Origin of the sequence: Blattabacterium cuenoti, from assembly GCF_014251595.1 — a bacterium.
GTDB lineage: Bacteria > Bacteroidota > Bacteroidia > Flavobacteriales > Blattabacteriaceae > Blattabacterium > Blattabacterium cuenoti_Q.
The window spans coordinates 109,503-152,902 of the sequence record NZ_CP059192.1; the positions used below are offsets into that span (position 1 = coordinate 109,503).

General features: G+C 26.4%; 44 protein-coding genes, 4 tRNA genes, 1 other RNA gene and 1 pseudogene. 25 read left to right on the plus strand and 25 right to left on the minus strand.

Annotation, left to right across the window (positions count from 1 at the left end):
• Window positions 1-200 precede the first annotated feature (200 nt).
• Window positions 201-1,250 (minus strand): A/G-specific adenine glycosylase, encoded by a 1,050-nt coding sequence (mutY, locus tag H0H66_RS00475; RefSeq protein ID WP_185858040.1) that lies wholly within the window; start codon window positions 1,248-1,250, stop codon window positions 201-203.
• An 82-nt stretch (window positions 1,251-1,332) separates the two neighbouring features.
• Here mutY and H0H66_RS00480 point away from each other — a divergent pair, with 82 nt between their 5' ends.
• The 3 genes from H0H66_RS00480 (at window position 1,333) to H0H66_RS00490 (ending at window position 3,481) form a co-directional block, all read left to right on the plus strand.
• Entirely contained in the window at window positions 1,333-1,626 is a 294-nt protein-coding gene (locus H0H66_RS00480) for an HU family DNA-binding protein (protein ID WP_166266265.1), read from the plus strand.
• A gap of 195 nt (window positions 1,627-1,821) precedes the next feature.
• A complete protein-coding gene (locus H0H66_RS00485; RefSeq protein ID WP_185858041.1) occupies window positions 1,822-3,375 on the plus strand; it encodes an Rne/Rng family ribonuclease in 1,554 nt (517 codons plus the stop codon).
• Between the two features lie 23 nt (window positions 3,376-3,398).
• Window positions 3,399-3,481, plus strand: a tRNA-Leu gene (locus H0H66_RS00490).
• On the opposite strand, the gene H0H66_RS00495 is transcribed toward H0H66_RS00490, so the two are convergent.
• Genes H0H66_RS00495 through fabD form a run of 3 tightly spaced genes read right to left on the minus strand, consistent with a single transcriptional unit; the run spans window position 3,482 to window position 6,598 of the window.
• Window positions 3,482-4,732 carry a citrate synthase gene (locus H0H66_RS00495; protein ID WP_185858042.1) on the minus strand — a complete coding sequence of 417 codons (1,251 nt, stop codon included), beginning with the start codon at window positions 4,730-4,732 and terminating at the stop codon, window positions 3,482-3,484.
• Between the two features lie 57 nt (window positions 4,733-4,789).
• Window positions 4,790-5,722, minus strand: a complete 933-nt coding sequence (locus H0H66_RS00500; protein ID WP_185858043.1) for a GYDIA family GHMP kinase — start codon at window positions 5,720-5,722, stop codon at window positions 4,790-4,792.
• 15 nt (window positions 5,723-5,737) lie between these two features.
• Window positions 5,738-6,598 carry an ACP S-malonyltransferase gene (fabD, locus tag H0H66_RS00505; RefSeq protein WP_185858044.1) on the minus strand — a complete coding sequence of 287 codons (861 nt, stop codon included), beginning with the start codon at window positions 6,596-6,598 and terminating at the stop codon, window positions 5,738-5,740.
• Between the two features lie 38 nt (window positions 6,599-6,636).
• On the opposite strand from fabD, the gene H0H66_RS00510 reads away from it, so the two are divergent.
• Window positions 6,637-7,404 carry a TatD family hydrolase gene (locus H0H66_RS00510; protein ID WP_185858045.1) on the plus strand — a complete coding sequence of 256 codons (768 nt, stop codon included), beginning with the start codon at window positions 6,637-6,639 and terminating at the stop codon, window positions 7,402-7,404.
• Window positions 7,405-7,417: 13 nt separating this feature from the next.
• On the opposite strand, the gene fumC is transcribed toward H0H66_RS00510, so the two are convergent.
• The gene (fumC, locus tag H0H66_RS00515) at window positions 7,418-8,803 is read right to left on the minus strand and encodes a class II fumarate hydratase (RefSeq protein WP_185858046.1); all 1,386 of its coding nucleotides are present in this window, start codon (window positions 8,801-8,803) and stop codon (window positions 7,418-7,420) included.
• A gap of 191 nt (window positions 8,804-8,994) precedes the next feature.
• Here fumC and H0H66_RS00520 point away from each other — a divergent pair, with 191 nt between their 5' ends.
• Window positions 8,995-9,324: an FtsB family cell division protein gene (locus H0H66_RS00520; RefSeq protein WP_185858047.1), complete on the plus strand. Its 330-nt coding sequence runs from the start codon at window positions 8,995-8,997 to the stop codon at window positions 9,322-9,324.
• Here the strand turns inward: H0H66_RS00520 and mnmG are convergent.
• Together mnmG and ybeY are read right to left on the minus strand one after the other, a co-directional pair.
• On the minus strand, window positions 9,301-11,172 hold the full coding sequence (gene mnmG / locus H0H66_RS00525) for a tRNA uridine-5-carboxymethylaminomethyl(34) synthesis enzyme MnmG (RefSeq protein ID WP_185858048.1): 1,872 nt from the start codon (window positions 11,170-11,172) through the stop codon (window positions 9,301-9,303). The genes H0H66_RS00520 and mnmG overlap by 24 nt on opposite strands.
• A 4-nt stretch (window positions 11,173-11,176) precedes the next feature.
• Window positions 11,177-11,593, minus strand: a complete 417-nt coding sequence (gene ybeY, locus H0H66_RS00530) for an rRNA maturation RNase YbeY (RefSeq protein ID WP_185858049.1) — start codon at window positions 11,591-11,593, stop codon at window positions 11,177-11,179.
• A gap of 48 nt (window positions 11,594-11,641) precedes the next feature.
• On the opposite strand from ybeY, the gene H0H66_RS00535 reads away from it, so the two are divergent.
• Window positions 11,642-12,355 (plus strand): CDP-alcohol phosphatidyltransferase family protein, encoded by a 714-nt coding sequence (locus H0H66_RS00535; protein ID WP_317167872.1) that lies wholly within the window; start codon window positions 11,642-11,644, stop codon window positions 12,353-12,355.
• Window positions 12,356-12,359: 4 nt separating this feature from the next.
• Complete coding sequence (locus H0H66_RS00540; protein WP_185858050.1) at window positions 12,360-13,127, plus strand: 3'-5' exonuclease; 768 nt, start codon at window positions 12,360-12,362, stop codon at window positions 13,125-13,127.
• A gap of 4 nt (window positions 13,128-13,131) precedes the next feature.
• Here the strand turns inward: H0H66_RS00540 and htpG are convergent, their stop codons facing one another.
• The 4 genes from htpG to rpmB form a co-directional block, all read right to left on the minus strand.
• Window positions 13,132-14,988, minus strand: coding sequence for a molecular chaperone HtpG (gene htpG, locus H0H66_RS00545; protein ID WP_185858051.1), 1,857 nt, complete (start codon window positions 14,986-14,988; stop codon window positions 13,132-13,134).
• Window positions 14,989-15,078: 90 nt separating this feature from the next.
• Complete coding sequence (ftsY, locus tag H0H66_RS00550) at window positions 15,079-16,017, minus strand: signal recognition particle-docking protein FtsY (protein WP_185858052.1); 939 nt, start codon at window positions 16,015-16,017, stop codon at window positions 15,079-15,081.
• Between the two features lie 192 nt (window positions 16,018-16,209).
• The gene (rpmG, locus tag H0H66_RS00560) at window positions 16,210-16,392 is read right to left on the minus strand and encodes a 50S ribosomal protein L33 (protein WP_185858054.1); all 183 of its coding nucleotides are present in this window, start codon (window positions 16,390-16,392) and stop codon (window positions 16,210-16,212) included.
• A gap of 1 nt (window position 16,393) precedes the next feature.
• Entirely contained in the window at window positions 16,394-16,621 is a 228-nt protein-coding gene (gene rpmB / locus H0H66_RS00565) for a 50S ribosomal protein L28 (RefSeq protein WP_185858055.1), read from the minus strand.
• Between the two features lie 64 nt (window positions 16,622-16,685).
• Between rpmB and H0H66_RS00570 the strand changes: the two genes are divergently transcribed.
• The 3 genes from H0H66_RS00570 to H0H66_RS00580 all read left to right on the plus strand — a co-directional run bounded on the left by H0H66_RS00570 (window position 16,686) and on the right by H0H66_RS00580 (window position 17,777).
• Window positions 16,686-17,402, plus strand: coding sequence for a YebC/PmpR family DNA-binding transcriptional regulator (locus H0H66_RS00570; protein WP_185858056.1), 717 nt, complete (start codon window positions 16,686-16,688; stop codon window positions 17,400-17,402).
• An RNA gene (rnpB, locus tag H0H66_RS00575) (RNase P RNA component class A) lies at window positions 17,396-17,692 on the plus strand. The genes H0H66_RS00570 and rnpB overlap by 7 nt, the downstream gene beginning before the upstream one ends.
• A gap of 2 nt (window positions 17,693-17,694) precedes the next feature.
• Window positions 17,695-17,777, plus strand: a tRNA-Ser gene (locus H0H66_RS00580).
• Between the two features lies 1 nt (window position 17,778).
• Here H0H66_RS00580 and H0H66_RS00585 read toward each other — a convergent pair.
• From H0H66_RS00585 to rho, 3 genes are all read right to left on the minus strand, one after another.
• On the minus strand, window positions 17,779-18,945 hold the full coding sequence (locus H0H66_RS00585) for a DNA recombination protein RmuC (RefSeq protein ID WP_185858057.1): 1,167 nt from the start codon (window positions 18,943-18,945) through the stop codon (window positions 17,779-17,781).
• Window positions 18,946-18,967: 22 nt separating this feature from the next.
• A tRNA-Met gene (locus H0H66_RS00590) sits at window positions 18,968-19,040 on the minus strand.
• 57 nt (window positions 19,041-19,097) lie between these two features.
• Window positions 19,098-20,672, minus strand: coding sequence for a transcription termination factor Rho (gene rho, locus H0H66_RS00595; protein ID WP_185858058.1), 1,575 nt, complete (start codon window positions 20,670-20,672; stop codon window positions 19,098-19,100).
• Window positions 20,673-20,909: 237 nt separating this feature from the next.
• Here rho and H0H66_RS00600 point away from each other — a divergent pair, with 237 nt between their 5' ends.
• A complete protein-coding gene (locus H0H66_RS00600; RefSeq protein ID WP_238785066.1) occupies window positions 20,910-21,143 on the plus strand; it encodes a DUF4293 family protein in 234 nt (77 codons plus the stop codon).
• 28 nt (window positions 21,144-21,171) lie between these two features.
• On the plus strand, window positions 21,172-22,254 hold the full coding sequence (prfA, locus tag H0H66_RS00605) for a peptide chain release factor 1 (protein WP_185858059.1): 1,083 nt from the start codon (window positions 21,172-21,174) through the stop codon (window positions 22,252-22,254).
• 10 nt (window positions 22,255-22,264) lie between these two features.
• On the opposite strand, the gene accC is transcribed toward prfA, so the two are convergent.
• Genes accC through rpmF form a run of 3 tightly spaced genes read right to left on the minus strand, consistent with a single transcriptional unit; the run spans window position 22,265 to window position 24,333 of the window.
• Entirely contained in the window at window positions 22,265-23,626 is a 1,362-nt protein-coding gene (gene accC / locus H0H66_RS00610) for an acetyl-CoA carboxylase biotin carboxylase subunit (protein ID WP_185858060.1), read from the minus strand.
• A 6-nt stretch (window positions 23,627-23,632) separates the two neighbouring features.
• Window positions 23,633-24,109 carry an acetyl-CoA carboxylase biotin carboxyl carrier protein gene (gene accB, locus H0H66_RS00615; RefSeq protein ID WP_185858061.1) on the minus strand — a complete coding sequence of 159 codons (477 nt, stop codon included), beginning with the start codon at window positions 24,107-24,109 and terminating at the stop codon, window positions 23,633-23,635.
• 20 nt (window positions 24,110-24,129) lie between these two features.
• Window positions 24,130-24,333 carry a 50S ribosomal protein L32 gene (gene rpmF, locus H0H66_RS00620; RefSeq protein WP_185858062.1) on the minus strand — a complete coding sequence of 68 codons (204 nt, stop codon included), beginning with the start codon at window positions 24,331-24,333 and terminating at the stop codon, window positions 24,130-24,132.
• 102 nt (window positions 24,334-24,435) lie between these two features.
• Between rpmF and proS the strand changes: the two genes are divergently transcribed.
• The gene (gene proS, locus H0H66_RS00625) at window positions 24,436-25,905 is read left to right on the plus strand and encodes a proline--tRNA ligase (protein ID WP_185858063.1); all 1,470 of its coding nucleotides are present in this window, start codon (window positions 24,436-24,438) and stop codon (window positions 25,903-25,905) included.
• Here proS and H0H66_RS00630 read toward each other — a convergent pair.
• Window positions 25,899-26,840, minus strand: coding sequence for a dihydroorotate oxidase (locus H0H66_RS00630; protein WP_185858064.1), 942 nt, complete (start codon window positions 26,838-26,840; stop codon window positions 25,899-25,901). The two genes, proS and H0H66_RS00630, sit on opposite strands and share 7 nt — an antisense overlap.
• 66 nt (window positions 26,841-26,906) lie before the next feature.
• Between H0H66_RS00630 and pyrF the strand changes: the two genes are divergently transcribed.
• Together pyrF and H0H66_RS00640 are read left to right on the plus strand one after the other, a co-directional pair.
• Window positions 26,907-28,271 (plus strand): orotidine-5'-phosphate decarboxylase, encoded by a 1,365-nt coding sequence (pyrF, locus tag H0H66_RS00635; RefSeq protein ID WP_185858065.1) that lies wholly within the window; start codon window positions 26,907-26,909, stop codon window positions 28,269-28,271.
• 128 nt (window positions 28,272-28,399) lie between these two features.
• Window positions 28,400-28,972, plus strand: coding sequence for a MarC family protein (locus tag H0H66_RS00640; protein WP_185858066.1), 573 nt, complete (start codon window positions 28,400-28,402; stop codon window positions 28,970-28,972).
• Here H0H66_RS00640 and H0H66_RS03135 read toward each other — a convergent pair.
• From H0H66_RS03135 to fbp, 3 genes are read right to left on the minus strand one after another with little or no spacing between them, the layout of a single operon-like run.
• A complete protein-coding gene (locus tag H0H66_RS03135; protein WP_394366941.1) occupies window positions 28,957-29,223 on the minus strand; it encodes a ribonuclease P protein component in 267 nt (88 codons plus the stop codon). The genes H0H66_RS00640 and H0H66_RS03135 overlap by 16 nt on opposite strands.
• Window positions 29,157-29,309 carry a hypothetical protein gene (locus H0H66_RS03090; protein ID WP_238785060.1) on the minus strand — a complete coding sequence of 51 codons (153 nt, stop codon included), beginning with the start codon at window positions 29,307-29,309 and terminating at the stop codon, window positions 29,157-29,159. Before H0H66_RS03090 ends, H0H66_RS03135 begins: the two co-directional genes overlap by 67 nt.
• A 13-nt stretch (window positions 29,310-29,322) precedes the next feature.
• Window positions 29,323-30,324 carry a class 1 fructose-bisphosphatase gene (gene fbp, locus H0H66_RS00650; protein WP_185858068.1) on the minus strand — a complete coding sequence of 334 codons (1,002 nt, stop codon included), beginning with the start codon at window positions 30,322-30,324 and terminating at the stop codon, window positions 29,323-29,325.
• Between the two features lie 166 nt (window positions 30,325-30,490).
• On the opposite strand from fbp, the gene H0H66_RS00655 reads away from it, so the two are divergent.
• Together H0H66_RS00655 and H0H66_RS00660 are read left to right on the plus strand one after the other, a co-directional pair.
• Window positions 30,491-31,252 (plus strand): lysophospholipid acyltransferase family protein, encoded by a 762-nt coding sequence (locus tag H0H66_RS00655; protein WP_185858069.1) that lies wholly within the window; start codon window positions 30,491-30,493, stop codon window positions 31,250-31,252.
• Window positions 31,253-31,267: 15 nt separating this feature from the next.
• Window positions 31,268-31,750: a ribonuclease HI gene (locus H0H66_RS00660; RefSeq protein WP_185858070.1), complete on the plus strand. Its 483-nt coding sequence runs from the start codon at window positions 31,268-31,270 to the stop codon at window positions 31,748-31,750.
• Between the two features lies 1 nt (window position 31,751).
• On the opposite strand, the gene H0H66_RS00665 is transcribed toward H0H66_RS00660, so the two are convergent.
• Window positions 31,752-32,555 (minus strand): RNA methyltransferase, encoded by an 804-nt coding sequence (locus tag H0H66_RS00665; protein ID WP_185858071.1) that lies wholly within the window; start codon window positions 32,553-32,555, stop codon window positions 31,752-31,754.
• A gap of 13 nt (window positions 32,556-32,568) precedes the next feature.
• On the opposite strand from H0H66_RS00665, the pseudogene H0H66_RS00670 reads away from it, so the two are divergent.
• Window positions 32,569-32,996: pseudogene (locus H0H66_RS00670) on the plus strand (deoxycytidylate deaminase).
• 24 nt (window positions 32,997-33,020) lie between these two features.
• Window positions 33,021-33,103, plus strand: a tRNA-Leu gene (locus H0H66_RS00675).
• Between the two features lie 7 nt (window positions 33,104-33,110).
• Here H0H66_RS00675 and ureC read toward each other — a convergent pair.
• Complete coding sequence (gene ureC / locus H0H66_RS00680) at window positions 33,111-34,817, minus strand: urease subunit alpha (protein WP_202983788.1); 1,707 nt, start codon at window positions 34,815-34,817, stop codon at window positions 33,111-33,113.
• Window positions 34,814-35,443, minus strand: coding sequence for an urease subunit gamma (locus tag H0H66_RS00685; protein ID WP_185858072.1), 630 nt, complete (start codon window positions 35,441-35,443; stop codon window positions 34,814-34,816). The genes ureC and H0H66_RS00685 overlap by 4 nt, the downstream gene beginning before the upstream one ends.
• Window positions 35,444-35,738: 295 nt before the next feature.
• On the opposite strand from H0H66_RS00685, the gene thrA reads away from it, so the two are divergent.
• From thrA to thrC, 3 genes are read left to right on the plus strand one after another with little or no spacing between them, the layout of a single operon-like run.
• Window positions 35,739-38,186 (plus strand): bifunctional aspartate kinase/homoserine dehydrogenase I, encoded by a 2,448-nt coding sequence (gene thrA, locus H0H66_RS00690; protein ID WP_185858073.1) that lies wholly within the window; start codon window positions 35,739-35,741, stop codon window positions 38,184-38,186.
• Window positions 38,187-38,191: 5 nt separating this feature from the next.
• Window positions 38,192-39,142, plus strand: coding sequence for a homoserine kinase (locus H0H66_RS00695; protein WP_185858074.1), 951 nt, complete (start codon window positions 38,192-38,194; stop codon window positions 39,140-39,142).
• A 12-nt stretch (window positions 39,143-39,154) separates the two neighbouring features.
• Window positions 39,155-40,483: a threonine synthase gene (gene thrC, locus H0H66_RS00700; protein WP_185858075.1), complete on the plus strand. Its 1,329-nt coding sequence runs from the start codon at window positions 39,155-39,157 to the stop codon at window positions 40,481-40,483.
• 2 nt (window positions 40,484-40,485) lie between these two features.
• Here thrC and H0H66_RS00705 read toward each other — a convergent pair whose 3' ends face one another.
• Window positions 40,486-41,280, minus strand: coding sequence for a thymidylate synthase (locus tag H0H66_RS00705; protein WP_185858076.1), 795 nt, complete (start codon window positions 41,278-41,280; stop codon window positions 40,486-40,488).
• A 63-nt stretch (window positions 41,281-41,343) separates the two neighbouring features.
• On the opposite strand from H0H66_RS00705, the gene H0H66_RS00710 reads away from it, so the two are divergent.
• From H0H66_RS00710 to H0H66_RS00720, 3 genes are read left to right on the plus strand one after another with little or no spacing between them, the layout of a single operon-like run.
• Window positions 41,344-42,282, plus strand: coding sequence for a ribose-phosphate diphosphokinase (locus H0H66_RS00710; protein ID WP_185858077.1), 939 nt, complete (start codon window positions 41,344-41,346; stop codon window positions 42,280-42,282).
• Window positions 42,279-42,914, plus strand: a complete 636-nt coding sequence (locus tag H0H66_RS00715; RefSeq protein WP_185858078.1) for a 50S ribosomal protein L25 — start codon at window positions 42,279-42,281, stop codon at window positions 42,912-42,914. Before H0H66_RS00710 ends, H0H66_RS00715 begins: the two co-directional genes overlap by 4 nt.
• A gap of 24 nt (window positions 42,915-42,938) precedes the next feature.
• Window positions 42,939-43,376 (plus strand): nucleoside deaminase, encoded by a 438-nt coding sequence (locus H0H66_RS00720; protein ID WP_185858229.1) that lies wholly within the window; start codon window positions 42,939-42,941, stop codon window positions 43,374-43,376.
• Window positions 43,377-43,400: the final 24 nt, after the last annotated feature.

The window sequence follows — 43,400 nt, forward strand, 5'->3', positions numbered from 1 at the left end:
GTTTTTTTTTCAATACAAAAAAAAGCAGTTTCTGATCCAGATATTAATGCAGAAAGAAATAACAATATTATTATTAATGCAAAATAAAAAATTAAATATAAAGTTTTTTCTAAAAAAACATTCGTCGAAGATTCTTTTTCCAAAAGATTAAATTTTGATAATAATTTTTATAAAAAAATGAAAAATTTATATGATAAAAACTAAATCATTTTTTTATGTTTAAAAAATAAAATAATAGGACGAGGAAAAGGGTATTCCCCTATTTGATTATAGGATATAAAAAAAAAACGATCCAAGAATATATTTCGATCTAAATTTTTTATTTGACAACTAAGAAATTGAATTGATAAAATTTGATGCGTTAATTTGTGTTCCAATTTATAAACTAAATTGGGAGAAACAATGACTCTAAATTTTTTCCAAATTTTATCTACTATTTCATGAATAGAAAGATTTATTTTAGATTCTATTAAAGGAAAATCATAAAGTCCCTCCCATATATCTTTAGTTGATCTTTTATTTATACAAATATTATTATTACGATCACATATGAAAAGATAATAAAAAAATCTATGTTTTATAAATTTTTTTATTTTTTTGACAGGTAATTGATGTACAGTTCCATTTTGAATGGAAAAACAAGAATCTTGAATTGGACATAACAAACATTTAGGATTTTTTGGAGTACATAAAATAGAACCTAAATCCATAATGGCTTGATTAAAAATTCCTGGATGTTCAAAATCCATTATTTTTGAAACAACGACTCGAAACATATTTTTTGTATTTATAGACGTTATATCCTCGTGAATTCCAAAATATCGAGATAATACTCTGCAAACGTTTCCATCAATAGCAGGAATCACTTCGTGAAAACATATAGATGCTATAGCAGCCCCGGTATATGGACCTATACCTTTATACTTTATTAATTCTTTATATTTATTAGGAAATGAAATTTTATTATTTTGTAGCTTTTTAGCAAAAGAATGTAAATATTTCGCTCTAAAATAATAACCTAATCCTTCCCATTTTTTTAACACATTTTTTTCTTTTGCTTGAGATAGTTTTTCTAAATTTGGAAATTCTTTTATAAAATCTAAATAATATCTTATAGTTTTTTGTGAAACTCTTGTTTGTTGTAACATAAACTCTGAAACCAATATATAATACGGATCTTTAGTTTTTCTCCAAGGAAGTTTCCGATAATTTTTTTTATACCAATTTATTATTTTTTTGGAAAAATCCATATAACTTTAATTTTAGAGCAATTTTATAAAAAATTGGTATATTTAGGAAACCAAATTTTGTTATTCGATATAATGATTTAACATGACAAAAGCAGATATAATAACAGAAATCATATCAGAAACTGGATCTGAAAGAATTGATACACAAAAGGTGATAGAAACATTTATGAAAAAAATCAAACAAAGTTTGACATCGGGTGAAAATGTTTATTTAAGAGGATTCGGATCATTTATTATTAAATATAGAGCAAAAAAACTGGGACGTCATATATCCAAAGATATGTCTATTGTAATTCCTGCGCATAATATCCCAGTATTTAAACCTGCAAAATCTTTTACTGAGTTAGTCAAAAAAAATGTTCCTATAAAGGAATAAAATAAAATGTAAATACAATAATTATTAAATGAAAATTATGCCAAACGGAAAAAAAAGAAAAAGACGTAAGATAGCAACTCATAAAAGAAAAAAAAGAAATAGGAAAAATAGGCATAAAAAGAAATAATAATTTTAATTATAAAAATTAATCTATTGTAATTTCTAAAACTTTTTTTTCCTTGTTTTTGTCTATGTATGAATAAAGAGTTAATTATAAATGCAGAAGAACAAGAAGTTAAAATAGCTCTTTTGGAAGAAGGAAAATTATTAGAGCTTCATAGAGATGTTTTTGATAAAAAATTCTCTGTGGGTGATGTTTATTTGGGAATAGTTAAAAGAATTTTGTATGCATTAAATGCTGCTATTATCGATATAGGACATTCAAAAGGAGCTTTTTTACATTATGATGATCTTGGATTACAAATAAATCAAATCTTAGATTTGATATCCGATAATCACATAAAAAAAAGAAAAAAATCTGTTATTAATGATTTCGAAAATTCAGAAAAAAAAAATTCTATAAATCATATATTACATATTGGACAAAAAGTTTTGGTTCAAATTTCTAAAGAACCTATTTCTAATAAAGGACCAAAACTTACTACAAAAATTTGTATTCCAGGTAGAAACTTAATACTTATTCCTTTTTCGGAAAAAATTTCTATTTCTAAGAAAATAAAAAATATAAAAGAAAGAAATAGATTAATTTCTTACATAAAAAAAATAATACCTAATAAATTTGGAATTATTATTCGTACAGCTGCTAATAATGAAGTAGAAAAAGTTCTGAATGATGAACTATTTTTTTTAATAAAAAAATGGAAAAAAACATTAAATAATTTGATAAAACTTTTACCCCCAGTTCGGGTATTAAATGAAAAAAGTAAAATTTTTTGTTTATTAAGAGATATATTCAATGACGATTTTAAATTTATTTGCTGCAACAATTATTTTCTTTTTCAAGAAATTCATTCATATTTATCTTCAATTTATCCAGAAAAAACAAACATAATTAAATATTACAAAGAAAACATTCCCATATTTGAAAAATATGGAATAGAAAAACAAATACAAGTTTTTTTAGGTAAAAATGTACCTCTTGAAAATGGAGCTTATCTTATTATAGAACATACTGAAGCCTTACATGTTATAGATGTTAATAGTGGCATGAGCAATTATATGATGAAAAATTGTACAAAATCAGAAAGAATTGATAATATATTGAAAATAAATTTATTAGCAGCAACAGAAATAGCAAGACAATTGAGATTAAGAGATATGGGGGGTATCATTGTCGTGGATTTCATAGATATGTCTGATTACAAACAAAAAAAAAAATTATATGAACACTTAAAGGAAAAAATGAAACATGATAGAGCAAGACACCAAATTTTACCTCCTAATCAGTTTGGATTAGTTCAATTTACCCGCCATAGGGTAAGACCTGAATTGAAAAAAATAAATATAAATAATAAACAACATAAAAATGCTCCTGATAATTATGTTTATCACTTGGAATTTGTTATAGAAACTATTATAAAAAACAAGAATCATAAAGGAATACAATTACATATTCATTCTTTTGTTTCTGCTTTTTTAAAACAAGGATTTCCTTCTATTCAACAAAAATGGTTTTTAAAATATAAAAAATGGATTAAAATAATTCCAAGAGATTCATTTGGATATACAGAATATAAAATTATAAATAAAAATCATGAAATCGTATCATCTTCTTTTTACTTTCATTAAAATAAATTATAACTTTCGATTAAGTGGGCGTGGTGGAACCGGAAGACACGTCAGAATTAGGATCTGATGCTTATTAGGCGTAAGGGTTCGAATCCCTTCGCCCGCACTAATTTTTTATATTTCTTTTTTTATATCCTATATAAATTTGTCTAGGCCTACCTATGGGATCTCTGTTAAGTTTCATTTCTTTCCAATGAGCCATCCATCCTGGTAATCTACCTAAAGCAAACATGACAGTAAACATATCTTTAGGAATGCCTATCGCTTGATAAATAATTCCAGAATAAAAATCAATATTAGGGTAAAGTTTTTTTTCTACAAAATAAGAATCCTGAAGAGCACTTTCTTCAATATTTTTTGCTAATTCTAATATTGGATCAGAAATTCCTAATTCTTGAATCACATTTTCGGCAACTTTTTTAGCTATTTGAGCTCTAGGATCAAAATTTTTATAAATTCTATGTCCAAATCCCATAAGTCGAAATGGATCTTTTTTGTTTTTTGCTTTTTCTATCCACTTTTTGATATTTCCTCCACTTTGTAAAATGGCTTCTAACATTTCAATAACAGCTTGATTTGCTCCTCCATGTAATTTTCCCCAAAGAGCACTCATTCCTGCAGATATAGATGAAAATAATCCAGCATGAGCAGAGCATAATAAACGAACGGTAGTGGTAGAGCAATTTTGTTCATGATCCGCATGTAATATTAAAATTTTATTTAAAGTATCTGCGATAATAGGATTTTGTTCATAAGATTGATTAGGTCTAGAAAAAAACATTTTTAATAAATTAGACGTATAATCAAGATTATGATCTGCATGACTAGGAGGTAGACCTACTTTTTTTCTATAAGTTAAAGCCGCTAATATAGGTAATTTAGCTAATAAATGAAGATACATATCTTCTTCTTGTAAAGAATTTATAAATGCATCTAAAATATAGGTTAAAGAAGATAAAATTCCCATTGGATGATAGAAATTAGGAATATTATCAAGCATTTGTATTATTTCCTTATGAATATGATTAAATTTTTTTATTTTTTCAGAAAAATATTTTAATTGTGCAGTATTAGGAAGTTCTCCAATTAAAAGAAGATGACACGTTTCTAGAAATGAACATTTATTAATAATTTGTTCAATAGGATACCCTCTATACAAAAGTATTCCTTTTTCTCCATCTATAAAACTAATAGAACTTTTAGTGATTCCTGTATTTTTAAATCCTGGATCAAATGTAACAAAACCTGTATTTTCTCTTAATTGAGAAATATTAATAGCTTTATCATAAAAAGTTCCATGAATTACAGGAAGTTTGTAATGATATCCATTGATATTAAAATTAACGACACTGCACATAATAATAAATTTTAAATATATATAATATAAATATAAAATGTTATTCTAATGTAAGTTTTATATTTCATAAATCATTTCATCGAATGAAATCAGAGTATTAAATCCCTTTTTAGAAAAATAATTTTTCATTCCTTTTCTAAAACTTATAAGAACAAAATCTCCACCCCAAGCTCCCAGACTTTTTACGATTCCTAGATAATCTGGAAAATATATTTCCTTAATAGTAGGAATATTTAGCATTTTTGATGTTATTTTCTCATGTTTAAACAATAGCTCTTCAAATTCTTTTAATGTTTTACAAAAAGGAATTTTATGAGTTATAGAAGTGATGGACTCAATATTTTTATTAGAAATACTAGATATATTAGTACGAAAATATTGTATTTCATCACAAGTATTTTGTTTTTTATTGAGATGTAGAAAAAAAAGTTGATTTTTAAATGGAGGATTAAATTTTATGGGAAAAATATGAGGTTTATAATTACATAATTTGTAAATTATCGGTTTTGAAATGCTAACACAAGCTATATCATATCCACTACCAGGAAAATGATTTCCTAATAACATATAAGGGTCGACTTTAGACCATTTTGCTATATTATTAATTAAAGTAGAACTACTTCCTAACCCCCAATTTCTAGGAAATTCTAATTTTGTTTTAACAAATACCCCTTCTTTAGAAAGAAAATTTGTTTGATTTTTTTTAGACTTTAATAATAAATCCCTTAATTTAAGAGCTATATTTTTGTTTGTTTCATAGCAAATATCTAAAGAAGGAAGTTGAAATATTCCTTCAAACCATAGTTGATTAATTTCATCATAACTTTTCCAATGTAAAACAGAAGATAAATTATGTCCAAAAATAGTTAATGATTGTCCTTTAATTGTAGGTAGAGCTAATCCATCAGCTCCACACAAAATAAAATATTCTCCTGTCAATAATAATTTTCCATGACTATAAAAAAAATGTTTTTGTCTATCTCGATGCATTATGGATCTATATTTTTAGGTAAAATTTCTTGAAATTTTTTTAATTAAACCTTGTAAAATATTTCCTGGTCCTATTTCTGTAAATGAAATAGCTCCATGAGCTATCATATTTTTTATAGATTGTTTCCATTTCACTGGAGTTGTCAGTTGTTTTACAAGATTTTTCTTAATATCATAAGATTTTGTGACAGGAAGAGCTGTCACATTTTGATATATTGGATATTTAGAATCTTGAAAATAAATCTTATTTATAAATTTTTTAAATTTTTTTCGGGCTGGTTCCATAATGGGAGAATGAAAAGCTCCATGAACAGGAAGAACAAGTATTTTTTTAGCTCCTATTTTTTTTAGAATTAAACAAACTCTTTTCAAAGCTTGAATTTCTCCAGAAATTACTAATTGTTCAGGACTATTATAATTAGATGGAACTATAATCCCCTCATCTTGTTTGCAAACGTCTTCTATAAGAGAATCTTTTAAACCAAATACTACAGCCATTCCCCCATGGGTAGATTCACAAACATTTTGCATAATTGAAGCTCTTTGATTTACTAATTTTAATCCATCTTCAAAAGAAAAAACATTAATTGCAGCTAAAGCAGAAAATTCTCCAAGAGAATGTCCAGCTACCATATCCGGTTTAAAATCATTTGATGTTTTTGTTTTTATAACTGAATAAATATAAATTGCCAATTGTGTATATTTTGTTTTTTTCAAAGTATCCATGGATCCTTCAAACATAATAGATGTCATTTTAAAGCCTAGAATTTCGTCAGATAATCGAAATAATTCTTTTGCTAAATGAGATTTTTTGTATAAATCTTTTCCCATTCCTATAAATTGAGATCCTTGACCAGGAAATAGATATGCTTTCATAAAATATTTTGATTAAAAAATTAAAAATTAATTATTACATGAAAATTACTGATACTCATACCCATTTATACATGAAAGAATTTGATGAAGATATTCATTCTGTAATACAAAATGCTTTTCATAAAGGAATCAATAGGTTTTTACTTCCTTCTATAAATAGTTCAACGATCCCTAATATATTAAAATTAGAAAAAAAATATCCTAATATATGTTTTCCCATGATCGGATTACATCCCAATAAAGTGGATCCATCCAATTTAGAAGAAGAATTGCAAAACATTAAAACATGGTTATATAAACACTCTTTCATTTCTATAGGAGAAATAGGAATGGATCTACATTCAGAAAAAAAATTTATTCCTGAACAGGAGTATGCCTTTCAAATTCAAATACAGTGGGCTAAACGAAACAATTTACCTATAGTAATTCATTGTAGAAAAGCTTTTAATCAAGTTTTCCATATCTTATCAAAAGAAAAAAATTCTTCTCTTAAAGGAGTTTTTCATTGTTTTTCTGGAACTTTAGAACAAGCTAAAAAAATTATTAATTTTGGAATTAAACTAGGAATTGGAGGTATGATTACTTTTAAAAATAATCATATTAGTCAATTTTTACATAAAATATGTTTAAATCATATAGTATTAGAAACTGATGCACCTTATCTTTCTCCACATCCTTTAAGAGGAATAAGAAATGAGCCAAAAAATTTAAGAATAATTTTAAAAAAATTATCACAAATTTATTCTATATCAGAAGAAAAAATATCCGATATTATTCATTTAAATGTAGAAGAATTATTTTTTTGATATATAAAATGATTCATACCATTTTGGATGGATCTACTAATGTTTCAAATTCATCATCTGTTAAAAATCCCAATCGAATTGCTTCTTCTTTTAATGTACTATTATTTTTATAAGCATATTTTGCAATTTTTGCCGATTTTTCGTATCCAATATGGGGATTAAGTGCTGTAACTAACATTAAAGATTTATCCAAAAATTCTTGAATTCTTTGATAATTTGGTTTTATTCCTGCTACACAAAAAGAAGAAAAAGAAATACAAGCATCTGCAATGAGTTGAGTTGTTTGTAAAAAATTATATGCCATTAATGGTTTAGCTACATTCAATTCATAATTACCTGAATATCCAGCCATAGAAATTGTCATATCATTTCCTATAACTTGAGTGCAAACCATAATAATAGCTTCACATTGGGTTGGATTTATTTTTCCAGGCATTATAGAAGATCCAGGTTCATTTTCAGGAATATGAATTTCTCCAATTCCTGAACGTGGACCAGAAGCCAAAAAACGAATATCATTGGATATTTTCATTAACGAAACAGCAATTTGTTTAAGAGCACTATGAGATTCCACTATGGCATCATGAGATGATATAGCTTCAAATTTATTTTTTGCTACTTGAAAAGGAAAACCAGTATATTTACATATGTATTCGGTTACTTTTACATCATATCCTTTAGGAGCGTTTAATCCTGTTCCTACAGCTGTTCCTCCTATAGCTAATTCAGAAAGATGATCTAAAGTTTTTATTATTGAATTTAATCCATGATCTATTTGAGAAGCATATCCTGAAAATTCTTGTCCTAGCGTAATAGGAGTCGCATCCATAAGATGGGTTCTTCCTATTTTAATTACATTATGAAATAATTTGGATTTTTTTTCCAAATCTTTTTTTAATTTTTGGATAGAAGGAATGGTTTTTCTGACCAATTCTTGATAAGAGGCTATATGCATTGCGGTTGAAAAAGTATCGTTGGATGATTGAGACATATTTACATCATCATTAGGATGAATAAAACATTTAGAGTATCCTAATCTTCCCCCCATTAATACATGAGCTCTATTCGAAATTACCTCATTGATATTCATGTTTGTATGAGTTCCTGAACCTGTTTGCCATATAACTAAAGGAAATTGGTTATTTAATTTTCCTTCTATAATTTCATCACAAACTAAGGATATCATATCTTTCTTTTCTTCAGATAAAAGACCTAATTCAAAATTCACATGAGCGGCAGCTTTTTTTAAAAAACCAAATGCATGAATAATTTCTATAGGCATAGAAGCTTCTGGTCCGATTTTAAAATTATTTCGAGATCTTTCTGTTTGAGCTCCCCAATATTTATTATTAGGAACTTGAACCTCTCCCAAAATATCTTTTTCTATTCTATATGTCATTTTTCTATTTTTACGAAATTATAATATTATATTTATGAAAATTGTATTCATGATTATTAAATTTATAGGATTTTTGTTTTTCTTACTCATAACTATATCTGGTTTTTGGTGTATATTTTTTTTATTTTTTTTTAGTATTTATTGGATTATGTATTGGATTATGAGTAATATATTGATTCATATAAAAAAATATGGAAAAAAGAAAAAAATACAAAATATTTAAAAATAAATACTTTTGGATCAGTATTTCTTTTTTGATATGGATATCTTTTTTTGACTCTAATTCTTTAATTTTACACTATAAATTTAAAAAAAGTATTCAGGAAATGACAGATAATAGAGATTTTTTGAAAAAAAAAATTTTATTAGAAGATACCCAATTAAAAAAATTAACTACAGATTCTAAATATATTGAAAAATTGGCAAGAGAAAAATTTTATATGAAAAAAGAAGATGAAGATTTGTTTATTGTATCTCGAAATAATCGAAACAATAATTTAACGCCCCATATATATGAGTAAAATACTTAAGTCCGAAGGAGATATTCCACTAATTCTTGAAGCTTGAGCTAATGATATTGGACGGTAATAATCTAATTTTTCTCTTGCTTCTGAAGAAAGAGATTTGATTAATTTGTAATCAAAATTATTTGGAATTTTAAGATTTTCTAATTTCAATAATTTTTTGGCATTTTCTTTTTCTCTATCTATATACCCTTTATATTTGATTCTAATTGATACTTGTTCTAATATTTCCTCTGAAAAATTATTTTTTTTGATTTCATCTATTAAAAGTGGAATCACATCTTCAATCTCAATTTCAGAACGAGATAAAATAGTTTCTATTTTTTTTTTATGATATATTGGAGGAGATTTTTTAGAATATAAAATAGGATTTATAATTTGGGGATCAAAATTTTTATTTTGAAACAAATACATACATTTCTTTATTTTATATTTTTTTCTATCTAACAGAATCATTTTATCTTCTGAAATTAAACCTATATTATAACCCATAGGGGTTAATCTATCATCAGCGTTGTCTTGTCGCAATAACATCCTATATTCCGCTCTTGAAGTGAACATTCTATAAGGTTCTTTTGTCCCTTTCGTAATCAAATCATCGATTAAAACTCCAATATAAGCCTGATTTCTTTTAAGAATAAAAGGTTCTTTTTCATGAATCTTTAAATGAACATTAATTCCTGCCATTAATCCTTGTGCAGCTGCTTCTTCATATCCAGTAGTTCCATTAATTTGTCCAGCAAAAAAAAGATTTTCTATAATTTTACTTTCCAAAGTCATCTTTAATTGTTCTGGAGGAAAATAATCATATTCAATAGCATATCCAGGTTTTAATATTTGTACTTTTTCAAATCCTGAAATTTTTTTTAAAGATTGATATTGTATTTCTTCTGGAAAAGAGGTTGAAAAACCATTAACATATACTTCTACAGTATCCCATCCTTCTGGTTCAACAAAAATCGTATGTTCTTTTTTATCCGAAAATCGGAAAACTTTATCTTCTATGGAAGGACAATATCTAGGACTAACTCCTTGAATAGATCCAGTAAAAACTGGAGAATAACTGAAATTATTACGTATAAAATCATGTACTTTTTGATTGGTATAAGTTATATGACATTTGATTTGTTTTTTTAATTTTTTTGTATGATGAAAAAAAGAAAATTTTTTTGGGTTGATATCTCCATTTTGAGGTTTCATTCTATCATAATTTAAAGAACGTCCATCCACTCTGGGAGATGTTCCGGTTTTCATTCTTCCAAACTTTAATCCAAAACTTTGAGTTAATTGTTCTGTGATTCCTCTTACTTCTTGTTCAGCGATTCTTCCTCCATTAATTTTTTTTTTACCAATATGAATCTTACCATTTAAAAATGTACCATTCGTAAGTATAACCGATTTTCCTTTAATTTTTAATCCAAAAAAAGTTTGAACACCTTTAATTTTGTATTGTTCTACAATTAAAGATGTTACTGTATCTTGATATAAATCCAATTTATTATTTTTTTCTAGAAAAGATCTCCAATAATAGGAAAATAACCTTCTATCACATTGTGCTCTTGGACTCCACATAGCTGGTCCCTTGGATTTATTAAGCATTCTAAATTGAATTGTACTAGAATCTGTAACAATTCCTGTATAACCTCCTAAAGCATCTATTTCTCTAATTATTTGACCTTTAGCAATTCCTCCTATAGCTGGATTACATGACATTTGACCTATTGTTTGCAAATTAGTAGTAATAAGCAAAGTTTTGGATCCCATGTTAGAAGAAGCAGAAGCAGCTTCAATTCCAGCATGTCCTCCGCCAACTACAATAACATCATATATTGTATATGGAAACATGATTTTAAAATTTAAATAAATTTAAATAAAACTCTTCTTTTTTTTTCATAATTATTTTGTCTATATAATTATGATCATTATATCCTAAAAAATGTAATACAGCATGTATCATTACTCGTTTTAATTCATACATAAAAAATTGATTCCATTGTTTAGAATTATCATAAACACGATCTACGCTAATAAATATATCTCCGGAAATAAATTTCCGAACAGAATAATTAAATGCAAGTACATCTGTATAAAAATTTTTTTTTAAATATTTTTTATTCATATATAAAAGAAAATTATCATTACAAAAAATATAATTTATATTTCCAATATACATTCCCTCATTATTTAATAAAATACAGATTTTATTAATTAAATAAGATTCTTTTTTAATATGAAAATTAGGAATTTCATAAAAAAACTTAATCATTATAAAATAATATTTTCTATTTTAGGATAATTTTTATTTTTATATATTTTGATCACGAAAAAAATCATTCCTAGTATATTCACTTTATTAAATTTATTTTGTGGATGCATATCTATAATATTTTTGCAATCAAAAAATTTTTATTATTCTGCTATTGCTAGTTTATTTTCAATAATTTTCGATTTTTTAGATGGTTTTTTTTCTAGATTGATAAAAAACGAAAGTCTATTTGGAAAAGAATTAGATTCTTTAGCAGACATGGTTTCTTTTGGAATAGTTCCATCTATAATAGTTTTTCTTTTATTAGAAAAAAAAACTCCGATTCCATTTATTGAATATTTAGCTTTTCTTATTTCTATTGTATCCGCTTGTCGTTTGGCTTTATTTAATATTAAAAAGAGTTCCAATAATCATATTATAGGACTAACAACCCCCGTAAATACCTTATTTTTTTCTTCTTTATCTATTATAATTACAAAAAATCCTATGATTAATTTCATCAATCAAAAAAAAATTATATACCTTGTTATAATGCTTTTTACAATATTACTATCCTGTTATCTTTTAGTATCTCGTATTAGAATGTTTTCTTTTAAATTTGAAAATTTTTCTTGGAAAAAGAATAAAATACGTTATATTTTTTTATTGATTAGTGTTTTTCTTTTATTAATTTTACATTTAACAGCTTTACCATGCATTGTTATTTTTTATATAATAACCTCAATTTATTTTCATAGATTAAAACAAAAAAATTCATATTAGAAACATGAAATTAAAACTTCATCGTCCTATTTGTTTTTTCGATATAGAAGCAACAGGAGTCAATATAGGAAAAGATAGAATTATAGAAATATCGATATTAAAAATATTTCCTAATGGAGGACAAGAAGATAAAACTTGGCTAGTTTGTCCTGAAATCCCCATACCCCCACAATCAACGGCTATTCATGGTATTAAAAATGAAGATGTAGCAGGAAAATCTACATTTAAAGATGTAGCTTCTTCTATTCTTACAATGATTGAAAATACAGATTTAGCAGGATATAATTCGAATAGATTTGATATACCTCTTTTAGCGGAAGAAATGTTACGCGCAGGAATATCCTTCGATATTAGAAAACATAAAACTATAGATGTTCAAGTTATTTTTCATAAAATGGAACCTAGAACCCTTTCTGCTGCTTATAAATATTATTGTGGTAAAGATTTAATGAAAGCTCATAGTTCTAAAGCTGACACCTTTGCTACATATAAAATATTATTAGCACAATTAGAAAAATATGAAAATCTAAAAAAAGATGTCAAAAGTCTAAATCAGTTTTCTCATCAAAAAAATATAGCAGATCTTGCTGGATTCGTGAAAATAGATGATGAAGGAAACGAAATATTCAATTTTGGAAAATACAAAGGTGAAAAAGTTTTTGAAATTTTTGAAAAAGATCCGAATTATTATGGATGGATACAAAATTCCAATTTTCCATTATATACAAAAAAAATATTAACAGGAATTAAATTAAAAAAATTTAATAAATAAATATTTATTCTTGAACAAGATCTTTAAATCTTTTTGATATAAAATTTGTAAGATTTTTTCCACGTAACAGATCTTTGGATAACAAAGTTAAATTTAAAGCTTCTTGAATAATTTTTTTTCTTTTTTCTTCTGATACTTCTTTTAATATTTTTTTCATTAAACCATGATTGGTGTTTACTATCAATTGATAATATTTATCTTTTTCGACTGTACTTTTTTCTATAATAGTAGAATTCATTTCTTTTATTCTCCTTAAAAATTCTGGAATGATAATTAAAAAAGGGTTGTCTTTTTTGGATAAATCCTCTAATTGGATAGATAATTTGTAATTATCTATTAAATAATGTTGAATTATATCTTTTAAATCTTGTTTTTCTTTTTCAGAAAGTTCTGAATGAACTTCTTCCTTTTTTGTATTAGAATCAATTAATTTATCAATGTGATCTGAATCCACTCGAACAAAGCATATATCTTGATAAGATGATTCTAATTTCTGTATTAAATGAACCGAAAGTGGACTATCCAAAATTAAAATTTCATAGGATCTATCTTTAGCTTCTTTTATAGAACTATATTGTTGATCTTGATCTGAAGAATAAAGAAAAACAATTTTTCCTTCTTTATTTTTTTGAGTTTGTTTGATTTTATTTTTATATTCTTCTAATGTAAAATAATACTGGTCTACAGTATAAAAAATAAAAAATTCGATAGCTTTATCAAAAAAACTTTGTGTACTAATCATTCCATATTCTACTATAATTTTAATATCTGTCCATTTTTTTTGAAAATCATCTCTATTTTTTTGAAACATAGTATATAGCTGATTCGATACTTTTCTTGTTATATATTTAGATATATTTTTAACAGAAGAGTCAGATTGAAGATGAGAACGTGATACATTGAGAGGAATATCTGGAGAATCTATAACCCCTCTTAATAAGCTCAAAAAATCTGGAACAACTCCTTCCAAATTATCCGTTATATAAACTTGATTTTGATATAAATGAATTTTATCTTTCTGTATATCTATTCTTTTTTCTATTTTTGGAAAATATAAAATACCCGTTAAATGAAATGGATGATCTATATTTAAATGAACCCAAAATAAAGGATCTTCTAATTGATGGGGATATAATTCATAATAAAAATCTAAGTAATTTTTATTATTTAACTGATGTGGATTTTTTTTCCAGGCAGGATCAACATTATTGATTACAATTTCTTTTTCTTTATCCTCTTTTTTTGATAAAGAAATTGTGACAGACATAAATTTACAGTATTTTTGTAATAGTTTCAAAATACGTTCATATTCTATAAATTCTTGATTTTCTTCATTAAGAAATAAAATAACTTCTGTTCCTCTATCTATTTTTTCAATTTCTTTCATGATGAAATTAGGATTTCCTTCACAAGACCAAGATATGGATGATGCGTCTTTTTGATAAGATTGAGTTAATATCATTACTTTATCTGACACCATAAAAGAAGAATAAAAACCTAAACCAAAATGACCAATAATATTAGAATTTTTTTTTGTTGTGTTTTGATATTTGTTAATAAACTCTTCAGCTCCAGAAAAAGCGATTTGATTAATGTATTTGTCTACTTCTTCTTGTGTCATTCCTATACCATTATCCCGTATGTGAAGTGTTTTCCTATTTTGATCTATGATGATTTTAATTTTAAAATCGTCGATAATATCATATAAATTTTCTAATTTAATTAAAGTTTTTAATTTTGTAACAGCATCTACCGCATTAGAAACCAGTTCACGTAAAAAAACTTCTTGATCTGAATAAAGAAATTTTTTAATAATAGGAAAAATGTTATCTGAAGTAACACTTATTTTATTATTCACCATAAATATTGAATTGATCAAAATGATAATATGAGAGAATATACAATAATTATTCTGTTATTTAAAATAACGAACAAAATGTAAGTTCAATTTTTATTCAAAAAAACTATCTATAAATTTGATTCCATCAAATATTTTTAAATCTTGAATTTTTTCTCCTGTTCCCAAATATTGAATCGGAATTTTAAATTGATCCATAATTCCTATTACCACTCCACCTTTAGCAGTTCCTTCTATTTTTGTTAGAATAATAGAAGATATTTTAACAAAAGAAGTAAACTGTCTGACTTGTTCAAAAGCATTTTGACCGGTTGTGGCATCCAAAATAAGTATAATCTCATGAGGAGATTCTGTCATTATTTTTTTCATGACTCTACTAATTTTAGAAAGTTCTTCCATAAGATTGATTCGATTTTGTAATCGACCAGCGGTATCAATTATTACCACATCTTTTTTTTTGGATTTCGCAGATTGTAAAGTATCATACGCAACAGATGCTGGATCCGCGTTCATTTGTTGTTTAATTATAGGGACTTCAGCTCGATTTGCCCATATTTCAAGTTGATCAATAGCTGCCGCTCTAAATGTATCAGCAGCCCCTATCAAAACATGGAAACCTTTTTTTTTCAGAAAGAAAGCTAATTTTCCAATTGTAGTTGTTTTTCCAACCCCATTAACTCCTACTATTAAAATAACATATGGCTTTTCATTATTTTTTTGGATTTTATTCTCTAAACAAACATTTTCGATATCTATAAAAAGATTTTTAATTTCTTCTTTAAGGGCATGATGAATATCATGTAAACTACTATATTTTTCCTTTTTAATTTTTTTCTCTAAACTATTTAAAATTTTAATAGTAGTTTGTGTTCCTATATCTGAAGATAATAAAATATCTTCTATTTTATCAAGAATATTAATATCTATTTTTGATTTTTTCAAAAAAAGATCTTTTATTTTAGAAAAAAAAGATTTTCTAGTTTTTTTTAATTCATGATTGAATGTTTTATTTGTTTCTTTTTTTAAAAACACTACTTTATTTTTTTACAAAAAAAAATCTTAAATTCTTCATCAGAAATCATTTTATTTACGAAAGTATAAGAGCCTGATTTTTTAGATTTAACAACTTTTATAGCCAAAGTCATTTTTTTTGAAATCTTTTTTTTTTGATTTTGGTTATCTGTTTCCTTTTTATACATTTTTATTGTTTTATGTTATTTTTATTTATTTAATTTCTTTATGAATAGTATATTTCCTTAATATGGGGTTATATTTTTTTAGTTCAATTCTGTTTGGAGTATTTTTTTTATTTTTTGTTGTAATATATCTAGAACAACCAGAAATTCCAATTTTCCTTTGTTCAGTACATTCTAATATAACTTGTATCCTATTTCCTTTTTTTCCCATTTTAATATTTATATTTAAAACGTTTTAAAACTTTTTCTATCCCTATTTTATCAATAAGTCTCATCGTAGATGTACAAATTTTTAAAGTAATCCATTTTTTTTCTTTTATTAGAAAAAAACGTTTTTTGCATAGGTTTATGTTGAAACGACGTTTTGTTTTATTATTTGCATGAGAAATTTTATTTCCTATCATTCCTTTTTTTCCTGTCAATTCACAAATTTTTGACATAATAATTTTTTTTCGTAAACTTGCCAATAAATAAATATAAATAATTTTATACTAAAGACATTTCATGTCAGGACATAGCAAATGGTCAAATATACAACATAGAAAATCTAATCAAGATTTTAAAAAATCTAAAAAATTTTCTAAAATTATTAAAGAAATATCTACTGCTGTAAAAGAATCAGGTACAAATAATTCTCGTTTTAGAAATGCGATTGTAAGTGCTAAATCTGTGAATATTCCTAAAAATACTATAGAAAAAGCTATAAAAAAAGCTTTACAAATGAAAACGGATGATTACAAAAATTTAAATTTAGAAGGATTAATTCACGGAATTAGTATAATTATAGAATGTATGACAAACAACAGTCTTCGAACAACTTCTAATATTAGAACATTTTTTAATAAAAATGGAGGAAGATTATGTCATAACGGGAAATTAATCCATTTTTTTCATAGAATGGGGGTTTTTTGTATAAAAGAAAGAGATATTCACGATTCAATGGAAAACTTTGAACTTATGACAATAGATTTTGGTGCTCAATATATAAAAAAAAATCATGATATAATTTATTTATATACATACTTTGAACATTTTGGATTTATGAAAGATAATTTGGAAAAACTGAAAATACCTCATGAATATCAAGTCGAACGTATTCCGAAACAGATCAAATCTATTTCAGAAGAAAAAAGGAATAAAGTTTTAAATTTTATTAAAAAACTTCATTCAAATGAAGATGTAGAAAATATTTATTCTAATATGAATGAAAATCAAAAGTAAAATATCCTATCGCATTTAAAAAAAAAAAAAATGAGGAAAGTCCGGACACCGTAGAGCAACACAGTGGGTAACACCCATCCATCGTAAGATGAGGAATAGTGCAACAGAAAGAATATACAGATTTATTTGCTGTAGTGAAATCATGTAAACTCTGTGTGGTGAAATGCCATGTATACCGGAATACTAGCTCGGTTGAAACCGGCGGGTAGGCAGATTGAGATTATGGGTAACCTATATCCTAGATAAATGATAGGAAAAAACAGAATCCGGCTTACAATTTTACTTTTTTTTTGGAGAGATGGCCGAGAGGATTAAGGCGCACGTCTGGAAAGCGTGTTCACAAAAGTGTCAAGGGTTCGAATCCCTTTCTCTCCGTTTATAAATTTTCGATGTCTTTTAATTTTTTATCTATCACATTAGTTCTCACACCTAACAAACGGTCTATATCTTTGGATGCTCCTTGTAATTTATCTTGAGCTTGATGAAGTAACAATCCAAATTTAGTGAACTCTTGCTTGACCGTTTCTAAAATTTTCCAAACTTCAGAACTTCTTTTTTGAATCGCTAAAGTTCTAAACCCAATCTGTAAACTGTTTAATACAGCAGCTAATGTAGACGGTCCTGCTATTACGGTTTTATATTTTCTTAATAATTCTTCTAATAAACTAGAATTTCTTGCAATTTCAGCATATATTCCTTCAAAAGGTAAAAAAAGGATAGCAAAATCAGTAGTATATGGAGGATCTATATATTTATCTTTAATATTCTTGGACATTTTTTTAAGTACAGATTCCATATTTTTTATGGCTATTTCTATATTTTTTTTTTCTCCATTACGATAAGCTTTTTGTACTTTTTCATAAGTTTCTTTTGGAAATTTAACATCAATAGGCAACCATATCATATTTCCATCTCCAAATCCTGGAAGTTTAATTGCAAATTCTACTACAAAATTTGTACTCGATTTGGTTACAACATTAGAAGCGTATTGATCGGGTGATAATATTTGTTGTAAAAGCATTGAAAGTTGCATTTCACTAAAACTTCCACATATTTTGACATGATTTAAGGTTCTTTTTAAAGAACTTACATCTTTTGCTAAAACCTTCATTTCTCCTAACCCTTCTTGTAAAAAAAACAATTGATTTCCAATTATTTCAAATGATTTCCCTAAATGAGCATTGAGAGAAGTTTGAAGTTTATCACTTACATTTTCTTGAATTTTATTTAACTGATTTTCAATAAGTTTATAAAATTTTTCTTGTGATATATAAATAGAATCTAATTTTTTATTTTGATTTTCAATATACAGTTGAATTTCTTTATCAATAGTATCTTGAAATATTTTTACGGTTTGTATTAATCCATTTTTCGTTTCAATAAAAGAATCAATAATTTCAGTTCTATTATATTTAAATAATTTTTGAGTTTCATTTTGTTGATCTTTAAATTCTTTTCTAAAAAAAAATTCTAGTTTTCTAAAAAAAAATATGATACATATTAAAAAAATAAAAAAATTTAAAAGTATAAATGAATAATACATTAAAAATTATGAGAAAAAAAAATAGCGGGAATAGGACTCGAACCTATGACCTTCGGGTTATGAGCCCGACGAGCTACCAACTGCTCCATCCCGCGAATATTATACTTGTGAATATAATGTTTTTCATCTAAAAAATCAAATATTAAATTGATTCATCCATTCATAGATATTAAAAATTCCTCATTATTTTGAGTTCTAGCCATTCTAGATCTTAAAAATTCCATAGCTTCTACTGGATTCATATCGGAAAGATGTTTTCTAAGAATCCACATTCTTTGTAATGTATTTGTATCAAGTAAAAGATCATCTTTTCTTGTACTAGAAGATACAAGATCAATAGCTGGATAAATTCGTTTATTAGCTATTTTTCTATCTAATTGAAGTTCTTTGTTCCCTGTTCCTTTAAATTCTTCAAAGATGACTTCATCCATTTTGGATCCTGTATCTATCATTGCAGTCGCAATGATAGATAAGGATCCCCCATTTTCTATGTTTCTAGCGGCTCCAAAAAATCGTTTTGGCCTGTGTAATGCGTTGGCATCTACTCCTCCTGATAAAACCTTTCCAGAAGCAGGAGCAACAGTATTATAGGCGCGTGCTAAACGTGTAATAGAATCTAATAATATGACAACATCATGTGAACATTCTACCATTCTTTTTGCTTTTTGTAAAACAATATTTGCGACTTTAACATGTCTGTCTGCTGGTTCATCAAAAGTAGAAGCAATAACTTCTCCTTTTACATTTCTCTGCATATCAGTCACCTCTTCTGGGCGTTCATCAATCAATAATATAATTAAATATACTTCAGGATGATTAGCTGCAATGGCATTAGCAATTTCCTTTAATAAAGTAGTTTTTCCTGTTTTAGGAGGAGCAACGATCATTCCTCTTTGTCCTTTTCCTATAGGAGTAAAAAGATCTACAATTCTTGTAGAAAGAGTTGCATTTTTTTCGGCTAATTTAAATTTTTCATTTGGAAATAATGGAGTCAAATGCTCAAAGGAATCTCTATCTCTGACAAAAGAAGGAGATCTACCATTAATTTCAAGAATTTTAATAAGTGGAAAATATTTTTCACCATCTTTAGGTGGACGAACTTCTCCTCTGATTGTATCTCCTGTTTTCATTCCAAAAAGTCTGATTTGAGATTGAGAAACATAAATATCATCAGGAGATGATAAATAATTGAAATCGGAAGACCTTAAAAATCCGTAATTTTCTGGCATAATTTCCAATACTCCTTCACTTATGATTATTCCTTCAAATTCGTATTCAGGAGTCCTATATTTATTGGAAGAAATTTTTTGTGATCCTACTCCTTCTGTTCCATGAGGTAATGACGCATTTTTTCCTTCAAATCTGTCATTTTTTTTCCAATTATAAAAATTTTGATGTTTTTTATAAAATTTCGTGGTTTCTTCTGAAGGTTTAGAATTAGAGACTTTTAAATGTTCTTGAGAAAACAGTTTTTTTTGACTATTTATATTTTTTTTTTCTAAAAATGAATTTTTAGATTCAGTACTTTTTCGCATTTTAAATCCTTTCTTTAAAGGGTTATCCCTTTTTGGGAATGTAGAAACATTTTTATTATTATTGAAAATAGAAATAATTTTTTCCAGGAGTTCGTTTTTGCGTAATTGTGTGCATTTTTTTAATCCTGATGAACGAGCAATCTCCTGTAATTCAAAAAGTTTCTTACTTTTTAATTCAGTAATATCAAACATAAAGTAATTGGGTTTTATATGTATTCTTGGTAAGTAATATACTTTTTAGTATAATAACTTAATGAAAAATAACTTAGAAACGATAAATACAATTATACAAAAAATTAATTTGAACTTTCAATAAAAAACAAAAATTACAAAAAATTATATTATTATGTTATATAGAATACAAACATTATACTTACTTATTTCTGTTTTTATTTATTCTGTTTTCATATANTATGTTTATTTTTATCTATTTTAAATCTTTTCCTTTTTAATAAAAAAAAATTACAAATATTTTTTAATAAAATTAATATACTTACTAATAGTATTCATCTACTGATTTTTTTATTATCATTATATCAATTAAATAGATATACACTAATCATCCTCATTTTTTTTATATTATGTATATATTTTTTGTATCTGACAAACAAAGCCATAAAAAAGGATATCGAATTAATCGATTCTATAAGTCGCATACGATGAATTTTATTCTCATAATTTTATTAAAAAAATGAAAAAAATTTCATTAATTCATAAGTTAGAAATTTCCAAAAAAAATTTTTTGGAAATTTCTAAATCAATTACACAACCCGATATTATATCCAATTCAAAAAAATACAAAATATTATTAGAAAAATACAAAAAATTAAAAAAAATAGTTTCTTCTTATGAAGAATACAACAAAAAATTAGTTTATCTGAAAGAAATAAACTTTATTTTAGAAAATGATTTAGATATAGAAATGAAGGAATTTGCTAAAATAGAAAAATACAATATTTTAGAAAATTTATCTTCAATTGAGAAAAAATTATATCAACTTGTTTTTTTTTCAAAAGAAGAACATGTCATGGAAGAAGATTATAGAAAAGAAGCTATCGTGGAAATACGTTCTGGAACAGGAGGAGATGAAGCGTGTCTTTTTGTTGAAGATATATTAAGAATGTACACTATGTATTTTAAAAAATTAGGTTGGAAATATAAAATTATATATGCTCAAAAAGGAGGAATAAAAGGATACAAAGAAATTATTCTAGAGGTCAATGGAGAAAAAGGTGTTTATGGTAACTTAAAATTTGAATCTGGAGTACACAGAGTACAAAGGGTTCCAAAAACAGAATCTCAAGGAAGAGTACACACATCGGCTATAACCGTTGCTGTTTTTCCTAAAGTAAAAGATATAGAAGTAAACATTAATTTATCTGATATAAAAAAAGATACTTTTAGATCTAGTGGATCCGGAGGTCAACATGTAAATAAAACAGAATCTGCCGTAAGATTAACTCATATTCCAAGTCAAATTACAGTAGAATGTCAAGAAGAACGCTCTCAACATAAAAATTTTGAAAAAGCAATGATTATTTTACGATCACGTATTTATCAAAATGAAAAAGAAAAAAGATTAGCAAAAATATCTATAAAAAGAAAATCTTTAGTTTCTACAGGGGATCGTTCCGTAAAAATTAGAACCTATAATTATCCTAAAAACAGAGTTACAGATCACAGAATCCATAAATCTATTTATAATCTAATAGGATTTATGAATGGAGATATTCAAGAAATGATTAACCTATTAAAATTTTTTGAAAAAAAATAAATTTTAGTTTTTATTTTGATGAGAATAAAAAATCTAAATTTTGATTATCTAAAAAATTTGTATTATAATTTCCTTTTAAAAAATCATTATGTTGTATAACTTTTCTAAGAAAAGGAAGAGTTGTCTGTATCCCTTCTATTACAAATTCATCTAAAGAACGACGCATTTTTTCAATGGTTTCTTTTCTAGTTTTTGCCGTGGTAATAATTTTAGCTATCATGGAATCATAATAATGTGGAATAAAATATCCTGCATAAATATGTGTATCAATACGTACGCCTTTTCCTCCAGGTAAATGCATTTGAGTTATTTTTCCAGGAACTGGACGGAAATTTTGATACGGTTCTTCTGCATTAATTCTACATTCTATTGAATACATTTTGGGATAATAATTTTTTTGTCTAGAAAGTTTTTTTCCATAAGCTATAGATATTTGTTCTTGAATTAAGTCTAAACCTGTTATTTCTTCGGTAATGGTGTGTTCTACTTGTATCCTGGGATTCATTTCCATAAAATAAAAATTCTTATTTTTATCCACCAAAAATTCTATAGTCCCTACTCCTTCATAATGAATATATTCAGCCGCTTTGACTGCTTCTTCTCCCATTTTTTTCCTAAGATGTGGAGTTAAAAATGGAGAAGGAGCTTCTTCCACTAATTTTTGATTTCTTCTTTGAATAGAACAATCTCTTTCTGACAAGTGACATGCTTTTCCATATTTATCTCCTATAATTTGAATTTCAATATGTCTTGGATTTAGGATTAATTTTTCTATATACATATCTTTTTTTCCAAAACAAGACCAAGCTTCTTTTTTAGCAGATTCCCAAGAATTTTTAAAATTTTTTTTATTTAAAACAGATCGTATTCCTTTTCCTCCACCTCCAGATACTGCTTTGATAATAATAGGATATCCTATTTTATCTGCTATTTCTTCTATTTTTTTAGAATACGATTCAACAAAACAATCAGATCCAGGTAAACAAGAAATTCCAACTTTTTTCATGGTTTTTTTAGCTAAAATTTTATTACCCATTTGAATCATATGATGAGGTTTAGCTCCAATAAACTTGATACCATGTTTATCGCAAACAGAAGAAAAATATGCATTTTCAGATAAAAACCCATATCCAGGATGAATGGCATCTGCATTTGTAATTTCTGCCGCAGAAATTAAATTTGGAATATTTAAATAAGATTGATATGAAGGAGGAGGACCTATACATACAGCTTCATCCGCAAAATAAACATGAAGACTATGTTTGTCTGCTGTAGAGTAAACAGCTACGGTTTTAATCCCCATTTCTTTAGCTGTCCTTATAATTCGTAAAGCTATTTCTCCACGATTAGCTATTAATATTTTTTTAAACATAATAATTTAACAATTAGGATCTAACAGAAATAAAGGTTGATCATAATCAACAGGAGAAGCATCTTCCACTAAAACTTTAATTAGTTTACCATCTATTTCAGATTCAATATCATTAAATAGTTTCATCGCCTCTATCACACAAACTTTCATTCCTATTTTTATCTTATCTCCTATTTTTACAAAAGGTTTTTGATTGGGATGAGGTTTTCTGTAAAATGTTCCTATCATAGGAGATTTTATGGTTAAATATTGATTATGATTTTCTGTATCCGTTTTATTATAATAGAATTTATCAGAAAAATCAGAAATAGAAGATGATGAAGATATTTTAGGTGAACGAACAGATTTCCATAAACGTTTTTCATTTTGTATCCATACTCTGTTTTTTATATAAATTTCAGTATTTTCTATTTTTATCCTTATTTCATCCATATTATAATCCGAAATCAACTGAATCAAGGATTTAATTTTTTTAAAATCCATAATTTACAATAATTTTATGATCAGGATTCTTTTCCTTCTTTATCTTGTTTAAGATATAACACTTTTCCTCTATAATATAGTTTATTTTCATGCCAATGTGCATGATGATACAAATGTTTTTGATTTGTTAAAACACATTTTTTTAATAAAGGTTCTTTTATTTTCAAATGACTTCTTCTTTTATTTTTTCTAGATTTAGATTGTCTTCTTTTAGGATGAGCCATAAATTTTTATATTTAATAAATTACTAATTTAGAAATAAAATTAAATGTGTTAAATAATTTTTTATATATCTTTCAATCAAATCAAATTATTTATTATGTTTTATGAGCCAATTAACTAAACGTCATGAAAATTATTCAAAATGGTACAATGAAATTGTTGTAAAATCCGGTTTAGCCGAATTTTCAGGAATACGTGGTTTTATGATTATCAAACCATATGGATATTCTTTATGGGATAGAATGAAAATAATACTAGATAAAATGTTCAAATCCACTGGACATCAAAATGCTTATTTTCCTTTACTTATTCCAAAATCTTATTTTTCAAAAGAAAAAGAACACACTGATATTTTTTCTGAAGGATGTGCAGTTGTTACACATTCTAGATTAAAAAAAAATAAAAGTCAAGAAAAACTTATCATTGATCCTGAATCTAAGTTGCAAGAAGAGCTAGTTATAAGACCCACTTCAGAAAGTATTATATGGAAAACTTATAAACATTGGATTCAGTCTTATAGAGATTTACCTATTTTGTTAAATCAATGGGGAAATGCAATAAGATGGGAAATGAGAACTCGTTTATTTATTAGAACCAATGAATTTTTATGGCAAGAAGGTCATACTGCTCACTCTACAGAGAAAGAAGCAATAGAAGAAGCTATAAAAATATTGAATATATATACAGATTTTTCAGAAAAATTTATGGCTATTCCTGTATTACGAGGAATTAAACCATATATGGATAAATTTCATGGATCCGAAAAAACATATTGTATTGAAGCGCTTATGCAAGACGGAAAAGCTTTACAAATTGGAACATCTCATTTTTTAGGACAAAATTTTTCAAAAGCTTTTAATGTAAAATTTACTAATTATAATGGAAAAAAAGAATATGTATGGTCCACTTCTTGGGGGATATCGACTAGATTAATAGGAGCATTAATCATGTCTCATTCTGATGATAAAGGATTAATCTTACCTCCAAAAATAGCTCCAATACAAATCATTATCATACCAATATTTGATAAAAATCAATACACTATGATTCATGAATTATCGAAAAAAATTTTAAATATTTTAGAAAAAGAAAAAATTCGAGTTAAATATGATAATAGAGATATATTAACTCCTGGATGGAAATTTCATGAATATGAAATGAAAGGAATTCCCATACGAATCAGTATAGGAAAAAATGAAATTCAAAATGGAAAAGTCGAAATTTTTCGAAGAGATACATATGAAAAAACGTATATACCTTGGATCAATTTAAAAAAATCAATACCAAAATTACTAGATGAAATACAGAAAAACATTTATGAAAAAGCTTTTCAAAGAACTAAAAAATTAATTATTAAATTAGATGATTACAATGATTTTAAGGATCAAATCAATCATTCAGGAGGTTTTATTTTTGCTCATTGGGATGGAACGAGAAATACAAGTAAAAAAATTCAAGAAGAAACCGAAGCAACTATACGTTGTATTCCTATGTCTAATGAAAATGAAAAGGGAAAATGTATTTATTCCGGAAATCTTTCTTTTAAAAGAGTTGTTTTTTCTAAATCCTATTGAAAATTTTTTAATTTTCCTTTAAAACTATTTAAAGATGAATAATTTTTTTTTTCTAAAATAAAAATTAATTCTTTTTTTAATCTTTTAAAGATTGAAACCCCTTCTTTCATAAATTGTGTTCCAATTTGAACAGCAGAAGCTCCACATAATATATGTTCAAAAATATCTTTTCCAGAAGAAATTCCTCCACATCCTATTATAGGAATATCTTTCCGGAGATAAGTATAAAATTTGTGAATATTAGCTAATGCAAATGGTTTGATAATTGCCCCCCCAATCCCTCCAAAACCTCCTTTTGGTCGTATTACTACAGACTCTTTATTTGTATCAATAAAAAGACCATTAGGTAAACTATTAATACAAGTAATGAAAAAAATAGGAAACTGATTTAATATAGAAGCTACATTTTTGATGTGTATATCTTGAAAATAAGGAGGAAGTTTGATTCCTAAAGGTTTTTTATTAAATTTAAATATATTTTCTATGAAATTTGATATTTTATCAAAATCATAACCTAACATATTTTCTTTTTCAATAAGATTTGGGCAAGACAAGTTTAGTTCTATTGCCGTAACTTTTGAAGATTGGTTTGCTTTTTGAATTAAAAAATAATTTTCTTCTTCGGATAATCCAGATATAGAAAGAAAAATAGGTTTATCTATTGTTTTTTTTTCTAAAAAATTTAGATAAAAATCAATACCATAATTAGGTAATCCCATAGAATTTATGCTTCCTAAATCCCATTCAAAATATCTAGGTAAAACGTTTCCTTTTCTTGATTTATATGTACAACTTTTTGTTACCACTCCACCAGAAGAACTATTTAATAAATTAGATAGTTCCTTATTTGTAGAACAAAGGGCTCCTGAAGCGTTCATAATACATAATGGGAGTTTTATTCCATTTATACTTGTAGAAGTATCTATTTTTTTCATAATACTATCAATGAATTGTAATAATATCCAAGTATAAAATTTTTAACTTTACCAAAACAGCTTTTTATGGAAGAAAAAGAACAATTTTTTTTAGAAATTTATAATTTAGGAATTATAAAATTTGGAAATTTTACACTGAAAAGTGGAATGAATTCACCTATATATATAGATTTTCGTCCAATAGCTTCTAGACCGGATTTACTAATTAAATTATCAGATTTACTCATTCATGAAGTTCCATCTTTTGATTTTGAATTAATCTGTGGAGTTCCATATGCTGCTTTACCTATAGCTACTGCTTTTTCTTTAAGATCTAAAATTCCACTAATTATTAAAAGAAAAGAAAATAAAGGGTATGGAACAGAACGAATGATTGAAGGAATATATAAAGCAGGACAAAATTGCTTGATTATAGAAGATGTTATCACAAGTGGTGATAGTTTACTTAAAACTATAATTGATATTGAAAAAGAAGGATTAATCATTAGAAATATTATGTCTATTCTTGATAGAGAACAAGGAGGAATTGAAAATATAAAAGAAAAAGGATATGATATACGAACTTTATTTAGGATTGGAGAAGTTTTCAAACTTTTAAAAAAAAAACATTTTTTAAAAAAAAAAGAAATACATATGATTCAATTTTTTTTAAAAAAAAAAAATATAAGATATTTTCAAAACAAAAGAATCTCTTACGAAGAAAAAAAAGAAATAATTTCTCATCCTATAGGAAAAAAACTTATAGAGATTACGTTGAAAAAAAAAACAAATTTAATAGTTTCTGCGGATTTAGTACATACTAAAAATATTTTAAAATTAGTCAATTTAATTGGAGATAGAATTTGTGGATTAAAACTTCATGTAGATATTATAAATGATTTTTCATATTCATTTATTAATTCTCTTAAAAAAATTTCTATAGAAAAAAAATTTCTATTATTTGAAGATAGAAAATTATGTGATGTTGGTCCTACTAATTGTCTTCAATTACATTATGGAATACACAAAATATCTTCTTGGGCAGATATTATTACAGTGCATGTCATTGCTGGTGGTATGAGTATACGAAACTTGAATATTCCACATCATATGGGATTGATTACAATATCTGAAATGTCTTCTTATGGAAGATTATCTGATGACAATTACATAAAAAAAGCTATTAATATTTCTTTAGAAAACCCCAAAGTTATTGGAACTGTAGCACAAAGAAAAGTAGATAATAGATTATTATTATTTACACCTGGTATTCATTTTTATCAAAATGATAATAACATAGGAAATAGATACATACACCCTGTACAAGCTTTTGAAAAAAATGAAAGTGATTTTATTATTGTGGGAAAAGCTATATATCAATCTTTGAATCCCAAAATAGCCGCAGAAGAATATAGAAATGCAGGATGGAAAGCTTATGAAAATGGATTATGAATTATACTATTACATTTATATGTATATGATATGAGTTTTTTTTTAAAAAAATTAATGTTATATTTTGTAATTCACAATTTAAAATTGTTTCAATATTATAAACGAGGTAAAATTCATAAATTTTGAGTATGGAATGGATAAATTCATTAATTAGTTGTTTTATGATACTTTTTAGTATTATAGACATATTAGGTAATGCTCCTATAATTATGGGATTTAAATCAAAGGGAAACATTATAGAAACTAAAAAAGTTATAATTACTTCTCTTGTAATATTTTTATCTTTTCTTTTTTTAGGACAACCTATGCTTAAAATCATTGGAATTGATGTCCATTCTTTTTCTGTAGCAGGATCTATAGTGTTATTTTTAATTGGATTAGAAATGATATTAGGAATAGATCTTCATAAAACAACGGAAAATGCTCAAACTTCTATTGTTCCAATAGCTTTTCCACTTATAGCTGGTCCTGGATCTTTAACTACTTTAATTTCATTAAGAGCAACTTATGATGTAAATATTATTCTGTTATCTCTTATTTTAAATATGATAGTCGTCTATTTTGTAATAGATAAATGTGATTTTATAGCCGAAAAAATAGGAAATAATGGATTGGATATTTTAAAAAAAATATTTGGAATTATTTTATTAGCTTTTGCAGTGAAAATTTTTGGAGCTAATGCCAATCAATTATTCCAATAATGATTTATTTTATTGAGAATACTTATAATAGATTCATTTACATCTTTAAATTTAGGTAAATAAAAAGCTTTATAAATAAAAATTATATAACAACTTTTTATCATATTTTTTTCTAAAATGTATTTATTCAAAATAAAAGAAGCTTTTAATAAACGTTTTATTCTATTCCTGTGAACTGATTTTTTTAAATTTTTTTTTTGACTAAAGTTCCAACAAGGTTTATTGATAAATTTTGTTTTTCGGTTTCTAATAAAAAAACACATAAAACAGGATATGAAAATAAATATTTTCCATTTTTTATGATTTTTTCAAAAAAAATTTGTTTTTGAAACTGCATTTTCAATTATAAATTATTCACAATCTATCATAAACTCTTCTAATTTAGAAACCATTCCGACAGGCCCACAAATAAATGGAGTTCTTTGATGTAATTTAATAGGTTCTATATCTAGAATCCGTTTTTTTCCATCAGAAGCTTTTCCTCCAGCTTGTTCTGCTAAAAAAGCCATAGGATTACATTCATAAAGTAATCTTAATTTTCCTTCTGGAGAAGAAGCTGTTTTAGGGTAAATATATATTCCTCCTTGAATCATATTTCTATGAAAATCTCCCACTAAAGATCCAATATATCTGGCTGTATAAGGACGGTTATCTTTTTTTTCTTGACAATATCTAATAAATTTCCTAATTCCATTAGGAAATTTAGCATAATTTCCTTCATTAATAGAATAAATTTTTTCTATTTTAGGAAAACGAAGATTAGAATGAGATAAATAAAATGTTCCAACTGAAGGATCTAAAGTAAATCCATTGACTCCATTTCCTGTACTATATACCAATATTGTAGAAGATCCATAAATAACATATCCTGCAAGAATTTGTTGATTTCCTTTTTGTAAAAAATCTTCTATTGTTAAATTTACTCGAATAGAGGATTTTCTCATATATACAGAAAATATAGTTCCAATAGAAACGTTGACATCTATATTAGAAGAACCATCAAGTGGATCTATTAAAACAATGTATTGATTATGAGAAACATTTTCTTTTTTTCCTTTTATGACTATAAAATCTTTACTCTCTTCAGAGGCAATTCCACAAACAATATTTCTACTTTTAAAAGATTCAATGAAAGCTCTATGAGCAAAATCATCCAATTTTTGTTGATTTTCTCCTTGAACGTTAGTGATTCCAGAACTTCCTATAATTTTTTCTGTTAATCCTGCTTTGTTTACTTCTTTATGAATTGCCTTAGAAGCTAATTTTATAGAGCTAAATAATCGTAATAATCCTTCGGTAGAATATGAAAAACGATCTCTATTTTCTATAATAAATTCTCCTAATGTATACATTGTATCTATCTATACGGATATACGTAAATCCTTTTATTATAAAGATCAGATTTTTTTTAAAAAATTCTATTATCATATTTGAATTTTTATCAAAAATAAAATAGATTACTTTTCTAAAGTAATTACGAATTTTATATATTTCTATTAATTTTATATTTATATATGAATGAGAATTATTCAAATCCCATTAATATTTTTATGGCGTATGTGGTTTTTTCTTATCAATATATTTTTGATTCCATTATGGGCAGGAGCTTCTATTCCATTTCTTTTCAAGGATAAACATTATCCCATTGCTTATTGGTTTCATCAAATGTGGGCTAGAAGTAATCTTTTTCTTATGGGCTTTTGGTATGCGTTAGAAAACGATCAAGAGATATTAGATAAAAATCAACAATACGTAATTATTAGTAATCATAGTTCGATTATGGATATTATGTTAATATATTCTTTGATGAGAAACCATCCTTTGGTATTTGTGGGGAAAGCAGAATTAGCTAAACTTCCCTTTTTTGGATTTGTTTACAAAAAAAGTAATATTTTAATTGATAGACAAAACTTATCAAGTTGTATCCAAGTATTTAAAAAAATAGAAGATAAAGTGGATTCTGGAAAAAGTGTTTGTATTTTTCCAGAAGGTAGAGTTCCTAAACCTTATATTTTATTGGATCACTTTAAAAGTGGAGCGTTTTTTGTTGCTATTTTCAAAAAAATTCCGATTGTTCCTTTTACTATAGCCGATATAAAAACAAAATTTCCCAGTTTTTACATCCTAAAAGGAGGACCGGGGAAAATTAGAATAAAACAACATCATTCTATATCAACAAAAAATTTATCCTTGAAAGATAAGAATAACTTGAAAAAAAAATGTTTCGATTTAATCAAATATCAATTAGAAAAATTTGAACGTGAAAAAAAAAATCGTTAATTATATGAATAATTTGTGAATAAAAAAATTCATATTTATACTGATGGTTCATCAAAAGGAAATCCTGGTCCAGGAGGATATGGTGTTTTTATAGAAACATTTTTGGGTCATTATTATAATAGAAAAATAATATCAGAAGGGTATCGTTATACAACTAATAATAGAATGGAACTATTATCAGTAATAGTGGGATTGGAAAAAATAGAAAATAAAAAGCAAAATATTATTGTTTTTACTGACTCAAAATATATCGTAAATACTGTCCAAAATAAATGGATTGATAAATGGAAAAAAGATAATTTTCACAAAAAGAAAAATGTAGATTTATGGAAAAAATTTATCAATTTATTTGATAAACATTTTGTTGTATTTTTTTGGATAAAAAGCCATAATCACCATTATATCAATGATTATTGTGATCGATTATCTGTAGAAGCTTCCAAAAAAGAAAATCTAAAAATAGATTACGTATATGAAAGAGAAAAAAAAATACGATGAATTATATCGCATAATTTTTTTGTCTAATAATTTCATATATGATTATAGACATAGCGTTGCTAACATTTAATGAATCTATATTTCCGAACATAGGAATAGTTATGATTTTATTAGCTTTTTTTAACCAAATATTGGATACTCCCTTATTTTCAGAACCCAAAACAATAGCTATATTATTATGATCAAATTTAGTTTGATATAAATTTATTGCTTTTTTATGTTTATAAAATCCTGTTGTTATAATTTGTATTTTATTTTTTTGTAACCAATATATGATTGATTCTATTTTTTCCATAAAGATATTTCTTGTGAAAAGACTTCCTAAACTACATCTGATAATATTAGAATTATACATATAAGTTTTCATATTACAAAAGATAATAAAATTAATATCTACAGCATCAGCTATTCTTAACATGGCTCCTATATTTCCAGGTTTTTCTATCCCATCTAGAATAAGTGTTAAAGAAAAATTATGATTGGAAATTTCTATATTTTTCAGTTGATTCATATATTTTTTCTCTTTAAATAAAGCAATGATTCCACCTGAATTTTCTCTATACGCTAATTTTTTAAAAATTTTCATACTAATAATAAAGGTGATAGAATCAAATGACTGAATCATATTATATTTATAAAATATTTTTTTGCATATGAATATTCTTGTTGGAAAATAATTACCTTTTATAGCCATTTCAAATTCTTTTACTCCTTCAACAACAAAAAAATTATATGAATTTTTTTTTTGATAAACTTTTATTAAATCTTTAATTTTTGTATTTTGAACACTGTATATCTTTTTCATATTGACTTGTATAATGATTTATAAAATTTATAAAAAATACGATGATATGATATATATGAATAGGGCGATTGAATGTTCAAAATTATCTTTTTGTAAAAAAAAAAAGTAGGAGCTGTTATAGTTAAAAATAATCATATTTTATCTGATGGATATAACCACACTCCAAATGGATTAAGTAATCTTTGTGAAGATCACGATGGAAATACAAAATGGTATGTTATACATGCAGAAGCAAATGCCATATTAAAAATGTCTTCTTCTTCTTTATCCTGTGAAGGAGCTTCTATATATATCACTCATTTTCCATGTAAAGAATGTTGTAAATTAATTTATTTATCTCATATTAAAAGAGTTATTTACTTACATTCCACCAATGATGAAAGATTAATTTTTTTTAAAAAATTTCAAATAGAAATCAAAAAACTTATTTTAGTTCATTAAAATTAAATATAATAAACATATTAAACCCAGGTGGCGAAATAGGTAGACGCGCTGGACTCAAAATCCAGTGATTTTATATCATGCGGGTTCAAATCCCGCCCTGGGTATCTTTTTTTAGAATAAAAAATATCTTTGAGAAAGAGGTAAAACATGAGAAGGACGGGAAATTATTTTTTCTTCATTTATATAAACGTTATAAGTTTTTGGATCCACTTCTAAATTGGGAGATTCTCCATTTAATATCATATGCTTTTTGGATAAAGTACGACATCCTTTTATGATTTTGATTTGTTTTTTGATTTCATTTTTTTCAAAAAAACCATAATTAATGGCATTGACGGATACAAAAATACTACTTAATTTTGGCTCAAAATACCCAAACATTTTTCGATACATAAATGGTTGAGGTGTAGGAATTGTTGCATTAGGATCTCCCATACTAGCATATACAATCATTCCACTTTTTATAACTAATTCAGGTTTTACTCCAAAAAAAGAAGGTTTCCATAATATTAAATCGGCCATTTTTCCAATATGAATTGATCCAACATATTCAGATATACCATGAGTAATAGCAGGATTAATAGTATATTTGGAAATGTATCTTTTAACTCTAAAATTATCATTTTTTGTATGATCCTCATGAAGAGATCCTCTTTGTTTTTTCATTTTATCAGCAGTTTGCCATGTTCTTTTCACTATTTCACCTATTCTTCCCATTGCTTGAGAATCTGAACTCGTCATACTAATAGCCCCCATATCATGTAAAACACCTTCTGCACTAATAGTCTCAGATCTGATACGCGATTTAGCAAAAGCAATATCTTCTGGTAAGTTAGAATCTAAATGATGACATATCATTAACATGTCTAAATGTTCATCTATAGTGTTACAAGTATAAGGCATAGTAGGACTTGTGGATGAAGGTAAAATATTAGAATACGAAATCACTTTCAATAAATCAGGAGCATGTCCACCTCCGGCTCCTTCTGTATGATAAGTGTGAATGGTTCTATTTTTGAATATTTTTAAAGTATCTTCTACATAACCTGATTCATTTAGAGAATCTGTATGTATGTTTACTTGTACATCCAATTTTTCTGCTACATTTAAACATTGATCAATAACATGTAAAGTACTTCCCCAATCTTCATGTATTTTTAATCCACCTGCACCGGCTTTGATTTGTTCAATTAAAGCTTCAGGACGAGAACTATTTCCACTTGCAAGAAAAATAAAATTAATGGGAATATGATCTGTACTTTTTAACATTCTTTGAATATTCCATACCCCTGAAGTACAATTTGTAGCTATAGTTCCAGTAGCGGGACCTGATCCTCCACCAATAATAGTGGTGGTTCCACTTTCTAATGCAACTTCAAATAATTGTGGACATATATAATGAACATGACTATCTACACTTCCAGCTGTCACTATCATATTTTCTGAAGAAATGACTTCAGTTCCTGCACCAATATACATATTAGGAGTAATACCGTCCATAAAATATGGATTTCCAGCCTTTCCTATACCAACAATGATTCCATTTTTTATTCCAATATCCGCTTTTACAATTCCCCAATAATCTATAATAATAGCATTAGTTAATACTAAATCTAAAACACCTTCATCTCTTGTAGCAAATGGATGTTGTCCCATTCCATCTCTAATAACTTTTCCTCCTCCAAAAACACATTCATCTCCATAAATGGTATAGTCTTTTTCTATTTCAATCCATAAAGATGTATCTCCTAAGCGAATTTTATCCCCTTTAGTGGGTCCATACATACTTGCATAAGATTCTCTATCTATTTTTTTCATATAGTTGTATTTTCCTTTCCTGAAAATCCATAAATTTTTTTACTTCCTCCAATCTCCACTAACATAATTTCTTTTGTTTCTCCTGGTTCAAAACGTACAGACCTTCCAGAAGGAATATCCAATCTATATCCTTTAGTTCCTTCTCTTTCAAAAAGAAGAGCAGAATTTGTTTCATAAAAATGGAAATGAGATCCAACTTGAATAGGACGTGTCCCTGTATTGGAAACGATTCTTTCTATACGAGATCTTCCAGGTAACAATACAATATCTTCTTTTAAAAGATCATATTGTCCTGGAATTAGATTTGAATTTTGTTTTCTATTTTTTTTGATAGGATGATGTATGGTAACCAACTTTGTTCCATCAGGAAAAGTTGCTTCAACTTGAACATTATTAAGTAATTCATACACTCCATCCATAACTTGTTCATCGTTCAGAATATTTCCTGCTTCATCCATGAGATCTTTTACAGTTTTTCCATCACGAGCTCCTTCCATTACATAATGAGTAATTAAAGCTAAAGATTCAGGATAATTTAATTTTAGTCCTCTTTTTAATCGTTTTTTTGCTAATTCTCCAGCCATGTGAAGAAGAATTTTTTCCTTTTCATAAGAAGTTAAATGCATACGTTTTCTTTAATTTTATTCATAAACATAATATTCGTTGCAACAAACAACAGTTATATAAGTTTAAAGTTATGAAATATTATAATAATGAAAGATAAACAGAATCGTTTTTAGATTCTTTGATCAGATGTCATAAAAATATGATCATAATAAATTTTATAAAAAAATTCAGTTATATATTCAAAAAAAATTTTCAATATCAATCAAAAAAAAAAATAAAAAAACATACCTCCATAAATTATCATTATTTTTGTGAAGATCTTTAATAATGGGAAAGTTTTTAAAATAATTAAAAATGCAAGTTTTAAAATTTGGGGGAAGTTCTGTAGCTCATTCTGATGCTATAAAATGTATTTGTTCTTTATTAGAAAAAAAACCAAAAGGAAGATATGCTATTGTTGTATCTGCATTAGGAAATATTACGGATCAATTAATACAATGTGGTCTACTCGCTTCTGAAAGAAGAAACATTTATAAAAATATATTAGAAGAAATCGAGATTCGACATCTGAATATTATAAGAGAATTGTTTCCTATTACCTATCAAAGTCATTTAATCAGTTGGATAAAAAAAAATATAAATGATTTAGAAAGTTTATGTGATGGAATTTTTCAAGTTGAAGAACTTTCAAAACGTTCTTTAGATAAAATCATGAGTTTTGGAGAATTGAGTTCTTCTTTTCTTATTGCAGAAAAATTAAAACAAACCGGATTAGACGCAATTTGTAAAGATAGCAGAGATTTAATTATTACAGATTCTCAATTTGGATGTGCACAAGTAGATTTTATAACAAGTAATCACCATATTATTCAATTTTTTCGTGAAAAAACATCAGAATATATCGTTTTACCAGGATTTATAGGTTCTACGTTAGAAAATGAAACAACAACCCTTGGTAGAGGAGGTTCTGATTATACTGCATCTATTTTAGCTGCGGCTGTTTCTGCTAGTTTACTTGAAATTTGGACAGATGTAAGTGGAATGATGACAGCAAATCCAAAAATAGTAAATCAAGCTTTTCCTATAAAAGAAATTTCTTATGAGGAAGCAATGGAATTATCTCATTTTGGAGCAAAAGTTATTTATCCTCCTACTATTCAACCTGCTATGAAAAAACATATTCCTATACAAATTAAAAATACTTTTTCTCCCTTAGATACTGGAACTTTGATTTATATTAATAAAAATACAAATATTAGTCAACCTGTAACCGGAATATCCGGAATTCAAAATATGGCATTGCTTACTCTGGAAGGAAGTGGAATGGTAGGAATTCCTGGATATTCTAAACGTCTATTTGAAGCGTTATCACGTGAAAAAATAAATGTTATATTTATAACTCAAAGTTCTTCAGAACATTCAATAACCACAGGAATTCATGAAACGGATGTCATAAAAGCAAAAGCAGTTATAGATAGCGAATTTTCTCAAGAAATACATCAAAGACGTATTGATCCATTAAGAATAGAGAAAGATCTTTGTATTATTGCTGTTGTAGGAGATAACATGAAAAATCTTCATGGAACTAGTGGAAAAATGTTTTCGGCTTTAGGAAGAAATAGCATTAATGTGAGAGCTATTGCACAAGGATCTACTGAAAAAAATATATCAGCCGTTATTAGAAAAACTGATTTTAAAAAGGCTTTAAATACTTTACATGAAGCTTTTTTTGAAAGTCCACCAAAACAAATCAATCTTTTTATTTGTGGAGTCGGAAAAGTAGGAAGCAAATTGCTTGAACAAATAGATCAACAACAAAATTACTTATTGGAAGAATTAAAGCTTCAAGTTCGAGTCATTGGTTTAGCTAATAGTAAAAAAATGTATTTCAATAATCATGGAATTAATTTAAATGATTGGGAAAAATATATAAACCAAAAAAGCATTCATATGAATATATATTCCTTTATGGAAAAAGTATGGAAATTTAATCTAAGAAATAGTTTGTTTGTGGATAATACAGCTAGTGAAGAAATGGCTATGACTTATGACAAATTTTTAAAAAATGGAATAGGTGTTATTACTTGTAATAAAATCGCTTGTTCTTCCGATTATGATCATTATAAAAGATTAAAAACGCTTTCTAGACATTTTAAAGCTCCATTTTTGTTCGAAACAAATGTAGGAGCAAGTCTTCCAGTTATTAGTACACTTAATGATCTGATTAATAGTGGAGATAAAATTAATAAGATAGAAGCTGTTTTATCAGGAAGTTTAAATTTTATATTTAATCACTTCATAGGAGAAAAATCTTTTTTAGAAGTGGTAAAAAATGCACAAAATCAAGGATATACTGAACCTGATCCGAGAATCGATTTAAGTGGATTAGACGTCATGCGAAAAATACTAATTTTAGCGAGAGAATGCGGTTCTCCATTAGAATTAACTGATATTCATCAAAAATCTTTTCTTCCCAAAACTTGTTCCAGTTCGACTTCTATAAATAATTTTTATCAAGAACTACACAAATACCAAGATTATTTTTTTAAAATTAGAAATGAAGCAGAAAAAAATAAAAAACGTTTACGTTTTATTGCACGTTATGAAAATGGAGAGGCTTCTGTTGGTTTAGAATCTGTATCAGAAATACATCCATTTTTTCAATTAGAAGGAAAAGATAATATGGTTTTATATAATACATATCGTTATTCTGAACAGCCTCTTATCATAAAAGGAGCAGGGGCTGGAGCAGAAGTTACTGCATCTGGAGTTTTTTCAGATATTATTAAAGCTACTAAATAAAAATCATGAAGGGAATTAAAATATTTTCACCAGCAACTGTAGCTAATTTAGCTTGTGGTTTTGATGTTATTGGATTGGCTTTAGATTTTCCTAAAGATGAAATTTTTTTATATAAATCCAACAATCCAGGAATAAGAATTAATAAAATATATGGATCCCCGTTGCCTCATGATCCTAGAAAAAACGTCGCTTTTGTTGCTTTACAATCTTTATTGAAAAAATATAAACAAAAACAAAGATTTGATGAAACAAAAATAGGATTTGAAATAGAATTAATTAAAAATATTCATCCTGGAAGTGGAATAGGATCTAGTGCAGCTAGCGCAGCTGGTATTGTTTATGGAGCTAATATTTTATTAGGAAACCCTTTTAATACGATACAATTAATCCGTTTTGCCATGGAAGGAGAACGTATAGCGAGTGGAACAGCTCATGCTGATAATGTAGCTCCCGCTATTATGGGTGGAGTAACATTAGTCAGAAGCTATCAACCATTGGATATTACTAGGTTGCATACACCTAATGAATTGTGGATAAGTATTATACACCCCCAAATTGAGGTCAAAACATCAGATGCTAGAGAAATATTAAAACAAAAAATACTCATGACAGACGCAATTAAACAGTGGGGAAATGTAGGAGCATTAATTGCTGGTTTATATCAAGAAAATTATGAATTAATAAGTAGATCCTTAGAAGATGTTATTGTAGAACCTATACGAGCTATGCTAATTCCAGCTTTTTATGAATTAAAAATCAAATGTAAAGAAATAGGAGCTTTAGGTGGAGGAATTTCTGGTTCTGGACCTTCTGTTTTTATGTTAAGCAAAGGGAACCAAACGGCAAAAAAAGTTACTGAAATTATGAATCGAGTATATTCTCCGTTAAAAGTTGATTATAAAACTTATACATCTCCTATTAATCAAAAAGGAATCAAATGGATTCAATTATCATAAAATTATATGAATATGTTATACCACAGTTTAAAAAATTATCAAAATTTAGTTTCGTTCGAAGATGCGGTTTTAACTGGTTTATCACCTGATGGAGGTTTATATATGCCTGAATGTATTCCTAAATTAGAACATAAATTTATTCATCAACTTTCGATTTATGATATTTATACGATTGCTATGTTTGTTATCAAACCTTATATTGGAAAATATATACCCGAAAAATTTATTGATGATATAATTCATGATACTTTAAATTTCCCTTTTCCATTGAAAAAAATACATGACAATATTCACGTATTAGAACTTTTTCATGGTCCCACTTTGGCTTTTAAAGATGTAGGAGCTAAATTCATGGCCGGATGTTTAAGCTTTTTTTCTGACAAATTAGGAAAAAGTATTACAGTTTTAGTGGCAACTTCAGGAGATACCGGAGGTGCCGTTGCTAAAGGATTTCATCAAAAACCTGGAATAGAAGTTATTATTTTATATCCATATAATGGAATCAGTCCTATACAGGAAAAACAAATAACCTCATTAGGAGATAATATATTAGCTCTAGAAATAGATGGAGATTTTGATGACTGTCAAAACATGGTAAAACACGCCTTTTTAGATAAAGAATTGAAAAAAAAATATACATTAACTTCTGCTAATTCAATCAATGTAGGAAGATGGCTTCCTCAAATGTTTTATTATTTTATAGCTTACAAAAAAATGATTGTAGAAAAAAATCCATCCGAATTAATTTTTTCAGTTCCTAGTGGAAATTTTGGAAATATTTGTGCAGGAATGATGGCTAATAGAATGGGGTTACCAATAAAATTTTTTATTGCTTCTACAAATAGTAATGATACCATACCTAGATTTTTAAAATCTGAAAAATACCATCCCATTTCGGTCAAAAAAACTATATCAAATGCTATGGATATATCTGATCCCAGCAATTTTTCTAGAATATGGCATTTATATCAAAAAAATATGTTTCAATTAAGAAAAAAACTAAATTCTTATAAATTTACGGATGAAGAAACTTTATCAATTATCAAAATGATATGGAAAAAATATAAATATATGTTAGATCCACACGGAGCTATTGGGTATTTAGGACTTAGACAATATTTACAAGAAAATAAAAATTTTTCAGATCCATCTATTTTTTTAGAAACAGCTCATCCTATTAAATTTTTAAATCATATGCCAGCTTTTTTACAAAAAAAAATTGTACCTCCTTCTCAAAAAATAGAAACATTTTTGAATACGAAAAATAAAAATAAAAAAATATCATTATCCAATGATTTTAATATTTTCAAAACTTGGTTATTAGATAGATCAATAAAATAATTTTAAATGGCGACATCTCCCTTAATATGAGGAAAAGGATTATAGTTTTTCAACTCAAAATCTTCAAAACGAAATTGAAAAATATTTTTAACAGAAGAATTGATAATCATTTCAGGTAGGGGTTTTGGAGTTCTTTTCATTTGTATTTTAACTTGTTTAATATGATTATTGTAAATATGAGCATCACCTATAGTGTGAATAAGTTCTTTTCCTTTTAGATTCAAAATATGTCCTAACATAGAAAGTAACAATGCGTAAGAAGCAATATTAAATGGTAATCCAATAAAAATATCTGCACTTCTTTGATATAAAAGTAATGATAATTTTTTTTTGTATACGTAAAATTGGAACAATAAATGACAAGGAGGTAACGCCATATTCTGAATCATTCCTACATTCCAAGAAGAAACAATTAAACGTCGAGAACTAGGATTCAACTTGATTTCTTTTATAAGATTAACGATTTGATCAATAAAATGTCCATCGTATGTTGGCCATTTTCTCCATTGAAATCCATATATTGGACCTAATTCTCCATTATGATCTGCCCATGGATTCCAAATACTAACTTTATTATTTGTTAAAAATTGAATATTTGTATCTCCTTTTAAAAACCATAAAAGCTCATAAATAATAGATCGTATATTTAATTTTTTAGTGGTTAATAGAGGAAAGCCTTTTTCTAAGTTAAATCTCATTTGATAACCAAAGATACTTATGGTTCCTACCCCTGTACGATCTTTCCTTTTTACTCCCTTTTTTAATACGTTTTTTAATAAATTTAAATATTGTTTCATAAACTCATAATATGTATTTCTTTTTTAATTTAAAGAGTATTTTTGCATAAAAAAAATATAACTATGAATCAAAAGGTTCTCTTCTTTTCTACAAGAAGTGGGTTAAAATTATCAAAAAATATAGCTTATTATTATGGTAATTTTCTTGGTAAAGTACGATTTTTAGAATTTAGTGATGGAGAATATATTCCTTGTTTTGAACAATCCGTTCGTGGATCTCAAGTATTTTTAATTGGATCAACTTTTCCTCCTGTAGATAATTTAATGGAATTATTATTAATGTGCGATGCTGCTTGTAGAGCTTCATCTTATAATATTACACTGGTAATTCCGTATTTTGGATGGGCTAGACAAGATCATAAAGATAAACTTAGAACTCCTATTGCATCAAAACTTATAGCTAACTTAATAGTTGCTTCAGGAGCGACTAGAGTCATGACCATGGATTTGCATGCAGATCAAATTCAAGGATTTTTTGATATCCCTGTTGATCATTTATATGCATCTAGAATATTTATTAATTATATTAAGAAATTAAATATAGATCAGTTAACGATTGCTTCTCCCGATATGGGAGGAGCAAAAAGAGCTAGAAGTTATGCGGGTTATTTAGGAACAGATGTAGTAATCTGTTATAAAGAAAGAAAAAAAGCAAATGAAATAGAATTTATGAATCTTATAGGAAATGTAAAAGACAAAAATATTATACTTATAGATGATATCGTCGATACTGCAGGAACTTTAACAGAAGCGGCTAATTTAATAAAAAAACAAGGAGCTAAAAGTGTTCGCGCTATAGCAACTCATCCCGTTTTATCAGGGAATTCATATGAAAAAATACATCAATCAGAAATTGAAGAGTTGGTAGTTACAGATACCATTCCTATAAATCAAATGAAGATAAATGATAAAATTAAAGTTTTATCTTGTGCTCCACTTTTTGCGGAAGTCATGCAATCGGTTCATAAAGATGAATCCATCAGTAAAAAATTTATAATATGAAATATATCAATATATCCGGTCATAAAAGAAATGTTGGAAAAAAAGAAGTTCGTTCTATTCGACTTTCTGGAAAAATACCATGTATTTTATATGGAAAAAATTTAAATATTCCGTTTTCTACTTCATTAGAAGGTTTAAAAAAAATAGTCTATACTACAGAAGTATATGGTATTGTTCTTAAAATAGAGGGGTATGATCAAAACATTAACGCTATTCGAAAAGAAATACAATTTCATCCTATTAACAACAAAATATTACATGTGGATTTTTACAAAATTGATCCAATCAAACCTATTATATTAGAAATTCCCATAAAATCTTTTGGTCGCCCGATTGGAGTAGAAAAAGGAGGAGAATATTATTCTCCTATTCGAAAATTAAAAGTAAAAGCATATCCACATAATATGCCAGAATATATTAAATTAAATGTTAATTCTTTAGATATAGGTGATAGAATAACCATAGAAGATTTATATAATGATCAATACACGATATTAAATCCTTTTCGTACACTGATAGCAACCGTCAAAAACTCTCGTACAATTATTAAAAGTACTCAAAAAGAAGAGGAAAATCAAGAAATAAAGAAAAAAGAAGATAAAGAAGATAAAAAGAAAAAAAAAATCAAATAAATTGTGCGTTTAGATTTTTATTTTATGGAAGTCGCTTTAAAAGAAGCTTTCATTGCTTTTCATAAAAATGAAATTCCTATAGGTGCTGCAATGACATATCAAAATATACTTATAGCAAAAGCTCATAATTTAACTGAAACTTTATGTAATATTACTGCACATGCAGAAATGTTGGCGATTAATTTAGCATCTAGTTTTTTGAAAAAAAAATATATCAAGAAATGTACTTTATATGTCACCTTAGAACCATGTGTTATGTGTGCTGGAGCTTTATTTTGGTCTCAAATAGGAAGAGTGGTATGTGGAGCTTCCAATCCATCAAAAAGAGGGTTCATTTGTTCTGGCATTAAATTACACCCAAAAACAGAATTTGTATCCGGAATTATGAAAAATCAGTGCAAAACTATTATAGAAAAATTTTTTCTTTATAAAAGAATCCATAAATCTAAAAAAATTATATAAATATTTTTATTTTTTTTTTATCAT

Bases quoted from the DNA above. Each gene is read 5' to 3' on its own strand.
- mutY (WP_185858040.1), bottom strand. From the start codon at position 1,250: ATGGATTTTTCCAAAAAAATAATAAATTGGTATAAAAAAAATTATCGG.
- H0H66_RS00480 (WP_166266265.1), top strand. From the start codon at position 1,333: ATGACAAAAGCAGATATAATAACAGAAATCATATCAGAAACTGGATCT.
- H0H66_RS00485 (WP_185858041.1), top strand. From the start codon at position 1,822: ATGAATAAAGAGTTAATTATAAATGCAGAAGAACAAGAAGTTAAAATA.
- H0H66_RS00495 (WP_185858042.1), bottom strand. From the start codon at position 4,732: ATGTGCAGTGTCGTTAATTTTAATATCAATGGATATCATTACAAACTT.
- H0H66_RS00500 (WP_185858043.1), bottom strand. From the start codon at position 5,722: ATGCATCGAGATAGACAAAAACATTTTTTTTATAGTCATGGAAAATTA.
- fabD (WP_185858044.1), bottom strand. From the start codon at position 6,598: ATGAAAGCATATCTATTTCCTGGTCAAGGATCTCAATTTATAGGAATG.
- H0H66_RS00510 (WP_185858045.1), top strand. From the start codon at position 6,637: ATGAAAATTACTGATACTCATACCCATTTATACATGAAAGAATTTGAT.
- fumC (WP_185858046.1), bottom strand. From the start codon at position 8,803: ATGACATATAGAATAGAAAAAGATATTTTGGGAGAGGTTCAAGTTCCT.
- H0H66_RS00520 (WP_185858047.1), top strand. From the start codon at position 8,995: ATGGAAAAAAGAAAAAAATACAAAATATTTAAAAATAAATACTTTTGG.
- mnmG (WP_185858048.1), bottom strand. From the start codon at position 11,172: ATGTTTCCATATACAATATATGATGTTATTGTAGTTGGCGGAGGACAT.
- ybeY (WP_185858049.1), bottom strand. From the start codon at position 11,593: ATGATTAAGTTTTTTTATGAAATTCCTAATTTTCATATTAAAAAAGAA.
- H0H66_RS00540 (WP_185858050.1), top strand. From the start codon at position 12,360: ATGAAATTAAAACTTCATCGTCCTATTTGTTTTTTCGATATAGAAGCA.
- htpG (WP_185858051.1), bottom strand. From the start codon at position 14,988: ATGGTGAATAATAAAATAAGTGTTACTTCAGATAACATTTTTCCTATT.
- rpmG (WP_185858054.1), bottom strand. From the start codon at position 16,392: ATGGGAAAAAAAGGAAATAGGATACAAGTTATATTAGAATGTACTGAA.
- rpmB (WP_185858055.1), bottom strand. From the start codon at position 16,621: ATGTCAAAAATTTGTGAATTGACAGGAAAAAAAGGAATGATAGGAAAT.
- H0H66_RS00570 (WP_185858056.1), top strand. From the start codon at position 16,686: ATGTCAGGACATAGCAAATGGTCAAATATACAACATAGAAAATCTAAT.
- H0H66_RS00585 (WP_185858057.1), bottom strand. From the start codon at position 18,945: ATGTATTATTCATTTATACTTTTAAATTTTTTTATTTTTTTAATATGT.
- rho (WP_185858058.1), bottom strand. From the start codon at position 20,672: ATGTTTGATATTACTGAATTAAAAAGTAAGAAACTTTTTGAATTACAG.
- prfA (WP_185858059.1), top strand. From the start codon at position 21,172: ATGAAAAAAATTTCATTAATTCATAAGTTAGAAATTTCCAAAAAAAAT.
- accC (WP_185858060.1), bottom strand. From the start codon at position 23,626: ATGTTTAAAAAAATATTAATAGCTAATCGTGGAGAAATAGCTTTACGA.
- accB (WP_185858061.1), bottom strand. From the start codon at position 24,109: ATGGATTTTAAAAAAATTAAATCCTTGATTCAGTTGATTTCGGATTAT.
- rpmF (WP_185858062.1), bottom strand. From the start codon at position 24,333: ATGGCTCATCCTAAAAGAAGACAATCTAAATCTAGAAAAAATAAAAGA.
- proS (WP_185858063.1), top strand. From the start codon at position 24,436: ATGAGCCAATTAACTAAACGTCATGAAAATTATTCAAAATGGTACAAT.
- H0H66_RS00630 (WP_185858064.1), bottom strand. From the start codon at position 26,840: ATGAAAAAAATAGATACTTCTACAAGTATAAATGGAATAAAACTCCCA.
- pyrF (WP_185858065.1), top strand. From the start codon at position 26,907: ATGGAAGAAAAAGAACAATTTTTTTTAGAAATTTATAATTTAGGAATT.
- H0H66_RS00640 (WP_185858066.1), top strand. From the start codon at position 28,400: ATGGAATGGATAAATTCATTAATTAGTTGTTTTATGATACTTTTTAGT.
- H0H66_RS03090 (WP_238785060.1), bottom strand. From the start codon at position 29,309: ATGCAGTTTCAAAAACAAATTTTTTTTGAAAAAATCATAAAAAATGGA.
- fbp (WP_185858068.1), bottom strand. From the start codon at position 30,324: ATGTATACATTAGGAGAATTTATTATAGAAAATAGAGATCGTTTTTCA.
- H0H66_RS00655 (WP_185858069.1), top strand. From the start codon at position 30,491: ATGAGAATTATTCAAATCCCATTAATATTTTTATGGCGTATGTGGTTT.
- H0H66_RS00665 (WP_185858071.1), bottom strand. From the start codon at position 32,555: ATGAAAAAGATATACAGTGTTCAAAATACAAAAATTAAAGATTTAATA.
- ureC (WP_202983788.1), bottom strand. From the start codon at position 34,817: ATGAAAAAAATAGATAGAGAATCTTATGCAAGTATGTATGGACCCACT.
- H0H66_RS00685 (WP_185858072.1), bottom strand. From the start codon at position 35,443: ATGCATTTAACTTCTTATGAAAAGGAAAAAATTCTTCTTCACATGGCT.
- thrA (WP_185858073.1), top strand. From the start codon at position 35,739: ATGCAAGTTTTAAAATTTGGGGGAAGTTCTGTAGCTCATTCTGATGCT.
- H0H66_RS00695 (WP_185858074.1), top strand. From the start codon at position 38,192: ATGAAGGGAATTAAAATATTTTCACCAGCAACTGTAGCTAATTTAGCT.
- thrC (WP_185858075.1), top strand. From the start codon at position 39,155: ATGTTATACCACAGTTTAAAAAATTATCAAAATTTAGTTTCGTTCGAA.
- H0H66_RS00705 (WP_185858076.1), bottom strand. From the start codon at position 41,280: ATGAAACAATATTTAAATTTATTAAAAAACGTATTAAAAAAGGGAGTA.
- H0H66_RS00710 (WP_185858077.1), top strand. From the start codon at position 41,344: ATGAATCAAAAGGTTCTCTTCTTTTCTACAAGAAGTGGGTTAAAATTA.
- H0H66_RS00715 (WP_185858078.1), top strand. From the start codon at position 42,279: ATGAAATATATCAATATATCCGGTCATAAAAGAAATGTTGGAAAAAAA.
- H0H66_RS00720 (WP_185858229.1), top strand. From the start codon at position 42,939: ATGGAAGTCGCTTTAAAAGAAGCTTTCATTGCTTTTCATAAAAATGAA.